Genomic DNA, 56,168 nt, shown 5'->3' on the forward strand with positions numbered 1-56,168 from the left:
GGCAACTACTACGACCCGGCGACGCAGTACCTGTTCTCGCAGCGCATGGCCAAGCAGCTCGGCAACGCGCGGCTGATCAGCGTCGACGCGTTCGGCCACTGCATCCTGGGCCGCTCGGCGGCCACGGACGCGGCGGTCGCGAAGTACCTGGTGGACCTCGTCGCACCGGCCGACGGCCAGGTGTTCCAGCCGAACGTTCAGCCGTTCGCCTGATCGGTTCGCTGAAAGCGGTGGCGGTGCTCGTGCAGCACCGCCACCGCGGCGGCGGCGATCAGCAGGTACGCGGAGTAGGCGGGCCACAGCCACACCGCGAGGCCGAAGAGCGCGGCCGTGGCGGTCATCGCCCAGCTGCGCCGCAAGACCGCCCACACCAGCAGTGCGGCGACGACCACCCACAGCAGGCTGTGGTCATACAGGATCTCGTCGAACCGGCGGCTCATCTCGATGCCGCGCAACGTCTCGAAGGTCTCCTGGCCGGTGTACCAGTCCGGCTGGCTGCCACAGCGCGCACCGGGCTGCGCGCACAGGTCTCCGAGGTCGCGCAGCGGCGCGTTCACGACCATCGTCAGCGCCGCGAGTGCGCCGATCCCGAGCACGGCCCAGGCGGGGATCTTCACGACAGCAGGCTCCTCACGATCAGCACGACAGCACTCGCTCCCGCCACGACCAGCATCGGAGTCCGGACACCCTTGGCGTCGAACTTCTTGCGCAAAGGCCCCGAAAGCAGGAATCCGGCGACCAGGAACGGGATCAGCAGCACGCCGCTCCACAACTGGTGCGCGGCGACGTTACCGGTGGCGGTGAGGCCGGCGATCGAGACGGCCGAGCCCAGCGTGAAGAACGCCGCCAGCGTCGCCCGCACCTCCGGCCCGGCCTGGTTCTGGTAGAGCAACGCGACCATCGGGCCGCCGATCGACGTGGCCGTGCCGAACGAGCCGCTCGCCACGCCCGCGGTGACCAGTGACGGCGGGGTGGGCTGGGGGCGCCAGGACGTGATCGACAGCAGCACGCACGCCAGCACAGCGGCGCCGACGACCACGCCGAAGCTCTTCGGGTCCAGCGAGTCGACGATCCAGATGCCGACGACCGTGCCCGGCAGGCGACCGAGCATCGCCCAGCCGACGCCGCGCCAGTCCACGTGGCCGAACTCCCTGGCCAGCGACATGACCGCGTGCGCGCAGGCGATGACCAGGACCGGCACCGGGACCAGCGCCGGGTCCAGCAGCGCGAGCAGCGGCACGGCGACCAGCGCCAGTCCGAAGCCGATCAGGCCCTGCAGCAACCCTCCGCAGGCGACGACCACGCCGGCGACCGCCAGCAACCCCCAAGACATAGTTCGCGATGCTATCGACCGATGTTCGCCTGCCGTTGGCCCAGCACACCTACGCTCCGCGCCATGACCGCGTCCCGCCGCTCCTTCCTGCTCGGCACCGGTGCGACCGCCGCCGCTGCCGCCCTGGTCACGCCTGGTTCCGCCGCCGCTGACAACGTTGTCGGAGGCCGCCCCGACCCGGAGGCGCGGCGGTTCACGCTCGCCGTGATCCCGGACACGCAGTACATGTTCGACCTCGACCGCGGCGACTCCGCGCCGTTGAAGGCCACGCTGCAGTACCTGGTCGACCGGCAGAGGTCCGAGAACATCGTCTTCATCAGCCACCTCGGCGACCTGGTCGAGAACGCGCGGCAGAGCGAGATCGACGACATCAGCGAGCGGTTCGAGGTGCTCGACCGCCGCCGGATCGGCTACAGCGTGCTCGCGGGCAACCACGACCTGCCGGACTCGCGGCTGGACGACCAGCGCGGCCGCACGCCGTACCTCGACAGGTTCGGGCCGCGGCGGTTCCGGTCGTCGCCGACGTTCCGCGGGGCGAGCGCCGACGGCTACAACACGTTCCACGTGTTCCGCGCTGCCGGTCAGGAATGGCTGGTGCTCGCGCTGGACTGGCGCATGTCCGCCAACGGTTTCGAGTGGGCGCGTGCTGTTCTGAAGCAGCACGGCACGCTGCCGGTCATCCTCACCACGCACGAACTGGTCTACGACGGCGGTGACGGCACCGCCGCGATGTCCGACTACGGCCGCAGGCTGTGGAACGAGCTGATCAAGGACAACGACCAGATCTTCCTGACGCTGAACGGGCACTTCTGGCCGCCCGCCCGCACGACGATGCGCAACTCCGCCGGCAACGACGTGCACGTGCACATCGCGAACTACCAGGACCGCTACTACGGCGGCGGCGCGATGATCCGGTTCTACCACTTCGACCTGGACCGCGGCGTGATCGACGTCCGCACCCTGTCGCCGTGGCTGCTCGGCAAGAAGTCGCTCAACCCGCTGGAGCGCAAGGAGACCGAGCTGACCGGCCCGGCCGACCGGTTCAGCGTGCCGATCGACTTCGAGCAGCGGTTCGCCCGCTTCGACCCGCCGGTGCTGCCCGCGCCGCAGCCCGTCCGCGACGTGCTGGTGCGCGGCACAGTCGCCTATTGGCGCCTCGGTGAGGGCCTGAAAGACCTGTCGGGCAACGGGAACGATCTGCGGCAGACGGGTTCGCTGACCGCCTCGGAGGACCACAGCCGGTACGCGCCGTCACACCGTTCGCTGTACTTCGGCAAAGAAGGCCACCTGTCCACCGTGGACTCGGCGCCGGTGAACAGGGAGACGTTCGAGCGCGGCTACACCGTCGAGCTGTTCCTCAAGCTGCCCGAGGACTTCGACCACCCGTGGTGCGGCCTGTTCACGAAGCTCGCACCCGGTTCCGCGGCCGGCAAGACCGGGGACGACCCGAGCGAGCCGATCGCGACCCTGAACGTCGCCGGTGGCGGTCAGCTGCAGTGGGCGGTGTTCCCGCGCAACCTGCCGGGGATCTCCACGAACTGGGGCCACGAGATGGACTACGAGACGTGGTGGCACATCGCCGTGGTCAACGACGGCGTGCACACCACGCTGTACGTGGACGGATCTCCGTTGCTGCGCAACCCGTCCACGCCCTCACGCGGCATCTCGACCGCCGGCGACCCCTGGCTCGTCGGCGCCTACGCGTACGACAAGGTCGTCGAGAAGTCGTTGCACGGCTGGATCGGCGACATGCGGATCGTGAACCGGCCGCTGGACCGCGCCGAGTTCATGCGGTCGAAGGCAGCCCGAACCGCGGGAACAGACTGAGGTCGAAGAACGACGAGACGCGCGTGATCCGGTCGGACCCGACTTCCAGCACCTGGAGGTTGAACGGCCGGAACACGCCGTCCTCGGCTCGCAGGTAGAGCCCGAACGCGGGCTGGCCGTTCGCCTCGGTGGCGATCATCCTGGCGCCGTGCGGGACCGAGGGGCACTGGTTCGCGAGGTGCCACGCGACCATGTCCGGGCCCCGGTAGAACTGCGGGTACGGTGGCATCTCCCAGACGACGTCCTGCGCGAACATGCCGATGATCGCCGGGATGTCCTTGGCCTCGAAGGCTTTCACCCACCGGTCGAGCAACGGCTTCGCCTCCGCCGGCTCGACCACCTCGTCCTCGGTGAGGTCCTTGAGCTGCGCGTGCGCCCGTTGCAGAGCGCTGTTCACGGCCGCGACCGTCATCTCCAGCTCGTCCGCGGTCTCGGCGGCGCTGAGCTTCAGCACGTCCCGCAGCACCAGCACCGCGCGTTGCCTCGGCGGGAGGTGTTGCAGGGCCGCGACGAACGCCAGCCTGGTCGACTCGCGTTCGGTGACGATCGCGGCCGGATCGGTCGGGAACGGCTCCAGCCACGGGACCTCGTGGTCCTGGGTGAGCGGGTCGGCCTCGGTGGCGCCCCGGGTGCCGAGCCCGAACGGCAGCGGGCGCCTGGCGCGGCCGTCCAGCGCCGTGAGGCAGGCGTTCGTCGCGATCCGGTACAGCCAGGTGCGGACGGACGAGCGGCCCTCGAACTGGCCGTACGCCTTCCACGCGCGCAGGTACGTCTCCTGCACCAGGTCCTCGGCGTCGTGCAGCGAGCCGAGCATCCGGTAGCAGTGCGCGAGGAGCTCGCGTCTGAACGGGTCCGCGGCGGTCGCGAAGTCCACTGTCACCATGGCCCCCGGTGGAGACAGTCCTGCGTCGTTGTCGTCATGGTGCTCCCGGTAGGTTGTGGTTCGTGCGAACGGCGTACAGGTGCCGGGCTTACCCGGTCCCTGAACAGGCTGTGGTGTTGAACCGCACGTTCGGGTGTGTGCGTCTGGTGTGGAACAAGACCTCGCCGAGCGGAGCCTCCGCTACCGCACCGAGGGTGCCCGCACGTCGTACCGGGAGACCGATGCCGCGCTTACCGCGTGGAAACGCGGCGAGGAACTCGCGTTCCTGTCGGAGGTGTCCTGCGTGCCGTTGCAGCAGACGCTGCGCCACCAGCACACCGCGTTCGGCAACTTCTTCACCGGACGTGCGCGCTATCCAAGGTTGAAGTCCCGCGCCGGCCGCCAGAGCGCGCACTTCACCCGTTCGGCGTTCCGGATGCGCGAGGGTGTGCTGACACTGGCCAAGACCAGCACACCGCTGCGATTCGTCTGGTCCTTCGGCGAGGTGGACCTGGCCGCGCTGGACCCGACGATGGTGGTGGCGTCCCGGGAGCCGGACGGACGCTGGTACCTGACGTTCGCCGTGGACGCTGACACGCCCACCCCGGCCGAGCCCGCCGGTCACGCCGTCGGGGTCGATCTCGGCTTGACCGACTTGCTGGTGACCAGTGACGGTGAGCGGATCGCGAACCCGCGGCACCTGGTCCGCAAGGCCCGGAACCTGGCTCGCTACCAACGACGGATGGCCCGCTGCGAGCGCGGCAGCACCAACCGGCGCAAGGCCAAGGCCAAGGTCGCCCGCGCGCATCGCAAGGTCCGCACCGCACGCCAGGACTTCCTGCACCGCACCACCACCGGCCTGGTGCGTTCGGCCGACGTGATCGCGATCGAGGACCTGTCGGTCAGGAACATGGTGCGCAACCGCCACCTGTCCCGTGCCATCGCCGACGCGGGCTGGGGTGAGTTGCGCAGGCAGCTGGAGTACAAGTGCGCTCGCGCCGGCCGCACGCTCGTCGTGATCGACCGCTGGTTCCCGTCCAGCAAGACCTGTTCGGTCTGCGGGCACGTGCTCGCAGAGCTTGCTTTGTCCGCCCGGCACTGGACGTGTCCGGGCTGCCGCACCCGGCACGACCGGGACCTCAACGCGGCCAAGAACATCCTTGCGGCTGGTCGAGCCGCAACCCGAGACGCTGTCCCGGGTGATGCCTGCGGAGCTGATGTCAGACGGCAAGGGCCCTCCCTTCCGCGATCGGCGATGAAACAGGAAACCCGCGCCGTGAGGCACAGCGCGTAAGCGCTACCCGCCACACGGCGGGTGGGATCCCTGCTCTTCAGCACAGGGACTAGTCAATCCCGCACTCTAATCGCGTTTCGCAGTCTGCCGGCGAGAACCTCGATGTACTCCTTGAGTTCCACCGGTTCGTGCACGTCGAACTCGAAGCCCAGGAACAGCAGGTGCCATACGATCCGTTCGAGCGCATCGGCGCCCGTGCGCATGAGGCACGAGTTCTCGTCGATCGGTTCCAGCGCAGCGGACATCGGTGTGGTGCGTTCCGCGACTGCCTGCATGGGTGCGTGGATCGTGAGCACCGCCTGGTGGGTGTAGACGCTGGAGGCGACCTGCCTCGACACGAACTCGCCCAGCGACTCCGCCGGCGGTTCGCGGGGCGTGAACCTCGCCGCGAGTGTGGGCTCCTCGGTGATGCGGTCCACCCGGAACGTTCGCCAGTCTTCTTTGGACACGTCCCACGCGACGAGGTACCACCGGCGCCCTGTGTGCACGAGGCCCTGTGGTTCCGCGAGTCGTTTCGCGGGCTCGCCCTGCGTTGGGGCGTAGGTGAAGCGCAGCTGCTGGTGGTCGCGGCAGGCGGCGGCGATGATCGTGAGTGTCTCCGAGTCGACGGTCGGGCCCGCGGCCTGCAGGGGAGTGGTGTGCGCCTGGAGTGCCTGCACCCGCCGGCGCAACCGGTTCGGCAGCACCTGTTCGAGCTTGGTGAGAGCGCGGATCGACGTCTCCTCGATGCCCGCGACAGAACCGTTCGCCGCCGTCCTCAGTCCGACCGCGACGGCGACCGCCTCGTCGTCGTCGAGCAGGAGCGGCGGGAGTTCCGCGCCCGCCCCGAGCTGGTAGCCGCCGGCCGCGCCGGGCAGCGACGTGACGGGATAACCGAGGCTGCGCAGCTTGTCCACGTCGCGGCGGATCGTGCGCACGTCGACGCTGAGCCGGCCGGCGAGCTCCGGGCCCGTCCAGTCGCGCCGCACCTGCAACAGGGACAGGAGTTTCAGCAGCCGTGCGGACGTCTCCAGCATGTGACGAATCGTAGATCCCGTTGCGGACAACGGCCTGCGGTGGTTAAGGTTCTCGTCATGACTGCCGGGTCGGCCTTGTGCCGTGAGCGGAACGGTTGCCCGGCCCTGACTTGATCAGGGCCCCTCCAGCCCCCCGCGTACATCCGTTCCTCTGGATGCGCGCATGGGAGAGGAGGTGATGCGCAATGCTTCCCAACGTAGGTGATGTCTTTTCGGGGAAGGTCGTCTCGACCGTTCCCTTCGGTTCGTTCATCGAGCACCCCGCCGGTGCACACGGGCTCCTGCACGGCCAGCAGGCCGAGGTCGGTGCTTCGGTGCAGGTGAAGGTGCTCGCGGTGGACGCCGTGCAGCAGCGGTTCAGCCTGGAGCTGGCGTGAGCTGAGTCCCCGGGCAGAGGCGCCCTGCCCGGGCTTTCTCACGGTTTCCGGTAGTCCGCGCACTCGCCGGTCAGGCGGTCGTGCAGGGTCTTGCGGTGCCCCTCTTCCTCGGGTGCCGGACCGAGCGCGTCCGCTGGGCTGGTGACGTCGTGCAGCAGCCGGTACAGCACCACATCCGTTGCGGTGTAAAGCCAATCGTCCGCCTTGCCGGGCGGCGCGGCGGGTCCGAGCATGTTCTCGAACCACGCCGGGAACAGCAGATCCCGTGCCACCGCGTCCTCGATGCGTGCGCGGATCAGCTGTCGCGTGTGCGCGATGGCCTCGTTGCCGGCCGACTTGGCGACGGTGTCCTTGGCATGCGTGTCGTTATCCGGGGCTTCAGGGCGTTCCTGGTCCGTGATGGCCCGCCACCGCTTGTAGTTCTTGCGCCACAACGCTTCCGCCGCAGGCGGGAGGTGGGTCAGGGCCTCGGCCGCCTCGATCGCCTCCAGGGCCCTGCGGTCGTACTCGGCGATGGCCTTGCGCGTGTCCTTGGCTTCCTGCGGAGTGAAAGCCTTGCGGGCGTAGGCTTCCTGGCCTTTGAGGATCTTGGCGATCTCCGCCTCGCCGATCTCGGGCCAGTCGTCGAAGTTCGCCTTCTTGGTCTCGCCCGCGCGGACCTTCCGGTTCAGCGCCACCAGGAGCCGTTCCAGGCGGTGGACGCTCTCCGCGAGCTCGGTGACGCGGTCGTTGGTCTTGGTGAGCTTGCGGGTGTTGTCCTTGAGCTGGTTCGTCTGGCTGAGCTGGTTGTGCGCCGCGTCGGTCTGCACGTTGTCGACGCGGGTCTCCAGCGACTTCAGCTCCTTCTTGAGCCGCTCGACCTTGCCGTCCAGGTCCTTGACCGGGTCGATGTTCACCTCTGCGTCCTCCAGGCCCACCAGGCGATGCCGGCCGCGGCGACGAGTGTCGCCCAGCCGCTGGCCAGCGGGGTCAGGAGGGTGGCGGCGAGGGCCGCGCTGATCGCGGTGGTCCTCGCCAGTGGTTCGAAGAACCGGCGGCCCGCCGGGTCCACCAGGACCGAGGCCGCCGTGGCCACCGCCACCAGGAGCGAGAGCAACGACCAGGCGTCGAACCAGCCGACGGCGACGATCAGCGCCGCGGCGGTGGTGGCGACGGCGATCGCCCGGTTCGGGGTGGTCAGCCTGGCCGCCTCGACGTCGCGACGGGCCTGCATCACCGCGTCCACCTCGGCGTTCGCGGTGGCGAGGAGGGGCTGGAAGTCCGGGCTGCCAGGGCCCGCGGCCTGGAGGGCTCGCAGGGCTGTTCGCAGGGACTGCTGGCGGTCGGCCAGGCGGGCGAACTGATCGGCTGCCATGCCCCGAAATCGTGATCAAGTGCGGTGGGCGGGGCTAGGCCTGTGAGGGGAGTTGGTCCGGTTGCCGACGAACTTCCCTCACTCGGCCTAGTGGTGTGGCTCGTCGATCTTCCGAGCCACACCACTAGCTCCCTCAGGATTTCCTGCGTGCCTCGTCCGGCCAGACGACCTCGATCGGCACGCCGGACGCGCGGGCCTGCTCCACCACGTCCGCCGTGCCGCCCTTGCCCTGGGCCGGGACGCCGTCCCACACCGCCACCAGGACCTCGACGGAGGCGAGCATGCGTTCGTTGGCCGCCACGTACGCCTGGCGCCCGCTCGACATGTGCGGGAGGACGCTGACGACCGTGGCGGCGGCGCGGAGCTCGTCGTAGTCGGCCACCTGGTGCGGCTTCAGCCGGTCGCGGTAGTCCAGCGCGGGCAGGACCACCTCCACCTCCCCGCCCAGGGCCAGCACGGCCCTGGCGAAGAGCTGGTCGGCTCCCGGGGCCAGGCAGGTCACACCCACCAGGGTGCCGCCCAGCCGTTCCAGGACCTCCGTGATGGCGGCCTGGACGGCGGGGACGCACTCCGGGACCAGGTTGCTGTGGCCGGTGATCCCTACTCGCATCAAGCGGTCCGGATCGCTCTGATCGCGTCCCTGGTGTCCTGCACGGCGGGGATGTGGCGGTGCCGTGCCGCTTCCTTGGCGAAGTCCTCCAGCTTGCGCAGGACTCTGCCCGAGGAGAGCTTCGCCGCCGTCGGCAGGACCTCGTTGATCAACCCGCACGCTGCCTCCGGGTCTCCCGCGACCATTTTGGTGCGCGCCAGTCCGATCACGTCGAAGGCGCGGTTGCGCACCTTCGACGGGTCCCGCAGTGCCAGGGCCCGCCGGATGTGTTGTTCGGCGAACACGGCCTGGGACGGGTCGTGCAGGGCGAGGTCGCGGCAGCGGGCGCCGATGACGCCCTCGAGCTCGGCCTCGTCGAAGCTGTGCAGGTAGCGCGGCTCGTTGTCCGCGTCCCGCTGGGCGAAGCTGTCCTGCGCCATGCCCACGGCCTGGTGGAACTCGCGGGTCTTGCCCATGCTCGCGTAGGCCCAGGCCTCGCGGGTGAGCAGGAGCGCCTTGAGCGTCGGCGTGCCGGTGCGGCGGGTGCCGTACTGGCCCAGCTGGACCAGCTCCAGGCCGTCCTCGGGGCGGCCCAGGTCGAACATCTGCCGCGCCATCGCGGCCAGGCACAGCGCCGCGAAGCCGTCGTTGTGGCCCGCCTTGGCCATGCGGACGGCCAGCACGTAGTAGCGCTGGGCCGCGTTGTGCAGGCCGGCGTCGAACGACATGCTCGCCGCCACCTTCGACAGTTCCGCGCCTATGAAGAACGCGCGTTCCGTCGTCGGGCCGGACGGTGCCCGGCCCAGGCGTTCGGCCAGCTCGTCCAGCTGGCCCAGGACGGCCTTGCGGGCCAGTCCGTAGCCGCCCCGGCCGCCCCAGCCGCGCAGCCCGTCCGCCACGCGCTGCAACGCGAAGAGCTCCTCCTCGCTGATCGCCGAGTGCGACGACCACTTCGACAGGTTCTGCAGGGGGTGCAACCACCGCTGCAGCGGCTCGACCAGTGCGGACCCCACCGTCACCGCGGCGGCTCCGGTGAGCGCCGCTCGTCTGCTGATCGCCAAGTCGCTCCTCGCCGTCTCCTCGACCGAACGGGCAATGCTCGTCGCCTCCCAGGGGGCGGCGAGCACGTCTGGCGGGCCCGTTACGGGTGAGCCCACCTGAGCTGGGATGACGACGCGGTCGAACCACAGTCGTTCGCCCGGAACACCGAGCACCAGCGCGAAGTGGCGCAGCCGGTCGAGTCGGTCGATCTGGTTCTCGCCCGACTCGTAACGCGAGAGCTGCGCCTGGCTGATGCCGAGCCACGCCGCCATGCGGTCCTGCGTGACCCGGCTGAGGTGCCGGGGGTGATGCCGGTACGCGGAGATCAGCGCACCCATGTCACGGTCGTTGCACGCGGCGGCGATCGCGGGGTGGTCCCAGAAGTCGTTGGGGACCTCAGGTGGTCCGTGCACGTCCGCACGAGCGTTGCGGCGGCACCGGTGACACAGCCGATCGGAGTTGTCGGCGGCGATGAACGCCCCACACGGGCAAGCGCGTCTGGATTTGGGTCTCGCTGCATCCATCGGCCTCGCCCCCGTCACTGAGCGTTTCCCCAGTGTACGGACGTGTGATCGTCAGTCCATCCATCTCATGCATAAGACGTAATGGGTTCGCGTGTCGCAGTCCTGGTGCCTCCACCCGGCGGATGAGCTTCATGCGTCCGCTGCATGAGGCCCATGCAGCAGGCGAGTGGTGTTGGGGGGAAGTGAGAAGCACCCTGCACAACGTCAGGCCGCGGGTGGATCCCCCCGGCTTGACCAGTGCCTGACCCACCAACGGGGAGGACAACCGCCGATGAGCCTCACGACCGCGGAGACCGGCACGGCCGGAATCCCACAGAACAGGGGACACGCACGGGCGATCGGGGAGGCCGTCGCGGGCTACCGGTTGCTCGGCTGGCAGGTGACCGTCACCGAGCAGGGTGTGTTCCTGCCCCTGGGCCCCGCCACGACAGCCCTGGCGATGCCGGCGCGGATCGGGTCGCGAGTCCTGGCCGACCTGAAGTCGCGGATGCTCGCCGGACCCGTCACGGTGATCCCCGGCCCCCGCGAACACTGGATCTTCCTCGCCGAACTGGTGGCGTTGCTGCCCACGCACCTGAAGGCGCCGCCGGAGGTCCAGTTCGTGCGATCGCCGCACCGGATCGCGCTCCCGCCGACGATGACCAGGTACGGATCGCTGCGCTGGGCGAACCCGCCGTCGCACTCGCGGCACTGGTTCCCGCCGTTCACCGCCGTGCTGGCCCTGGCCCGGCAGGCCGCCGCGGAGGACCAGCGCCGATAATCGGTGCTCGTGGATCGTCGTTCAGTGTTGTTGTGTGGGCTCGCCGCCGCCTTGAGCGCCTGTGGCGAGCCCGCTCCTCGCAAGACGGGTGGTGCCGGCACCGCCCGGACCGGGGACCGTGTCGTCGCCGTCTCCTCGGTGCCCGACGGCTCCGGCGTGCTGGTGGACATGCCCGGCAACGCCCAGCTGTTGGTCGTGCAACCTCGATCGGGTGAATTCCGGGCGTTCAACCCGGCCTGCCCGCACGTGGGATCGATGGTCAACCCGCCTGCCCGCGGCGTGATCACCTGCCCGTTGCACGGGAGCACCTTCGACGCCTCGACCGGGGCAGTCCGCAAAGGACCTGCGGAATCAGGTCTCGCCGAGGTCGCGATCGTCCGTTCCGGAGACGATCTGGTGCTCGGCTGAGACCTGTGCGTTTGCTGTGCATCGGGCTTCTGGCTGAACTCTGGCCGACCTGTTCGCGTAATGCTGTGGTGTGACCCCGAACACCCACCACCACGGAGGATCGGTCGTGAACACCGAAAGCCTGGTCAGCAGGCGCGCGGCGCTGTGCGGAATCGCGGTTGCGCTCGCCGTGCCCAGCGGACTCGTGACGGCGTGCAGTTCCACTCCGACCTCGACCGGTTCCGGAACCACACCCACCCAGGGTGGTTCGACCCCGACGGGATCCACCGGGACCGGCGGTACCGCGCTCGTCGCCCTGGCCGACGTGCCCGAGGGCGGCGGGGCCGTCGTCGACGCCCCCGGCGGCAAGAAGATCGTCGTCGCGCGCATCTCCGCCACCGAGGTGAAGGCCTACGACGCGACGTGCCCGCACCAGGGTTCGATGGTCGCGGAGCCTTCCGGCGGCACCATCACCTGTCCTTCGCACGGCAGCCAGTTCGGTGCTTCCGACGGCGCCGTGAAGAAGGGGCCGGCGACGACCGGCCTGCGCGCGGTCGCGGTGAAGGTCGACGGCGACCAGGTCGTCCTGACCTGACCGTTTCTGTTTTTGTCGGACCGCGTCGATAGTCTGGACGGCGTGGCAGATCCCTCGACGTATCGCCCTGCAGTGGGCACGATTCCTGAGGCTCCCGGCGTCTACAAGTTCCGCGACGCCGGTGGCCGGGTCGTGTACGTCGGCAAGGCGAAGAGCTTGCGCAGCAGGCTGAACTCGTACTTCGCGGATCTGGCCGGGCTGCACCCGCGCACGCGCCAGATGGTGACTACGGCGGCCTCCGTCGAGTGGACGGTGGTCACCACCGAGGTCGAGGCGCTGCAGCTCGAATACAACTGGATCAAGGAGTTCGACCCGCGCTTCAACGTCCGGTACCGCGACGACAAGTCGTACCCGGTGCTGGCCGTCACGCTGCACGAGGACTACCCGCGTCTGCACGTCTACCGCGGCCCGCGCAAGAAGGGCGTGCGCTACTTCGGGCCGTTCGCCCACGCCTGGGCCATCCGCGAGACGCTCGACCTGCTGCTGCGCGTGTTCCCCGCGCGCACGTGCTCGGCGGGCGTTTTCAAGCGGCACAACCAGATCGGCCGCCCGTGCCTGCTCGGGTACATCGACAAGTGCTCGGCGCCGTGCGTGGGCAAGGTCTCGGCCGACGAGCACCGCGACATCGTGCTCGACTTCTGCGACTTCCTGGCGGGCAAGACCGACCACATGGTCCGCCGTCTCGAACGCGAGATGCTGCAGGCCTCGGAGGAGCTGGAGTTCGAACGCGCCGCGCGCCTGCGCGACGACCTGGGCGCGTTGCGCCGCGCGATGGAGAAGCAGGCCGTCGTGCTGGGCGACGGCACGGACGCCGACGTGATGGCGTTCGCGCAGGACGAGCTGGAGGTCTCGGTCCAGGTCTTCCACGTGCGCGGCGGCCGTGTCCGCGGCCAGCGGGGCTGGGTGCTCGACAAGGTCGAGGCTCTGGACGACGGCGGGCTCGTCGACCAGTTCATCATGCAGTTCTACGGCGACGAGAACGAGAACACCCCGCGCGAGGTGCTGGTGCCGGTGCTGCCGGACGACGCCTCCGCCCTGGAAGACCTGCTGTCCGAGCAACGGGGTTCACGCGTGGTCCTGCGCGTCCCGCAGCGAGGCGACAAGCGGGCCCTGATGGAAACGGTGGCGCGCAACGCCTCCGAGGCCTTCGCCCAGCACAAGCTCCGCCGCGCCGGCGACCTCACCGCCCGTTCCGCCGCCCTGCAGGAGATCCAGGACGCCCTGGCGCTGGACACCGCGCCGTTGCGCATCGAGTGCATCGACATCAGCCACGTCCAGGGCACCGACGTGGTGGCGTCCCTGGTGGTGTTCGAGGACGGCCTGGCCCGCAAGTCCGAGTACCGCCGCTTCGCCATCCGCGAGGCCGCCACCGAGGGCGACGTGGCCTCGATAGCCGAGGTGGTCCGCCGCCGCTTCCAGGCCATGCTGCGCGAGACCGCGTCCGGCGGCCCCAACCCGGGCATAGACCCGGACACCGGCAAACCCCGCAAGTTCGCCTACCCGCCCAACCTCCTGGTGGTGGACGGCGCGGGCCCCCAGGCCGCGGCGGCCTCCGACGTCCTGGCCGAACTTGGCATCACCGACGTGGCGGTCGTGGGCCTGGCCAAGCGCCTCGAAGAGGTCTGGGTCCCCGGCGAGCAGGACCCGGTCATCCTCCCGCGCACCAGCGACGCCCTGTACCTGCTCCAGCGAGTCCGCGACGAGGCCCACCGCTTCGCCATCGCCTACCACCGCCAGAAGCGCTCGAAGCGCATGACCACCTCGGCCCTCGACGAGGTGCCGGGCCTGGGCGAGACCCGCAAAGCCGCACTGCTCAAGCACTTCGGCTCGGTGCGGAAGCTGCGCCAGGCCACAGTGGACGAGATCAGCGACGTGCCGGGGGTGGGCCGCCGCACCGCGGAGGCCGTGGTGGCGACGCTGGCTTCGTCGGGTGGGACCTCGTGATGGGCCCGGAGTCGGTGGATGCCTGGTCGTTGTTCGGCATCGGCGGGACGGGAGAAGGACCGTCGTCTGACGGCGGTTCGCCGTCGGCTCGGCGTGCTGCGGTGAACGAGAGCCCGTTGCGGGTTCGGCGTGCCGTGGTGGCGGCGTTGGCTTCGTCGGGCGGAACCTCGTGGTGAACCCGGAGTCGGCGGAGGCCGTGAGTCCGGTGGTGCGGCGAGTCGGTGCGGCTGCGACCCGGTCGTCGTCCGGCACAGGCGGGACGGGAAAACGTCGTCGGGTGACGGTTCGCCGTCGGCTCGGGGAGGTGCGGTGAGCGAGAGCCCGTCGCGAACTCACCCTGCCGCAAGCCAGGACCCGTCACCAGCGCGCCGTGCCATGACGGAGGCCGTGCCGCTGCGGCGGTTGCCCACGTCCGTCGAGGAGCTGCTGACGGAGCTGCGGGCTTCGCCGCGCCTGGTCGCGCACCTGCGGGCCGTGCACGACGTGGCCTGCCAGCTCGTCGAGTGGGTCGGGCGGCACCACCCGGCGGTCACCGTCGACCAGGAGGCGGTCCTGTACGGCGCGGCCACCCACGACATCGGGAAGGTGTTGCACCCCAACGAGTTGTCCGGTCCGGGTTCGGCGCACGAGCCGGCGGGCCACGAACTGCTGCGGGAGCGCGGGGTCGAGGAGCGGCTGGCGTGGTTCGCGCGGACGCACTCGTCGTGGACCGAGCCCGGCATCAGCCTGGAGGAGCTGCTGGTCAGCCTGGCGGACAAGGTATGGAAGGCCCAGCGCGTCCCAGACCTGGAGCAGCTGGTGACCGAACGGCCGGCGGCCAGCGGGGGCCAGGAGAGCTGGGAGGTGTTCATGGCGCTGGACGACGAACTCGACCGGATCGCGTCGGCCGCCGACGCGAGGCTGGCGTTCCAGTCGAGCTTCCCGGTCGCGGTATGAGCGCATCCGTCCCACCCGCCGCACCGGTCACGCTCGCACTGCGCACGGTCCGCGGACGGGGTGAGGATCGTGACCACGACCACGACTCGCCCCTGTCAACCACGGAACCTGCCGCACGCGAGGGCCGTTCCGGTGGAGACTCTCCCAGGGCGCGTCCGGTCGTGGCGCGGCCCAGCAACGAGCTCGCCCAAACGAGAGCGGCACAGTCGCGCTCATGAACAGGTAACGGAGTCGTAGTCGTGAACGCGGAGAAGTCCGGCATCGAAGTCGCCGTGGTGACCGGGCTGTCCGGTGCGGGCCGCAGCACCGCGGCCAAGTGCCTGGAGGACCTCGGCTGGTTCGTCGTGGACAACCTGCCCCCGGAACTCATCGCCACCATGGTCGAGCTCGGCGCCCAGGCGCGCGGGGCGATCACCAGGGTCGCGGTCGTCATGGACGTGCGCAGCCGCGCGTTCACGGAGGACCTGGCGTCCATCATCAAGGACCTGGACGCGCGTGGGTACAAGCCGCGCGTGCTGTTCCTCGAGGCCACCGACGCCGTGCTGATCCGGCGCTTCGAGGCGGTGCGGCGCGGTCACCCCATGCAGGGGGACGGGCGGCTGCAGGACGGCATCGAGGCCGAGCGGATCCTGCTGACGCCGCTCAAGCAGGAGGCCGACCTCGTCGTCGACACGTCCGCGCTGAGCATCCACCAGCTCCGGGCCAAGATCGAGGACACGTTCGGCACCGAGGCGGCCACCAGGACCAGGGTCACGGTGCTCAGCTTCGGGTACAAGTACGGGCTGCCGATGGACGCCGATCTCGTCATGGACGTGCGGTTCCTGCCGAACCCGTTCTGGATCCCGGAGCTGCGGGAGCAGACTGGGCTCGATGGTGAGGTGCGCAACTACGTGCTGTCCCAGGAGGGCGCGGACGAGTTCCTTGATCGGTACCACGAGTTGCTCAGGCTCATCGGTGCCGGTTATCGGCGTGAGGGCAAGCGCTACCTGACGCTCGCGATCGGCTGCACCGGCGGCAAGCACCGCAGCGTCGCACTGAGCGAAGAGCTGGCCGGGCGGCTGGCCAGCGAGGACGGCACGGCCGTGAAGGTCGTGCACAGGGATCTGGGACGTGAGTGACGAAGTTGAAAGCTGTTGCTTTGGGTGGCGGCCACGGGCTGCACGCGACGCTGAGTGCGTTGAGGCAGGTCACCGACGACGTGACGGCCGTGGTGACCGTCGCGGACGACGGTGGGTCTTCGGGGCGGCTCCGGCGTGAGCTGTCCGACCTGCTGCCGCCCGGTGACCTGCGCAAGGCCATGGCGGCGCTGGCCGGGGACGACGAGGCCAGCCGGCGGTGGACGTCGCTGTTCAAGCACCGCTTCGGCGGCACAGGGGCGCTCGCGGGGCACGCGGTCGGCAACCTGGTGATCGCCGGGCTGCTCGAGCAGCTCGGCGACCCCGTCGCGGTGCTCGACCTCACCGGCAGGCTGCTCGGAGTCAAGGGCCGGGTGCTGCCGATGTCGAACGATCCGCTCGACATCGAGGCGGACGTCGTCGGCCTCGACGAGGACGTGAAGGACGTGCGGCGGATCCGGGGGCAGGTCGCCATCGCGACCACGCCGGGGCTGGTGCGGCGCATCCGGTTGACTGCCCCGAACGGGCGACCTGCCGGCTGTCCGGAAGCAGTACAGGCTGTACTTGACGCCGATGTCGTGGTACTCGGGCCCGGATCGTGGTTCACCAGCGTCTTGCCGCATCTGCTGGTGCCCGAACTGCACGACGCGCTCGTGCACACACGGGCCAAGAAGGTGCTCGTGCTCAATCTCGTCCCCCAACCGGGTGAAACCGCTGGTTTCTCTCCGGAGCGGCATTTGGACGTAGTCTGCGAACACGCACCCGAGCTGAAGGTGGACGCGGTGATCGCCGACGTCGACTCGGTCCCCACCCCGGACCGGTTGACGCGAGCCGCCTCGGCACTGGGTGCGCGTACGCATCTGGCCAAGATCGCCGCACCGGACGCCGCAGAGCGGCATGATCCGGAGGCACTTGCCGGTTGCCTGAGGCAAGTGGTCGTGGAGACCGGAGTGGGAGGGACTGGCCAGTGGCGATGACGTCGGCGGTCAAGGACGAGCTGAGCAGGCTCGCGGTATCCAAGACCTGTTGCCGCCGCGCGGAGGTGTCCTCCCTGCTCAGGTTCGCCGGCGGCCTGCACATCGTGTCCGGCCGGGTCGTCGTCGAGGCCGAGCTCGACCTGGGTTCCGCGGCCCGCCGGCTGCTCAAGGAGATCCAGGCGCTCTACGGCCACCACGCCGAGGTGTTCACGATCCAGTCGAACGGCCTGCGCAAGGGCACCCGGTACGTCGTCCGCGTGGTCAAGGACGGCGAGGGTCTCGCCCGGCAGACCGGGCTGCTCGACCCGCGCGGCCGCCCGGTGCGCGGTCTGCCCGCCCCGGTCGTGTCCGGTGGCGTGTGCGACGCCGAAGCCGCGTGGCGCGGTGCCTTCCTGGCGCACGGCTCGCTGACCGAACCCGGTCGCAGCTCGTCGCTGGAGATCACCTGCCCCGGCCCCGAGGCGGCGCTCGCCCTGGTCGGCGCGGCCCGCAGGATGGGCATCTCGTCCAAGTCGCGCGAGGTCCGCGGGGCCGAACGCGTGGTGATAAGGGACGGCGACGCCATCGGGGCGATGCTGACCAAGCTCGGCGCGCACGACAGCGTGATGGCGTGGGAAGAGCGCCGCATGCGGCGTGAGGTCCGCGCGACCGCGAACAGGCTGGCGAACTTCGACGACGCGAACCTCCGCCGCTCGGCCCGCGCGGCAGTGGCGGCGGCCGCACGGGTCGCACGTGCGCTGGAGATCCTCGGCCCGGAGGCACCGGACCACCTGGCCGCCGCGGGGCAGCTGCGCCTCGCGCACCGCCAGGCGTCGCTGGAGGAGCTGGGCCAGCTGTCGGACCCGCAGATGACCAAGGACGCGGTGGCAGGCCGTATAAGGCGTCTGCTGGCCATGGCGGACAAGCGGGCCAAGGACCTGGGGCTGCCGGACACCGAGTCCGCGGTCACGGCGGAGATGCTCGAAGCAGAGGTCTAGGCGCTGTCCGCGGATCCCTCGGCCGTCACTGTCGCCCGACGGAATTGTCAGACACCACTAAGCCGCGCCCGGCCGGCTCGGGTCAGATCATCCCGAGCTGGCTGAGCAACGGCGTGGCGAGCGTGCGCGAGTACAGGTTCGTCACGTGGTTGTTGCGGTACACCACGACGTTGCCGACAACCGCCGGGCAGACGTCCTCACGGCAGTACCACGGCGTCAGGTCGACGATCTCGGCGCGGGGGAAGCCGGCCGCCGCCTCCACGAGGGGGTCGCCGGCACCGGTGAACGCCTCGGCGCGCGAGGTTCCGCAGTCGGCCGCGTTGCGGCGGTTGCGTTCCAGGCAGCGCGTGATCTGCTCGTCCGGCCGGGGCAGGTCCTTGATCACCGCGATCGGGATGCCCGCCGAGGTCAGCGCGGCCAGCATCTCCCGGTAGCCGCGCAGCATGTCCTCACGGGTGTTCCAGGTCCACTTGAGATCGTTCTCGTAGGCCTCGCGGCTCATGCCCGACAGCACCACGAGGTCCGGCTCGAGCGCCTTCACCCGCTCCAGCACCCCGAGGTTCTGCTCGGAGCAGACCGTGAACGGCCAGCCCGCCTCGGACGGCGGCACCGTGGTGAACGGGCAGCCGTTGCGGGTCATGGCCTTGACCTGCCACCGACCGCGGCCGGGACCTTCGGCGAAGTCGATCAGCGGGGTGCTGTACTGCGCCGCGTGCGAGTCGCCGAGCAGCACGACGGTCTTCTGCGCGGAGCTCTCACCCCACGAACACGCGTCGGCGGGGTGCGTCAGCAGGAAGACGTGGCATTCGGCGTCACCGCGGCCGCCGTAGGGGCCGTCCTCGTTCGCCACGGCCGGGTCGGGGACGAGCGGCACGCGCTCCGGGGCGGGCAGCGGGTCGCGCGGGTCGAACGCCATGGCGCCGGGGTGGTCGGCGTCCAGCACCGCGATGCTCGAGAGCCGGTCCAGCTCGCGCGTGGCGGCGTACCAGGGGACCGCGGCCGCGACCACGGAGACGACCACGAGCACCGCGCCGAACACGTAGGTGCCGCGGCGGCGGCCGAACCTGTTGCGGCGGAACGGGTCCTCGACGAACCGCTTGGACACCGCGGCGAGCGCGAGGCTCACCACCGCGGCGACGAGCATCTCCTTCTTCGACAGCTGCTCGTCGTAGCTCAGTTCGAGCAGCACGACGATGACCGGCCAGTGCCACAGGTACAGGCTGTAGGAGATGTCGCCCAGGTAGCGCACCGGACGAACTCCCAGCAGGCGTCCGAGCACCGTGTCCGTGGCGATCAGCATGGCCGCCGTGCCGAGCACCGGCACCGCCGCCACCCAGCCGGGGAACTGCAGGTCGGTCGTGTAGCAGACGGCGCTGAACGCCACGGCGGCGAAACCCAGCCAGCCGAGCAGTTCGCGGGCCGCGCGGCCGAGCGACACGCGGTGCAGCACCATCGCGGCCAGGCCGCCGATGCCGAGCTCCCACATGCGGGTCGGCGTCACGAAGTACGCGGCGCCGTGGTCGATGCGGGTGTAGACGACCGAGAACGCGAACGAAGCAACGGTCACCACGGCGATGGCCACCGCCGCGTACCGCACCGAGCGGCCGTCGAACCGGCGGGCGAGCGCGGCGGTCGCGATCAGCAGCAGGGGGATGACCAGGTAGAACTGCTCCTCGACGGCCAGCGACCAGTAGTGCTGCACCGGTGAGGCGCCGGCCGTGGCGTGCCCGTAGTCGTTGGACAGGAACGCGAGCAGCCAGTTCTGCGCGTTCAGCGCGGAGCCGACGACCTCACGCATGATCTTGGGCCACTGCGACTGGGGGAGCAGCAGCACGACGGCGGCGACGGTGGCGAGCAGCGTCACGGTCGCCGCGGGCAGCAGCCGGCGGATGCGGCGCGCGTAGAAATCGCGCAGGCTCACGGTGCCGGAGCGGCGCACCTCGCCGGTCAGCGTGCCGATGATCAGGAAGCCGGAGATGACGAAGAAGACGTCGACGCCGACGAAACCGCCCGGCAGCCACGCCGGCCGCAGGTGGTAGAGCAGCACCACGCCGACGGCGAGTGCGCGAAGGCCCTGGATGTCCCCTCTCAGGGAGTGCTGAGGGCGCTGCACCGCGTCGAGCGCCGCAGCCGGCCGCTCGGCGGACATCGTTGCCACAGATGACTCCTCGTGGAGGGTGCTGCGGAACGGTTCCGCGTTCGAGGCGCGCGATACTAACCCGATCAGGGCAACTGAAGTCCCAGTTGATGACTGATTGTGACCGAAGCGACCTGACCTGGGGTTTTAGTCGATCATGTGGACTGGCGGCCCGCCCAGACGGCGAGCTGGGACCGCGACCGCAGCCCCAGCTTGGACCGGGCGTGGGTGACGTGCCGGGCCACCGTGTGCGGTGAGATGCCGAGCCGCTGCCCGATCTGCCGGTTCGTCAGCCCCTCCGCCACCAGCGTCGCCACGTGGAGCCCGCGGGCGGAGATCAGCCCGTCGTCCCCGGTGTGCGGTTGCGCTGTCAGGGCGTAGGAAATGGCCTGCGCCAACGACATCCGCTCGCCGGTCGACTCCGCTGCGCGCAGGCGACCGGCCGCGATCCGCTCGCGGCGGACGGCCCGCGCCTCGTCCAGCAGGGCCTGCCAGTACGGCTCGGCGCGGAAGTCGTAGCGGGTGCGGACGGCGGAGGCGGACACGAGCAGCGACAGGGCTCGTTCGTCGTCGGAACCCACGCCGACCAGGCCCAGCGCCAGCCCTTCCAGATCGTGGTACTGGTCGATCGGGTGTTCGGAACCCACGTCGAGGCTCTCGCGGAACAGGCCGACCGCCTCGGCGTGGTTCCCGCGCGCCGGCGCGATCGCGCCCGCGGTGTGCAGGACCGGGTTCAGCACGTGCGGCAGGCCGATCAGCCGCGTCAGCGTCAGCGCCTCGCCGGCCAGCGCCGCCGCCCGGTCCGCGAAGCCGTTCTGCACCAGCGTCCAGCCGCAGGAGTTCAGCAGGATGGCGCGCGAGCTTGTCGTCCGACTCGTGCAGGAGCGCGGCGGCCTCGTCGAACAGCCGCCAGGCCCGTTCCGGGTCGCCGGTGTGGGCCTCGGCGGACGCGAGCACCTCCAGTCCGCGGGCCGTCGTGCCGGGGCGGCGGGTCTCGGTGCGTTCGATCGCCAGCGACTCCTCGGCGAACCGGCGGGTCACGTGCCAGCCGCCGCGCACCCGGTGGTGCATCGTCGCCAGGACCGCGAGAACGCTGCGGTACGCCTGCGACATCGGAAGGACAGGCCGGCGGACCCGGCGGCGCCGCTCGTGCCGCCGCAGGACAGGCCCGTCGTGGACGAGTGGCTCGCCCGCATCGCGGCCGTCGTCGGCAGGGACGTGGAGGAGACCGGTCCGGAGGCCTGCCGCACCGCGGCGGAGGTCGCGGAGGAGCTGAGCGCGTACCTCTGGACGCTCCGCGCGCCGTGCCGCCGAACGGCCTAGTCAGGGGCCGATTTTCTGGCTCGATCAAGAGATACTCACTATCCCTGTGACCAGGGACGCAGTTCGGCAGATAGGGTGGGCTTGTTCCTACCAAGCTGAACGCAAGGAGTCAGTCGTGACGGTTCGTGTAGGTGTCAACGGTTTCGGTCGGATCGGGCGCAATTTCTTCCGCGCCGTGAGGGCCGGCGGCCACGACATCGAGATCGTCGCGTTCAACGACCTCGGTGACGTCGCCACCATGGCCCACCTGCTGAAGTACGACAGCATCCTCGGTCGTCTGGACGCCGACGTGCAGGTCACCGACGAGGGCATCTCCGTCGACGGCAAGGTCATCAAGGCCCTCGCCGAGCGCGACCCGGGCAAGCTGCCCTGGAAGGACCTCGGCGTCGACGTCGTGGTCGAGTCGACCGGTTTCTTCACCGACGCCACCAAGGCCCGCTCGCACGTGGACGAGGGCGGCGCCAAGCGGGTCATCATCTCCGCGCCGGCCAAGAACGAGGACCTCACCGTCGTCATCGGCGCGAACGAGGAGAAGCTCGACGGTTCGCAGACGATCATCTCGAACGCGTCCTGCACCACGAACTGCCTCGCGCCGCTGGCCAAGGTGCTGAACGACAGCTTCGGCATCGAGCAGGGCCTCATGACCACGATCCACGCGTACACGCAGGACCAGAACCTGCAGGACGCGCCGCACAGCGACCTCCGCCGTGCCCGCGCCGCCGCGCTGAACATCGTCCCGACCTCCACGGGCGCCGCGAAGGCCATCGGCCTGGTGCTGCCGGAGCTCAAGGGCAAGCTCGACGGTTACGCGCTGCGCGTGCCGATCCCCACGGGCTCGGCCACCGACCTGACCGTCACGCTCAAGCGCGAGGTCACCGTCGACGAGGTCAACGCCGCGTACAAGGCCGCCGCCGAGGGCCCCCTGGCCGGCATCCTCAAGTACTCGACGGACCCGATCGTGTCGGCCGACATCGTCACCGACCCGCACTCGTGCATCTACGACGCGCCGCTGACCAAGGTCATCGGCAACCAGGTCAAGGTCGTCGGCTGGTACGACAACGAGTGGGGCTACTCCAACCGCCTCGCGGACCTGGTCAAGCTCGTCGCCTCCAAGATCTGAGCAGGGGCGGACAGTCAGTGAAGACTCTCAGCGACCTGCTCGCCGAGGGTGTCTCGGGTCGGCGCGTCCTGGTGCGCGCCGACCTGAACGTCCCCCTCGACGGAGACAAGATCACCGACGACGGCCGCGTGCGCGCGTCGGTGCCGACGATCAAGGCACTCGCCGACGCGGGTGCCCGCGTGATCGTCACCGCTCACCTCGGCCGCCCCAAGGGCGAGCCGGACCCCAAGTTCTCCCTCGCCCCGGCCGCGGCTCGCCTCGGTGAGCTGCTCGGCACCGAGGTCGCGCTCGCGAGCGACCTGGTCGGCCCGTCCGCCACGTCCGCGGTCGGCGCGCTCACCGACGGTGGCGTCGTGATGCTGGAGAACGTCCGCTTCGACGCCCGTGAGACCTCGAAGGACGACGCGGAGCGTGCGGCACTCGCCGACGAGCTGGCGTCGTTCGCGGACGCGTTCGTGTCCGACGGCTTCGGTGTCGTGCACCGCAAGCAGGCCTCGGTCTACGACGTGGCGCAGAAGCTGCCCGCGTACGTCGGCGGTCTCGTCGAGGCCGAGCTCAAGGTGCTCAAGAAGCTCACCGACGACCTGGAGCGCCCGTACGTCGTGGTGCTCGGCGGCGCGAAGGTGTCCGACAAGCTCGGCGTCATCGCGAACCTGCTGGCCAAGGTCGACCGGCTGCTCATCGGCGGCGGCATGGCGTACACGTTCCTCAAGGCCCAGGGCCACGAGGTCGGCACGTCGCTGCTGCAGTCCGACCAGCTCGACCAGGTGAAGGGCTTCCTGGTCGAGGCCGAGAAGCGCGGCGTCGAGCTCGTGCTGCCGGTCGACGTGCTGGTCACGGCCGAGTTCGGCAACGTCGAGCACGACGTCGTCGGCACCGACTCGATCCCCGCCGACAAGATGGGCCTCGACATCGGCCCGAAGTCGCGCGAGCTGTTCGCGTCGAAGCTCGCCGACGCCAGGACGGTGTTCTGGAACGGCCCGATGGGCGTCTTCGAGATCGAGACCTACGCCGGTGGCACCCGTGCCGTCGCCGAGGCGCTCGTGAAGTCCGAGGCGTTCACCGTCGTCGGCGGCGGTGACTCGGCTGCCGCGGTGCGTGCGCTGGGCCTGCCCGAGGACGGCTTCTCGCACATCTCCACTGGCGGCGGCGCCTCCCTCGAATACCTCGAGGGCAAGGAACTCCCCGGCATCAGCGTTTTGGAGTCCTGATGGCAGCCCGTCTCCCGCTCATCGCGGGCAACTGGAAGATGAACCTCAACCACCTCGAGGCGATCGGCCTCGTGCAGAAGATCGCCTTCTCCCTCCCGGAGAAGTACTTCGCCAAGGTCGAGGTCGCCGTTCTTCCCCCGTTCGTCGACATCCGCAGCATCCAGACGCTGGTCGACGGCGACAAGCTGCTGATCAAGTACGGCGCGCAGGACATCTCGCAGCACGACTCGGGCGCCTACACCGGTGAGGTGTCCGGCCCGATGATCAAGAAGCTCGGCTGCCACTACGTGGTCGTCGGGCACTCCGAGCGGCGCGAGTACCACGGCGAGACGGACGCCATCGTCAACGCCAAGGTCAAGGCCGCGCTGAAGGTCGAGGTCACCCCGATCTTCTGCTTCGGCGAGAAGCTCGACGTCCGCGAGGCGAAGGGTCACCTGGAGCTGGTTCGCCGGCAGCTGGAGGACGGCCTCAAGGGCTTCACGGCCGAGCAGGTCGCCAAGATCGTGTTCGCCTACGAGCCCGTGTGGGCCATCGGCACCGGTCGCACCGCGTCGTCCGCAGACGCGCAGGAGGTGTGCTCGCTGGTCCGCTCGTTCGTCGCGGAGAAGTACGGCGAGGAGACCGCGGCGGTCGTCCGGGTGCTCTACGGCGGTTCGGTGAAGTCGTCGAACATCGGTGACCTCATCGGGCAGAAGGACATCGACGGCGCTCTTGTCGGCGGTGCCAGCCTTCAGGCCGACGAATTCACCAAGCTGTGCGCATTGGCTGCCGGCGGGCCTCTACCCTAAGTTGATCTGGCTAAACCCATAACCCCACTGGTTGCACACGTTCGGCAGTCGAACAGGTACTCTATGGCGTCGGCTGCCTGACAGCGAGGAAGAAATGATCCTGTTCCTGCAGATCCTGTTGATCGTCTCCAGCGTGCTCCTGGTGCTGCTCGTGCTCTTGCACCGCGGCCGTGGTGGCGGCCTTTCCTCGCTGTTCGGCGGCGGTATGCAGTCGAGTCTGTCCGGGTCCTCCGTGGTCGAGAAGAACCTCGACCGCCTGACGCTCTTCGTCGGCGCGGTCTGGGTCATCGCCATCGTGGGCATCGGGCTGCTGATCAAGCTCCCCGGAGCCTGATCAACCGTTCAGCGGCAGAAGCCCTCCGGGGCTTGGGGTAACCACTTGGTGGGGGTGTAACGGTCGATGTCCGGTGGTAACGCGATTCGCGGTACCCGCGTCGGCGCAGGCCCGATGGGTGAGTCGGAGCGCGGCGAGTCCGCGCCTCGTCGTCGGGTGTCGTACTGGTGCGCGAACGGTCACGAGTCCCGGCCTTCCTTCGCGATGGAAGCGGATGTGCCGGAGAACTGGGACTGCCCGCGCTGCGGCCTGCCGGCAGGTCGTGACGAGCAGACGCCACCCGCGCCTCCGCGCAACGAGCCGTACAAGACGCACCTTGCGTACGTGAAGGAGCGGCGCTCCGACGCGGACGGCGAGGCGATCCTCGAAGAGGCTCTCGCCAAGCTGCGCCGCCAGCGCGAAGAGCCGTAAGGGCTCCGATCTTCGGTAATCACGCGAAAGGCCCCCTCTACTGCGGAGAGGGGGCCTTTCGCGTTTCCGCTTATCGCCTCAGGCCTGAGAACTGACGGCGCAGCATCGCGGCACCCACGAGCAAGAAGAACAACAGCACCACGAGCGTGCTGGTCGTGCCTTGCGACGAGCTCGACAGCGTCACGTCGACGTTGCCCACGAGCACGATGCCGCACTCCGCGCGCACCTTGTGGCGGCCGGGTTCGATGTTCGCGAACTTCACCGGGGACGTGAAGCCGCCGTTCTCGTCGGCCGTGGTCCGGCCGACGTCCTGGCCCAGCGACCTCAGCGTCACGTTCGCGCCCTTGGGGCAGCCGGTGCCGGTCGCGGTCAGGTCGTCGCCGGGCTGGATGTTGTCCTTGTCGAGGACCAGGACGCCGTCATCCGGGTTGGTCAGCGCGTCGGTCGTGGAGGAGGACGACGGGGTCGACGAGTCCGTGGTGGTGGTGGTCGTCGTGGTCGTCACCGGGGGAGTCGTGGTGGTCGTGACGACCGGGGGACGGGTCGTCACGGGCGGGTTGGTCACCGGCGGGTTCGTGACAGGCGGCTGCGTGGTGACGGGCGGCCGGGTCGTGGTGACCGGAGGCGGCGGAGTCACGGTGAACCTGCCGGTGGCGGACCGGCCGCACTCGTCGATCGCGGTGTAGCTGTAGGTGGCCGGCTTGGAGCCGGCGGGGATGGTCGCGGAGACGGAACCGGTTGACGCCCACGGTGCGGTGGCCAGTACGCTTCCCGCCCAGTTGATGCGCATCGTGCCCTTGCATCTGTAGAAGCCTGACCAGGTGAAGGTCGCGGTCGAGCCCGCGGGGCCGCTAGTCGGGTTCACGGTCACCGACGTCTGCTGCTGTGCGGCCGCAGGTGTGGCGACCAGCACCGTAACACCGGCTGCTACAGCCACGAGTAGACCTAAAGACCGCATTCCAACTCCCCGGATCGAACCTAAGGTGCGCTAGTGAGACGTCGCATGGCCGGTGCAGGTTTACTGCTGTGGTGCGGAATTATGCTGCTTCCCTCCGCGGCCTTCGCACAGGACGGGTCTGTGATCCTCGAGGCCGATGTGGACGGTAGGCCGGTTGGAGTAGGGAACCTGGTGCTGGACCCGTCGCAGACCGCCAAGGTCTCGGTCACGGTCCGCAACAACACGAACACCCTGCAGCGCGTGAAGACCGTGCGGATCAGCGGCACGGCGTTGGCGTTGACCTTCTTCGCTTACGACACAACGGTTCCGTTCGACGTGCCGGCGAAGTCCTCGGAGACCCGTTCGTTCCCGCTGGAGCCGACCGACCTCGGCTCGCAGGCGATCGGTCTCCTTCCGGTCACGGTCGAGGTCATCGACGTCCAGCGCGAGAGCATCGCGTCCGTCGAGACGACCGGTGACGTCCGAGGCTCGCTCTGGTCGGTCTACGGGGCGTTCGGGCTGGGCGTGCTCGTGCTGACGGCGTTGTCGTGGGCGGGGGCGCTGATCGCGCTGGCGCGCAGGAGGCTGCCCGCGAACCGGTGGCAGCGGGCCATGCGGTTCCTGCCCGCGGGCATCGGGACCGGGCTGATCGCGGTGATCTCGCTGTCGGTGCTGCGGCTGGTGGCGCCGTCGCCCACGGCCGAGATCCCGTTCATCATCGGCGCCGCGGCGGCCGCGTTCGTTCTCGGCTATGTGACACCGCATCCGGGCGAGAAGCCACCGTCCTCAATGGATGCGGATACCGTGAGGATTCAACGGTGACTCTGTCCAGTGTGGTCGCCGCCCTGCCGCAGTACGCCGTCGGCGACCAGATCGGCGAGGGCGGCATGGGTGTCGTCTACGGCGGCGTGCACCGTCAGCTGGGGCGTCCCGTGGCGATCAAACGGCTGCCGCACGCCGTGGCCGAGGACCCGCGGATGAGCGAGCGCTTCGAGCACGAGGCGCGGCTGCTGGCGCGCCTCGACCACCCGCACATCGTGCCGGTCTACGACTACGTCCGGCAGCAGGGCGAGCACCTGCTGGTGATGGAACGCCTCGACGGCGGCACTGTCTGGTCGCGGTTCGCCGGCGACGGCCTGACCGCGCAGCAGTCGTGCGGGATCGTGCTGGCGGCGCTGTCCGGGCTGCACGCGGCGCACGAGGCCGGCGTGCTGCACCTCGACGTGAAGCCCAAGAACCTGCTCTTCACCTCGAACGGCGTGGTGAAGGTGGCGGACTTCGGCATCTCCCAGGTGGTGTCGGAGGGCGCGACGCTCGTGACGCACGGCGGCGCGGTGCTCGGCACGCCCGCCTACATCGCGCCGGAACAGGCGATGGGCAACGCCCTGTCGCCCGCGGCCGACGTCTACGCGACCGGCACGATGCTCTACGAACTGCTCTGCGGCGACCTGCCGTTCGAACGCGGCGGCGGCCCGATCGCGATGATCCAGAAGCGGGTGTTCCAGGACCCGCGGCCGTTGCCGAACGTGCCGGAACCCCTGGCCGGCGTGGTGATGCGCAGCATCGCGCGGGAGCCCGACGCGCGCTACCGCAACGCCGAGACGTTCGCGATCGACCTGGCGGGCGCGGCGGGCCACCTGTTCGGTCCGGACTGGCTCGTGCGCCTGGGCATCCCCGTGCACCTCGCACCGCAGGTGTCGTCGTCGTCCACACGTCCGTCGCTGCGGCCCGTGCCGGAATGCGAGACGGTCACGCTCACGGGCCAGCGGATCCGGGCCACGCTGGTCGACCCGGTCCCCGCCGCGCGCCTGAGCGGCAGCAGCACGCTGGTGCCGGCCTCGCAGGTGATCAAGCCGCCGTCGACGCCGTGGGCGTTGTGGCTGGTGGCCGCACTCGCGTTGATCGCGATGGCCGTGGTCCCGTTCGTGGCGACCGGCACCCCGCCCACGACGATCGTCACGCAGGACCTCGCGAACCCCGTGAACGTCGAGGGCACGCATCTCGTCGTGACGGCGGCCGGGATTCCGCTCGCGGACGTGCCGCAGCGCACGCCCGAGGGGTTCGTGCTGCCGGGCGCGGCGCGGTGGATCATCGGCGGCGTCGTGACGGCCCAGGTGGACGAGCAGCCGCCGTTCCTGCTGGAGTCCAGCCAGACGCCGTGGCTGAGCCTCATGGGCACCGGCTCGGCGTTGCTGCTGCTGTTCACGTTCGCGTACCTGGAGTCGAACCTGCGGGCGTTGCGGCGGCGGCAGACCGGCATGGCGGCGGTGATCGCGTCGGTGCCGCTCGGTCTCGGCCTCGGCCTGGCCGTGTGGCTGCTGGTGTCGGTGCTGCTCAAGCACGAGCCGACGATGTCCGTCGCGCTCACCTGCGGTGTTCTCGGCGCGGCGGCGGCGTTGAGCGCGTCACTGGCCTCCAGGCGCGCCTGACCGCTTCCGAACGCGACGATCCACGCTTCAGTCGGTGATGACGCGTTCCCTCGGGAACGTCGCCGACACCAGGAAGCCGCCGTCCTCGGTCGGGCCCGCCGAGAACTCGCCACCGAGCAACGCGGCGCGCTCGCGCAGTCCGACCAGGCCGTGACCTCCGCTGGGCAGCGTCGACGACGGGCTGGACGCGGCCGTGTTGCGCACCTCGACCAGCACGTTGTCGTCGTACTGGGCGTCGATGAACACCGTCGCGCTCGCGCCCACGGCGTGCTTGCGGATGTTCGTCAGGGCCTCCTGCACCGTCCGGTAGACGGCGCCGGACACCGGTGCGGAGAGGTCCTCGACGGGACCCTTGAGCTGGATGCTGACCTCGAAGCCCGCGTCGGCGGCCAGTTCGGGCAGTTCGTCGAGGCTCGGCTGGGTGTCGTCCGTGGTGCGCAGGACGGACACGAGCTGCCGCAGTTCGTCGAGCGTGCGCGTCGACAACATGCGGATGGTGCCGGCGACCTGCTTGTGCTCGGCGTCGACCACCGACATGCGGAGCGCGCCGGCCTGCATCGCGATGAGGCTGACCTGGTGCGACACGACGTCGTGCATCTCGCGGGCGAGCTTTGCCCGTTCGTCGGCACGGATGGCGTGCGCGTGGAGCACACGTTCTCTCTCGCGTGACTCGGCCAGTTCGGAGATGCGGTCGGAGAGTTCCTGCCGCGCGTGCACCAGCAGGCCGATCGCGATCGGCAGGCCCGCCACCAGGAAGCCGTAGATCGCCGAGTGGAAGTGACCCGACGCGGGCCGTTCGATCAGCTCCTCGAACGGCCAGGCGACGAACCGGCAGAGCCACACCAGCGCGGCCGCGAGGCCCGTCTGCCAGCCGCCGATGTAGCGGCGGGCGACCGTGTAGAGGGCGATCATCGCGGCGAGCTGCGACCAGCCGACGAAGAAGCCGGGGATGGTCAGGACCAGCGTGAGGAACGGGAACCGGCGGCGCAGGACCAGCGCGCCGACCGCGAGCCAGTTGAGCCACAGCTGGTAGTTCTCGATCGGCGGGAGGTCCGTGATCGGGTCGGCTTCGAGCCACAACCCGTACAGCCAGACGTCGAGCGCCGCGAAGAAGATCAACGCGAGGTCGGCGAGGACCTGACGGTAGTCACCGCTGAGCGGCCAGCGCGAGCCGGCCGCAGTCGTCGCCGACCGTCTGGCCGGGAGCAGCGTCGTGGTCAGTATCCGACCTCCCCTGTGAGCCTTGCGATCCTCACCGTACTGCGCGTATGCGGCGGATGGCATTGGCTGCCCCTTTACCCCGACCTGCCCCGTCATGGGGGTAAGACGTCGTCACACGCGAATCTGTACGGCTGTCGGCTCACATATGTGCTACCGCACACGCTCGTGCGAGCGCGTGCGGTAGTCACAGCACTACTACGGGCATGTCTTCCAGCTGAACTGGTAGGTCGTGTCGATCGCACCGTCCGTGGAGTCCATCGACACGAAGCTGGTCGTCGTGGCCGTGTTGGACGAGCCGGGGTAGACGCGGAGCTCGGTGTTGATGTTGAAGTTCCGCTTCTCGCCGCACGGCGAGTAGACGATCGCCGCGACCTCGGTCTGGTCGGTGGCCTGCCAGCCGTCGCTGTGCGGGCCGTTGTACCGGTGTGAGGCCGAGTCGTTCTGCGACATGCCCTGGAAGTAGTAGTTGGCCTTCTGGACGGCGTACGCCCCGCGTTCGAGATGGGCGAACCCTCTGTAGTCGGCCTGGGCGATGCCGTAGGTGAAGCCCTGCGGGACGTTGACCCGCAGGTTGAGCTGGCAGTTCTTGCGGAAGTCGGTCGGCCGTGCGCCGACGCCGATCTGGGCCAGGTAGTCGCTGTAGGTGACCGTGAAGGCCTTGTTGTCCGGGGACACCGCGACGGCCGCCGTGCCCGCCGGGCAACCCGAGCCGTTGACGGTCACGACGTCGATGGTGATGTGGTCGGGCGGCGGCGTCTCGTTGGGCGCGCCGGGAGGGATGATGATGGCCGAGGTCAGCAGGGCAGCGGCAACCGCGTTGAGCATGAGGCACCTTTCCAAACGCGTCTCGCGGGGAGGGGTGGCGGCGGTTGGGCTCGGGTGGCGGCGGCCTTTTCAGGAAATCAGCAGCGCTTCCACGAGAAGTGGTGCAGCGTCCGCACTTCTCCGCGCTGGTAGTCCATGGTCATGAAACTGTTTGTATTGGCGTCCGAGGTACCCTTGTCGACGCGCAGGGCGCTGTTGACGTTGAGATTCTTCTTCTCGCCGCACGGGGCCCAGACGATCTCGGAGAACTCGGTCCGGTGGGTGATCGACCAGTTGTCGTCGAACGGCCCGTTGAACGTGTGCTTCCAGGTCGTGGTGGCCGATTGACCCTGGAAGTAGTAATTCACCGACTGGTGCCCGACGGCGCCGGGCCTGACGTACCCGTAGCCGCCGTAGGTCGCTTCGGCGATGCCGTACGAGAAGCCCTGCGGGACGTTGACCTGCAGGGTCAGCTGACAGTTCTTGCGGAACTCGGTCGCACCGGCACCCTTGCCCGCCTGGGCGAGGTAGTCGCTGTAGATCACCCAGAACGAGGTGTTGTCCGGTGAGACGATCACTTCGGCGGTGCCCTGTTTGCACCCGGAGCCGTTCACCGTCACCACGTCGATCGTCACGCGCTCCGAAGGAATCGTCGCGGCGTGCGCGGGTGCTGACGACAATGTGAACAGCACAGCCAGAGCGGCTGCTGCCGTCGCTTTACGCATGGAGTTGGCCTTTCCTGGTGCCTCTTTCTCAGCGTGGCGCGGCAGCGGTGCGCGAAGGTTAGCGCAGAGCCTCAACCAATGGTGTGATCCAAATGGCCCAGCTCACACTGATGGAGCAGTTCGTGAAGGATTGTCAAAAATAGACGGCGACCTGGTGCTGAGGACACGAATAGTTTCCGGCATACTTGCCCGCATGTCGCTGGCTGGGCTGGTGCTCGTCGTCGAGGACGAGGACCCCGTGCGTAGGTACACCGTGAGCCTGCTCGAGGAGCTGGGCTTCACCGTTCTGCAGGCCATCGACGGCACCGAGGCGATCGCGATCCTGCGCAGGCGGTCCACCGAGATCGACGCGATGCTGCTCGACCACAGCATGCCGGGCCTGTCCGGCGAGGAGGTGCTCGCGGAGCTCGAGCGCGAGGGCCTGACCGTGCCGGTGGTGCTGACCAGCGGGTACGACCGCAGGTCGCTGGAGCGGCGGTTCGCCGGGCACGAGATCGCCGACTACCTGCAGAAGCCGTTCCGGCTGGAGACGCTGGACGAGACGATCCGCGCCGTGCTCGCCAAGCGCGCTCAGGCGTCCTGAGTCAGCACTTCCCGGACGCGTTCGAGCAGCACGGACTCCACGTACGGCTTGGTGATCAGCACCTCGTCGTCGAGGACCTCGTCGGTCGTGTAGCCGGACATGTAGATCACGGCGGGCGCGGCACCGGTCGAGCGCAGCAGCCGGACGAGCTCCGGGCCGCCCATCTTCGGCATCACGACGTCGGTGAGCACGAGGTCGATGGTGCTGCGGTGCGCGGTGGCGAGCTGCAGCGCCTCCTGGCCGTCGCCCGCCTCGATCACCGCGTAGCCCGCGATCTCCAGCGACCGCCGGGTCATGACCCGCACCTGCGCGTCGTCCTCCACGAGCAGCACGGTGCCAGCGCCCTGATGTGTGGTGGGGCGGCGCGCGCACGGCGCTTCAGGCCTGCCGTCGCGGTCGTGCGGCACGGGCAGGTAGACCTCCACGGTCGTGCCCTCGCCCAGCGCGCTTCTCAGTTCGATCTGGCCGCCGGACTGCTGCACGATGCCGAACACCGTGGACAGGCCGAGACCCGTGCCCTTGCCGACCGGCTTGGTGGTGAAGTACGGCTCGAACACCTGCGCCTGCACGTCCGGGGCCATGCCGGCGCCGGTGTCCTGGACGCGCATGACGACGTACTCGCCGGGCCGCACGCCGACGATCCGCCCGGTGTCGCCGCCGCCGAGCTTCCCGTCCGCGATCGAGACCCTCAGCGTGCCGCCGTCGGGCATGGCGTCGCGGGAGTTGACCGCGAGGTTGAACAGGATCTGCTCGACCTGGCCCGCGTCCGCCCACACCCGGGCGACGTCGTCGGGCAGGTGCATCTCCAGTTCGATGTGGTCGCCGACGAGCGTGCGCAGCATCGAGTGGACCTGGGTGAGGTTGTGCTTGAGGTCCAGCGACTCCGGGTGCAGGACCTGCTGGCGGGTGAACGCGAGCAGTTGCCTCGTCAGGTTCGCGGCCCGTTCGCCGGCGTGCCTGATGTCCTCGATCGCCGTGCGCCTCGGATCGTCCTGGAGGGTGCGGCGCAGCAGCATCTCGCTGTTGCCGTTCACGACCGTGAGGATGTTGTTGAAGTCGTGCGCGATGCCACCGGTCAACCGGCCGATGGCCTCCATCTTCTGCGCGTGCCGCAACTGCGCCTCGGTCTCGCCGACGCGTTCTTCGAGCCGTGCGCGCGCGTCCTTCAGCTCCTGCATCAGCCTGATGCTGCGCAACGCGCTGCTGAGCTGCTGCTGCACGGCCTCGTAGATCCAGCCGGGCTCCGGGCCCTTCTCGAAGATCACGTACCCGAGGTGGTCCTCGTCGGTGTGCAGCGGGGCGATCAGGGCGTTGAACGGGGTGGTGCGCCGGAACTGGTACGGCGTCAGATTGATGGTGGGGAACGGGGTGTCCGGCGGGGTCATGAGCTCGCCGTGCTCGTACCGGACGAGCGCGCGCGCCGTGCCTGGAGTGTCGTACGCCATGACGTGGCAGCCGGGGATGGCGAGGCGGGGGAGTTCCTCAGCCAGTGCGCTCGTCAGCTCGTCCACGTCCCGTGACGCGATGAGCCGTTGCCCTGCTTCACGCACTGTCTGGTCGTGACGCTCGTGCGACAGGTATTTGAACCGTGCGTCCGCGGCGAACGCATCGCCCAGGAGCAACTGCACGCGCAGCCACAGGTCGTTGATGATCGTCGCGTCGCTGATGCGGGCCGTCACGAACCGATGCAGGTCGAACAGCGGTGGCCACCACTGCGCCGGTTCGCACCCGGCGCGCGCGCTCCCGCGGATGTACTCGGCCAGCAGCTGCAGGAACTCCGCGCCCTCGACCTCGCCGCGGCCTGCCGCCATGAGCTCGACGACCAGCTGCTCGGCCCACCCCTCCGGCAGCTTCGCGGCGGGTTGCCCGAGCGAGTCGCGCAGGTGGTCGGCCACGGTGGACGCGGTCGCGGACTCGTTGATGCTCAGCCGGTCGTGCGCGGGCGCGTGGTCGCCGAGCCCGGACGGCAGGCAGCCGCACGACCGGCGCACGATCAGCTCGGTCGGCATGGTCTGCCGCTGGCGCGTGGGCTCGCCCCTCACCAGCGCCACCGCGAGCTCGGCCGCCCGGAACCCCATCTCGTGGAACGGCGCCCTGACAGTGGTGAACGCCGGCGTCGCCGCGTCGGCGTGCACCTCGCGCCGCACCCTCGCCGCCGGACTTCCCGTGCCGAAGCCGAGGTCGTGCGTGCGGACGTTCGTGTGGTTGCCGTACCCGACGACGGCGACGTCCTCCGGCGTGCGGAAACCCAGCTCCTCCAGCGCGGACACGACCCCGATCGCGTAGTCGTCGTTCGCGGCGGCGATGGCGTCCGGCGGTTCCTCGATCCGCGCGAGCATCTTGCGCACGGCCTCGGCGGCGCGGTTGGGTTCCCAGATGAACGAACCGGGCATCGTGACGAGCGAGGGGTCGAACGGGATTCCGTGGTTGCGCAACGAATCCGCGTAGCCCAGGAACCGCTCTCGGGCGCCCGCATGCGTTTGGGGCCCCCGGACGAACGCGATCCGGCGCTTGCCGTGCACCTCGACGAGGTGGTCGACGGCCTGCTTCATGCCGTCACGGTTGTCCATCGAGATCGTTGGCCACTGGGCAAGGCCTGTCTCCACGCTCACGATGGGCATGGGCGCGTACCGCTTCACGTACTCCTGCATGCCATCGGAGCCGATGAGCTGCCCCACGCGCGTAGTCCACACCACGAGTGCATCGATGCGGTTCGGCGAAATGAGGTCGTAGACCGTGTTCGCACGACGCTTGAGCGGATCGGGATGATCGAGTTCACTGCCCACGAAGCACACGAGGTCGCACCCGAGGCGCTGAGCCCCGTCGCTGACACCACGCCACTGCTCGCCCGCGAGCTCGATGAGCGGGCCAGCGGTGATCATCCCGATGGTGGGACGTCGCTTCGCACTGCCGTTTGCCACAAAACCCCCGCTACTCAACGCGATTGGGGATGATACGCGTTGTCGGGGGGAATGCCTGCCGTGTTACCAGGGAGATTGGTGAACGCTGTACTGGAGGGCCTGGCGTCGAACCCCGCGCTGCCCGGCTACCTGCTCGACCGCCTGGTCACCCGCCCCGGCCTGGCCGCCGAACTGGCCGATCGCGCAGACCTGACACCGGAGCACGTGCGCGCGCTGCTCGCACACGGCGACTCCATGGCCGTGCACCGGCTGCTGGAGAACGGGAAGGTCACTCCGGCGGACGTACCGATCGCGAATGAATCGGTGGCCCTGGTGCTGACCGGCCGCCCCGACGCCGACCCCGCCCTGACCCGCGCACTCGCGTTCCACCCGGACCCTTCAGTCCGCGCTCGCCTGCCCGAATCGGCCTGCTCCCTGCCCGCCGACGTGGTCGCCCTGCTGGCCCGCGACCCCGAGCCGGAGGTGGTGGCCGAACTGGTGCTGTTCCACGCCCTGCCGCCCACCCTGGCCGAGTCGCTGAGCCGCCACCCGAGCCCCGACGTGCTGCGCGCACTGGCTTCCAGCCCGCACACACCCGCCTCGGTGCTGGCACGACTCCCGTCCGGCACCCTGGCCCGCGAACTGGCGGCGAACCCCGCGACCCCGCCCGCCGCGGCGGCGGACCTGTTGCCGCACCACGCGTCCCGCTACTTCCTGGCCGGACGCCCGGACCTGCCTGCCGGCGTCTACGAACAGCTCGCCTCGGAACTCGAACCCGGCATCCTGTCGCACCTGGCCGCGAACCCGGCCGTCCCCGTTCCGGTCCTGCGCCAGCTCACCGGAACCCGCGCCCTGCGCCGCGTGCTCCTGCGCAACCCGGCGATCCCGCTCGACCTGCTGGAGGACCTGGCCCCGGCCGCGCGCATCGGCCCGGATCTGGTCCCTCGCATCGCTTCCGCGTCTCCCGCAGAGCTTCGGGCTTTGGCTGCGTCTCCTGTCGCGCAGGTTCGGATGATGGTGGCGGCGCGTGCGGATCTGCCGCCGGACCTCTTCACTTGCCTGGTGCTGGACGACGATCCGGGCGTTGCCGGTGCCGTGGTGGTTCATCCCCTGGTGACTGTGCCGCAGTTGTGGGAGCTGGCTTCGCGGCACGGGTCTCGGCTTTACCCGCGGGTCGCGTCGAACCCGTTGTGTCCTGCGGAGTTGTTGCACCACATGGTTTTGCGGGCTGCTTCGGTTCGGGAGACCTGCCGGGTCGTCGCGCGGCATCCGTGTGCTTCGGGGGAGACCTTGGTGCTGTGTTCGGAGGATGCTCAGGCTCGGCACTTCGCGGCTGCGCATCCGCACCTGCCGGTGCCGGTGGTCGTGGAGTTGCTGGGGAGTGAGTTCACGGCCGGGGCCGCGGCGGCCAACCCGTCTTTGCCGGTGCGGGTGATGGAGGAGTTGGTGGACGGGGCCGGGGAGTGAGCGGTTACCACCACTTGATCAGATTGGTCTGCTCCTTGCGGACCGTGTACCCGTTGGCCGCGTAGAACTCCCGCGCGTGCACCCGGTTCGCCCCGGTCACGAGCCGCACCCCGAAGGCACCGTCGGCCCGCGCCCACTCCTCGCCGGCGGCCAGCAGGGCCTTGCCTGCGCCCCGGCGCTGGTGCCGCGGAGAGATGGCCAGCGTGATCAGGTTCTTCAGCGGGTGGTGATAGGTGTTCTCGTAGTCGCTGAGCTGGATGTAGCCCAGCACGTCGGCGCCGTCGACGGCCACGAGCAGCAGTACGTTGGGCGCCTTGATGATGCGTTCCAGCTGAGCCTGCGTGCCGGGCAGTGGAAACTCGTAGCCCAGCGCTTCGCGGTTGATCTGCTGGATCGCCGGCGCGTCTTCGGCCAGCACGTCCCGGATGTGCAACTCGACCCCCCTCGGTTGACCTCCCCAGCCAACCACACCCAGGCAGGGCGCGGATGCCGGCCTCGCACCCGTCGTGCGCACCGAATCAGCAGGCTGCACAACAAAAAGGCCCCCAGGCCGAAGCCTGGGGGCCGGAACATCAGGACAGCGGTGGTGTGAACAAGGCCGGCACCGCCGAAGCGGCCGCCGTGTCCAGCAGCCACAACGTCCGGCGGCGACCGGTGGCGCCGGCGGCGGGCAGGCGCACCTCGCCGGCACCGTCCAGCGCCATGGCCACCGCGGCGGCCTTGGCCTCGCCGGTGGTCATCAGCCAGACCTCCTGCGCGGACCGCACCGACGCCAGCGTCAGCGACACGCGCGTGGGCGGCGGCTTCGGGCAGTTGCGCACTGCCACGACCGTCCGCTCCTCCTCGTGCACGGCGGGCGAGTCCGGGAACACCGACGCCACGTGACCCTCCTCGCCGACGCCCAGCATGCAGACGTCGAACGCGGGCACGTCGCCGTGGTCCTCCGGCCGCGCGACCGACGCCAGCAGTGCGGCGTAGGCCTCGGCGGCGGCTTCGGGGTCGTCGCCGAACTTGCCGTCCGACGGTTCCATCACGTGCACGCGCGACGGGTCCACCGGGACGTGGTCCAGCAGCGCTGCACGTGCCTGGGTCTCGTTGCGCTCCGCGTGCCCGGAGGGCAGGAACCGCTCGTCACCCCAGTAGAGGTCGACCTTGGACCAGTCCACCGCGTCGCGCGCGGCGTTGCGGTTCAGGTGTTCCAGGACCGCGGTGCCGGTGCGGCCGCCGGTCAGCACGACAGACGCGTAGCCGCGTGCGGCCTGGGCGTCGACCATGCGGGTGACCAGGCGGGCCGCCGCGGCGGCGGCCAGGAGGTCGCCGTCGCGGTGCACCACGACTTGCGGGTTGCTCACGAACCGGCCTTCGCCTTCGACTTCTTGGGAGCGGAACCGTTGGTGGCTTCCGCGGCGGGGGCGGCGGGAGCCTCGTCCTTCGGTGACGGCGTGCGGCCCTTCACGACCTTCGCGAGCGACTTCAGCGCCGCCGCGTAGACCTCGTCGGGGTCGAGCCGGCGCAGTTCCTCGGCGAGGCAGTCGCGCACCGAACGACGCTGCAGCGCCACCCGGCGAGAAGGCTGGCCGGGCTGGGTCAGCGTGCCGACCTTGCCGTCCGGGCGCAGCAGGTCGACGGCGCCGGAGGGACGGCCGAGCCGCACCTCCACGATGCCTTCACCCGACGTCGCCTTGAAGCGCTTGGCCGGGACCTTCAGCCGGTCCGTCAGCCACGCGGCGAGCAGATCGGTGGACGGTGAGTCGGCCTCGCCGGTCACCTCGGCGTCCACGACCTTCTCGTACGGCGGCAGGTCCAGCGACGAGGCGAGCATGGCGCGCCACAACGTCAGCCGCGTCCACGCCAGGTCCGTGTCGCCCGGCGCGTAGTGCGCCCGCCGGGACTCCAGGGCCTTGATCGGGTTCTTCTCGGCCGCGGCGTCGGTGATGCGACGCTGCGCGAGCTGGCCGATCGGGTCCTTCGACGGCGACACCGGCGCGTCGAACGGCCACCACGCCACGACCGGGGTGTCCGGCAGCAGCAGCGGCATGACGCACGAGGCGCCTTCCTTGGCCAGTTCGCCGTAAAGCCTCAGAACGACAACTTCCGAGGCTCCGGCGTCGCCACCGACGCGGATCTGCGCGTCCAGGCGAGGTGCCGCCTGACGAGCACCGCGGGCCACGACGATCACGCGACACGGGTGTTCACGCGAAGCGTCGTTCGCCGCGTCGATCGCGGCGTCGGTGCGCTGGCCGTCCTCGGTCACGATGACGAGGGTCAGCACGCGACCGAGGGTCGTCGCGCCGCCTTCGTCCCGCAGCCGGACGAGCCGCGAGTTGATCTGGGAGGTGGTGGTCGAGGGCAGGTCGATGATCACGGACGCCTCCACTGCCTTCCGGTCCTGGAGGTCATCGTCTCCGCCGACGGCGGGCCCCAGGTTCCGGCCTTGTACTTCTCCAGAGCGGGTTCGTCCTTGCGCGCCCAGAAGTCGAGGATCGGGTCGAGGATCTCCCAGGAGAGCTCGACCTCGTCGTTCTTCGGGAACAGCGACGGCTCGCCGAGCAGGACGTCGAGCAGCAGCCGCTCGTAGGCCTCGGGCGACGACTCGGTGAACGAGTGGCCGTAACCGAAGTCCATCGTGACGTCGCGGACCTCCATCGTGTTGCCCGGCACCTTCGACCCGAACCGGATCGTCACGCCCTCGTCCGGCTGCACGCGGACGACCAGGGCGTTCTGGCCCAGTTCCTCGGTCGCCGTGTCGTCGAACGGCAGGTGCGGCGCCCGCTTGAACACGACGGCCACCTCGGTGACGCGACGGCCCAGGCGCTTGCCGGTGCGCAGGTAGAACGGCACCCCGGCCCAGCGGCGGGTGTTGACCTCGCAGGTGATGGCGCCGAACGTCTCGGTCTTCGACTCGGGCGAGAAACCGCCCTCCTCCAGCAGACCCGGGACCTTCTGGCCGCCCTGCCAGCCACCGGTGTACTGGCCGCGCGCGGTGGTCTCCTCGAACGGCTCCGCGGGACGCGTCGCCGAGAGGATCTTCACCTTCTCCGCGCGGAGGTCGGCCGGCTTGAACGAGACCGGCTCCTCCATCGCGATCAGCGCGAGCAGCTGCAGCAGGTGGTTCTGGATGACGTCGCGCGTCGCGCCGATGCCGTCGTAGTAGCCCGCGCGGCCACCGAGACCGATGTCCTCGGCCATGGTGATCTGCACGTGGTCGACGTAGTTCGAGTTCCAGATGGGTTCGTACAGCTGGTTCGCGAACCGCAGCGCCAGGATGTTCTGCACGGTCTCCTTGCCGAGGTAGTGGTCGATGCGGAACACCGACTCCTCGGGGAAGACCTCGTTGACCGTGCGGTTCAGTTCCTTGGCGGACTTCAGGTCGTGGCCGAACGGCTTCTCGATGACGACGCGGCGCCACTGGTCGGGAGCCGTCTGGGCGAGACCCGCGCGCTTGAGCTGGTTGACCACCGTCGGGAACGCGCCCGGCGGGATCGACAGGTAGAACGCGTGGTTGCCGCCCGTGCCGCGCTCGGCGTCCAGAGCCGCGAGGCACGACGCGAGGTTGTCGAACGACGCGTCGTCGTCGAACGTGCCCTGCACGAACCGGATGCCCTCGGCGAGCTGCGCCCAGACCGCCTCGTTGAACGGCGTGCGCGCGTGCTCCTTCACCGCGTCGTGCACGACCTTCATGAAGTCCTGGTCTGCCCAGTCGCGGCGGGCGAAGCCGACGAGACCGAAGCCCGGCGGCAGCAGACCCCGGTTCGCGAGGTCGTAGATCGCGGGCATCAGCTTCTTGCGCGACAGGTCACCGGTGACACCGAAGATGACCAGCGCGCTCGGACCCGCGATGCGGGGCATGCGCTTGTCGCGCGCGTCCCGCAGCGGGTTGTGCCACTTGGCGGATGTGGTCACGAGCCGTCCTCCTGGACTGCCTCGACGAGCTGGGCCAAGCCGGAGATGCGGTCCTCGAGGTGAAGACGCAGCACCGGGCGACCGTGTTCGGCCAGCACCTGACCGTCGCCGAGCGCCTGCGCGAGCTGCAGCTGCGCCAGCGTGTAGGGACGGCCGGGCACCTCCAGGTCGTCACCGGACTCGCCGGTGATCTGGATGAACACGCCGTTCTGGTGACCGCCCTTGTGGTACTGGCCGGTCGAGTGCAGGAAGCGCGGACCCCAGCCGAACGTGGTCTGCAGGTGCGTCCTCTTCGCGATCTCCGCACGGAGCAGCTCGAACGACGCGTCGTCGATCCTGTCCAAGTACGCCTGAACCGAGATGTAGCCGTGCTCGGGCGCCACTTCAACGATCGCCGCAAGCGCTTCCGCGACCGTGCTGACCTTGCGGGGAGCCCAGTCGGTGCCGTGTCCCTCGACCGGACCGTCCACGAAGGACGGAACGGTGGCGGCGACGGCCGGCGCGTCGAGCAGCGCGCGGGAGGCCTTCTTCGCGGCCTCGACGTCGGGCTGGTCGAACGGGTTGATGCCGAGCACCCGGCCGACGAGCGCGGTCGCGTACTCCCACAGCAGGAACTGCGCGCCCAGCTTGCCCTCGACCGCGATGTTCGCCGACCCGGTGGCCGGTCCGATCGCGACGGTCGTGGCATCCGAACGCGCGTCCACGAAACCGGGAGCGCCGGGACCCTCGACGACGACCGGCAGCAGGCCGGTGCCGTTCTTGCCCGTCGACTCGGCGATGAGCTGCTCGGCCCAGTCGCCGAACCCGACGATGCCGGACCCGGTGTCGGCGAAGATGATCTTCTCGGCGCCATGGGCGTGCGCGGCGCCGAAGACACCGGCCAGGACCACGGCCGGGTTGTCGACGGAGTCCTGCGACACGACCTTCGCGACCTCGGCCGCGTCGTCCAGCAGCGCCTCGACGTCGGCGCCGGCGAGGTAGGACGGCACCAGGCCGAACGCCGTCAGCGCCGAGTAACGGCCACCCACGTTGGGGTCGGCCAGGAACACCTTGCGGTAGCCCGCTTCCTCGGACGCCTTCTGCAGCGGCGAGCCGGGGTCGGTGACGACCACGATGCGCGACGCGGCGTCGATGCCCGCGTCGGTGAAGGCCTTCTCGAAGATCCGGCGGTGGCTGTCGGTCTCGACAGTGCCACCGGATTTGGACGACACCACGATCACCGTGCGCTCGAGGTCACCGGCGAGAGCGTCGGCGACCTGGGCGGGATCGGTGGTGTCCAGCACGACCAGCGGGACGCCCGCGGTCCGCGTGATCACCTCGGGGGCCAGCGACGAGCCACCCATTCCGGCGAGGACGACGCGGTCGACGCCCTCGGCGTGCAGATCGGCGCGCAGCGCCACGAGTTCGGGGAGCAGTGCACGGGACGACTCGTGCAACGTCGTCCAGGAGAGGCGGATGCTCGCCTCGGACTCGGCTTCCGGCCCCCACAGGGTCGGGTCCTGCGCGGTCAGCTTGCTCGGCACCGAATCCGCGACCAGGTCAGCAGCGATGGTGCTGACCTGGTCGGCGTTCGGTGACCTCACGATTTCGACGGAGGTCACTTGGGTATCAGCCCTTCAGTTGAGCCAGTTGGTTCTTCACCGTCTCGAGCAACTCTTCCCAGGACTTCTCGAACTTCTCGACACCCTCGGTCTCCAGCGCGACGAACACGTCCTGGAGGTCGATTCCCACGGCGGCGAGCCGGTCGAACACTTCCTGGCCCTCGGCAGCGCGTCCGGTGACCGTGTCACCGGTGATCTTGCCCGCGTCCGCGACCGCCCGCAGCGTCTTCTCCGGCATCGTGTTGACGACGTCGGCGACGACGAGCTGGTCGACGTAGAGGGTGGGGGAGTAGCTCGGGTCCTTCACGCCGGTCGACGCCCACAGTGGACGCTGCGCGTGCGCGCCGTCCGCCTTGAGAGCCTCCCAGCGCTCGCCCTGGAACGTCTTCTCGAACGCTCCGTAGGCGATCCACGCGTTGGCGAGAGCGGCCTTGCCCTTGAGCGCGGTCGCCTCGTCCGTGCCGATCTCGTCGAGCCGCTTGTCGATCTCGGTGTCCACCCGGGACACGAAGAAGGACGCGACCGAGTGGATCGAGCGCAGGTCGTGGCCGTTGGCCTTGGCCAGCTCGAGGCCCGCGACGTAGGCCTCCATGACCTTCTCGTACCGCTCGACGGAGAAGATCAGCGTCACGTTGACGGAGATGCCCTCGGCGATCACCTTGGTGATGGCCGGGATGCCCGCCTCGGTGGCCGGGATCTTCACCAGCAGGTTCGGCCGGTCGACGGTCTTCCACAGGTCCTGCGCCTCGGCCACGGTCTTGTCCGTGTCGAACGCCAGGCGCGGGTCGACCTCGATGGAGACGCGGCCGTCCGCACCGCCGGTCGAGTTGTAGATGTCGCGGAACTTGTCGCACGCGTTGCGCACGTCGGTCGTGGTGACCTCGCGGATGGTCGCCTCGACGTCGGCGCCGCGCGACGACAGCTCACGCATCTGCTCGTCGTAGGACTCGCCCTTCGACAGGGCGCCCGCGAAGATCGTCGGGTTCGTCGTCACGCCGACGACGTTCCAGTCGCGGATCAGCTCGTCCAGGTTGCCGCTGGTGAGCCGCTCCCGGGACAGGTCGTCGAGCCAGATGGAAACTCCGGCGCCGGACAGGGCGTCGAGATTCGGCTTGCTCACTTGTTACCCCTCACGTTGTCAAGGGAACGACGTGCTGCGGCAACGACGTTCTCGGTCGTGAAACCGAACTCCTTGAACAGGACCTGGTAGTCGGCCGAGGCACCGAAGTGCTCGATCGACACGATCTCGCCGGCGTCGCCGACGTAGCGGTACCACGGCTGCGCGATGCCGGCCTCGACCGCCACGCGCGCCTTGACCGACGACGGGATGACCGACTCGCGGTACTCGGCGTCCTGCTGCTCGAACCAGTCGAGCGACGGCATCGACACCACACGCACTGCAACGCCCTCGCCCTGCAGGACCTTCCCGGCCTCGGCGGCGACCTGCAGCTCAGAGCCTGTGCCGATGATCACGATCTCCGGGTTGTCGTCACCGAAGAGCACGTAACCGCCGCGCTTCACGCCCTCGGCCGAGGTGCCCTCCAGGATCGGCAGGTTCTGCCGGCTCAGCGCGAACCCGACGGGGCCGAGCTGCTCGATGACGGCCTTCCACGCGTACGCGGTCTCGTTCGCGTCGCCGGGACGGACGACGGCGAAGTCCGGGATCGCGCGCAGTGCCGCGAGGTGCTCGATCGGCTGGTGCGTCGGGCCGTCCTCGCCCAGGCCGATGGAGTCGTGCGTCCACACGTACGTGACGGCGGCCTGCATGATCGCCGCGAGGCGCACCGCGGGACGCATGTAGTCGGAGAACACGAGGAACGTGCCACCGAACGGGCGGGTCGGGCCGTGCAGCGCGATGCCGTTGAGGATCATGCCCATGGCGTTCTCGCGGACACCGAAGTGCAGCACGCGGCCGTACGGGTCGGCGCTCCACATGCCCGTGGAGATCGACTCCGGGCCGAACGACTTGGCGCCCTTGATGGTCGTCAGGTTCGACTCGGCCAGGTCGGCCGAACCGCCCCACAGCTCGGGCAGGTGCTTCGCCAGCGCGTTGATGACCTCACCGGAGGCCTTGCGGGTCGGGACCTCCTTGCCACCCACCTCGTACACCGGCAGGTCGGCGTCCCAGCCCTCGGGCAGCTCGCGCGCGACCAGCCGGTCGAGCAGCTTCTTGTTCTCCGCGTTGGCCGAGGCCCACGCGTCGAAGCTCTTCTGCCACTCGGCCTTGGCGTGCTCGCCGCGCTTCACGACCTCGCGGGCGTGGGCCAGGACCTCGTCGGCGACCTCGAAGGTCTGCTCGGGGTCGAAGCCCAGGATCTCCTTGGTGGCCTTGACCTCGTCGACGCCCAGGGCGGCACCGTGCGCGGCGCCGGTGTTCTGCTTGTTGGGCGCCGGGTAGCCGATGATCGTGCGCAGCAGGATGAACGACGGCTTGTCGGTGACGGCCTTGGCCTTCTCGACCGCCTCGAGGATGCCCTTGACGTTCTCGCCGGACTCCACGACCTGGACGTGCCAGCCGTAGGCCTCGTAGCGCTTCGCGGTGTCCTCGGACAGCGCGATCGTCGTGTCGTCCTCGATGGAGATCTTGTTGTCGTCGTAGAAGACGACCAGGTTGCCCAGCTGCTGCGTGCCCGCGAGCGACGAGGCCTCGGAGGTGACGCCCTCCTCGATGTCACCGTCGGAGGCGATCACGTAGACGTGGTGGTCGAACGGGCTCTGGCCCGGCGCGGCCGACGGGTCGAACAGGCCGCGCTCGCGGCGGGCGGCCATGGCCATGCCCACGGCGGCGGCGAGGCCCGAGCCCAGCGGGCCGGTGGTGATCTCGACACCCCTGGTGTGGCCGTGCTCCGGGTGGCCCGGCGTCTTCGAGCCCCACTTGCGCAGGGTCTTGAGGTCGTCGACCTCCAGGCCGTACCCCGACAGGAACAGCTGCACGTACAGCGTCAGGCTGGAGTGCCCCGCGGAGAGCACGAACCGGTCGCGGCCGATCCAGTCCGCGTCCGCGGGGTCGTGCCGCATGATGCGCTGGAACAACGTGTACGCGAGCGGTGCGAGACTCATCGCCGTGCCGGGATGGCCGTTGCCGACGTTCTGCACGGCGTCCGCCGCGAGCACGCGCGCGGTGTCCACGGCGCGCTTGTCGAGGTCGGTCCAGTCGTCTGGCAGATCGGCCTTGGTGAGCCGGGCGATGTCGTCGGTGACGGTCACGGACTTACAGCTCCAAACTTGTCGCTAGGGCGGGTGCCCAGCTCGTTCGGAATCGATCCCGAAGAGCCTCACCCGCGTCTCTCCCACGTCCTCCGGCCAGCCTAGTCCTGAGAGATTCAGATGTTGCTCTGAAAGGTCCCAGGCACGTGTGTGCCGGGGCACACCAGCACCCGAACGGGCTGTGAATTCTTTACGCGGTTACCATCAGTCGCTGGATTTCACACCTGTCTCAACACGAGGAGCGTTCCCGCGATGAGTGCCGTCCTCGAGGCCCCCAGGTCGCCTCGCCAGGTTGTTGGCGCTTACGTGGCGCTCACCAAACCGCGGGTCATCGAGCTCCTGCTGATCACGACGATCCCCGCGATGCTCCTGGCCCAGCGCGGCCTGCCGCCCCTGTGGCTCATCGCCTGCACCCTCACCGGCGGCACGCTCGCCGCGGGGTCGGCAAATGCCCTCAACTGCTTCGTCGACGCCGACATCGACTCGGTCATGAAGCGGACGGCGGCCCGCCCGCTCGCGCACAACGCCATTCCGCCGCGCAACGCCCTGATCTTCGGCATCGTGCTCGGAATCGTCTCGTTCGCGTTCCTGTGGATCTTCGTCAACCTGATGTCGGCCGCTTTCGCGGTGGCGACCATCCTCTTCTACATCTTCGTCTACACGCTCGTGCTCAAGCGCCGGACCTCCCAGAACATCATCTGGGGCGGCATGGCGGGCTGCATGCCGGTGATCATCGGCTGGAGCGCGGTGACGGGCACCGTCGAGTGGCCTGCCCTGGTCATGTTCGGCGTGATCTTCTTCTGGACGCCGCCGCACACCTGGGCCCTCGCGATGAAGTTCAAGGAGGACTACGCCCGAGCAGGCGTGCCGATGCTGCCCGTGGTGGCCACAGCTGCGCAGGTGACGCGGCAGATCGTGATCTACAGCTGGATCACCGTGGTCTGCACGCTCGCCCTCGCACCCGTCACCTCCTGGATCTACGTCGCGGTGGCGGCCCTGTCGGGCCTGTGGTTCGCGGTCTTCGCGCACAAGCTGCACAACGTTGTCCGCCGTGGCGGGTCCACGAACACCATGAAGTTCTTCCACATGTCGAACCTCTACCTGATGTTCGTGTTCTGCGGTCTCGCCGTGGACGCCGTCGTCGGGTTGCCGGTGCTTGGCTGGCCGTTCTAGCTGCACCTCCAGTCGTACGGCTGTGGCGCCCGTTGAGTTCACCGTCACCGGTGGTGAAGGTTCACCACTGGACTTCGTCGCGGCCCTGACGCCCGCGTCCTCGCTCGTCGTGATCACCGATCCGGCCGGGTGGGCGCAGGTCAGCCGGGGGCTGGCCGTCGGATCGGCCGCGTCCACCGCGGTCGCGACGCAGGTGCGGGTGCTGAGGTTCGCCGTTCTCGACCTCCGGCACTTCTCGTCGGCCTCGTCGCTGCCGTCGCTCTCGGACGTGCCCGGCGACGTGGTGGCGCTGCACGACACGCGCTCATGGGACTCGGCTCCGGTGGTCGCGTCGTTGCGCGGGCTCGGGCGGCCGGTCGTGCTCTTCACCGCCGTGCACACCTGGGTGTCCGGTGTGGACACCGCGTCGGTGGTGATGGGGTGGAGCGCGCCGCACGTCGTCCTCGCTTCGCCGCGCGGTCCGGGTGAGGCACGGGTCGAGGACGCCCTCTGGCAGTTCCGGGAGCTGGAGCGCCTCGGGAGGATGACCTACGTGTCCCTGCCCGCGCCGCCCGTGGTCGCGGATCGCGCGGTGACCGTCGTGGTCGCGCTGCCGGGAGCCACCGAGGGCATCGCCGGGGCGTTGCGGCCGGGCGCGGAGTACGAGGTGTGGGCGCGCGTCGGGGCTCATCCCGTCGTGCTGCCGGCAGACCTGGAGCTGCGCGCCGTGCTGAGCATGTCGGGCCGTCCCGCGCAGTCCGAGTCGTTCGTGCTGCCCGCCGAGGGGCCCAGTTCGTGGGTGAACTTCGAGGTCATGACGCCGTACGCGGCCGTGCCCTGGACCGGTGAGCTGGTCGTCTACCACGGGGTCGTGCCGGTGCACGTCCAGCAGGTCGTGCTGCCGGTCGGTGGAGGTGAGCCGCGTTCACTGACGCGCTGGAAGCTCTCCCGCACGTTCGCAGACCTCCCGGCCTCGCGCGCGGTGTCGGTGCTGGACCTCGGTGACCGGGCGCTGGTCGCCGCGGGAGGCGTGCCGTCGTGGACCAGCCTGGCCGGACCCGCGTTGTCGCTGCCCTCGTCGTCGGGGCTCGATCCCTGGTACGGCAAGGACTTCCCGGCCTACTGCGCCGATCTCGCCTTCCTGGCCAGGCAGGGCGCGGCGGCGTACTCGCGGCTGTTCGGTGAGCACGGACCGGCCGGCGCCGTCCGGCACGCGGCGCGGGTGACGGGCCGTCCGGCCGGGCTGGTGGTGGCTGCCGCGGCGTCCGGTCCGGTGCGGTGGCCGATGATCTACGACCTGCCGTTCGCGGACGGGCCGCACCGGTTGTGCCCCTCCGTCGGGCAGTTCGGGCCGTTCGGCGCAGGGGGAGAGGTGCCTGCGCACTGCCCGGTGCCCGATCACAACGGGAACGTGTTGTGCCCCTTCGGTTTCTGGGGTCTGTCGAGCGTGCTGGAGCACCCCGTCGGACCGCTCGTGCAGCGGATCCTGCCCCGCTCGTGGCCGTTCGAGGTGGCGATGGCGGTCGACCCCGGGATGGACCGCTCACTGACCGAGCGGCACGTCACGGAGCTGATGTCGCAGGTCCCGCCGGAGTCCGTGACGTCGGCGTACGTCACCCCGGCCGAGCTGGGACGGGCGCTGGCGGACGAAGACATGGACGTCGTGCACCTGCACTTCCACGAGGGGTTCCTCGACGCTGAGGAGATCGCTCGGTGGAACAGCGAGGGTGTGTGGCCGCAACCGCACTGGCCCGTGCGCAAGCCGTTGATCGTGGGTACGACACCGATGAACGGCCTGGTGCGCTCGTTCGTCGAGCACGGCGCGTCCGGCGTGATCAGTCCCGAGGTCGCCGTTCCGCAGGACATGGCCGGTTGGGTCACGGGCATGCTGCTTTCGCGGCTGGCCGCCGGGATCAGCGCCGGCGAGGCGTTGCGGCAGGTGCGGTGGGAGATGCTCAGCCGCGGCAACGTCATGGGGCTCGCCTACGCGTTGCACGGAAGTGCCGATCTCCGCGCTCGCTGAACCGCGGGCGGCCGCTGGTCGTTTACCTGGGCATGCTGAACTCGGAAGCCCAGCTGCGGCAAGCGGTCGACGAACTGGTCCGCCGCTTCGGCGATCGCGTGCCGGGCGACCTGATCGTCGACGCCGCTGTCGAGGCGTTCGTCGACCTGCGGCGCGCTTCGACCGTGCACTCCTATCTCGGCGTGCTCACCGTGCGCCGCGCAGCCCGTGAACTCGCGTTCACCGCCGTCGGCGTGACGATGCCCGTGCAGCAGACCGTGGATCTCACGCCTGCCCGCTGAAGGTGCTCAGGACGCCACCTTGGTCAGCAGGTCCTCGACGCACGGGTCGTCGAGGGACTCGACGATGCACTTCCACAACAGCAGGTTCGTCTCGGCCCACTTGCTGTAGGTCGCGGCGGCCTCCGAGTCGTAGAAGTAGTAGCCGTCGTCGGCTTTGCCCACCTGCTCGCCCACGATCTTGTACGCGAGCTCGCGCAGGGTGATGCCGTTCTCCTGCAGGTACTTGTGCGCCAGGACGACCGGCGTGACCGGCAGCGCCTTGAACAGCGTGTCCGCGTCGGACAGCGCCTGCGCCTCCAGCGAGATGTCACGGGAACGGGTGCGCATCTCGGCCTCGACGACGATCCGCTCGATCCACTCGATGTCGCCCTGCGGGACGCCGGCGACGAAGAGGACCTTCCGGCGCAGCGCCGCGCCGTCCGTGGGCAGCGAGTTGCGGCGGACCATGTAGTTCAGGTCGTGCACCAGTGCGGCGACCTCCACGACGTCCCGTGCGGCGCCGTTGCGGTCGGCGAAGTGCACGGACTTGTCGCGGACGAAGCTCACGTGGTGCCAGCCGTGGAACTGCAGCTTCGCGGCCAGGTCCTCGCACAGCCGCCTCACGCGCTGCTCCACGTCCGCTATGACAGACCTCGGGATCATCGTGCGCGTACGCATCATCAGCCCTCCTGACAAGGTGGGCTGATGGTAGGCGTGTCGCGGCTGCCTCGGCTGGGCTTCAGAGGTGGTTCGTCAGATCCTCCAGTCGGTCCTCCACCGGCACGTGCCGGTGGCTGATTCCGGTGTCCGGGTCGTAGCTGAGGCTCCACGGGTTCACGGCACGTGACTTGACCAGGAACGTCATGGTTCCGTCCGCTGCTCGCGGGATGCGGTGGAACTCGTGCGCGAGCATCGTCCCGGTGGCGCCCTCGGTGCACTGGGTGCGGTTCGTGAGCTCCGTGCCGACGATGGTGCGGCCGCCGATGCCGAGCCTGGCGTCGAAACGTTCGTGCAGGTAGGCGCCGCTCAGGATCGTGGTGCAGAAGTGGTAGCGGTGGTTGTGCACCGAGTCGGCGTAGCCGGCCCGCCAGTCGGCCAGCGGCTTGTACTCGTGCAGCCAGAACGTGAACGGTTCGTCCGCCTCGTCCCTCAGACACCACGCGAAGTGCGTCGTCGTCTCGCGTGAGTGCGCGATCACCCAGGTCGCCTGCTGGGGGGTGAGCGCGTCGATGTGCGCGCGAAGCTCTTTGCGCAGCTCGGGTCGCGCCGCCCATTCGGTGAACCACGCGCCGACATCGGCCCAGTGGTCTACGACGGGGAATTCGGCGCGCTTCATCCGGGCGGCGAGCTCCTCGAGCGCGGACAACCCGGTGAACTCGGCTAGCAAGATCGATCAGCTCCTCAACTGAGCAGATGCGGAGAATTCGCGACGGAATGCGTGGAACTTGCCTTCGAGTTCCGTGAAGCCGTCCTGGGTGAGCGTCTCGCCGGTGATCTTCTCGAACAGCGCGATGAAGTCGTTCCGCGTCGTCGACGGCGTGATGGCGAAGTGGTAGCCGGCCTTGGAATTGCTGATGCGCAGGAACTCCGCGCGTTCCATCGCGTAAAGGAACGAACTCTCGGTGAACCTGAGCGTGCGCGGATAGGGCCTGAGCACTCCTGCGGTGTTGCTGTAGAGCGTGAGCCACGCCGAGTCGTCGAACAACTCGAGCCGGTCGAGCGGCGGATCCGAAACGATCGTGACGTCGATTCTCGTGCAGCGGCTGCGGGCCGCGTAGAGCCCGACGAGCCCTATCCCGATCTGTTCCTTGAGCCGTTCCTGGATCTCGTCGTAGTCGCCGTCCGCCCCCTCGTTGCGCAGCAGGTACCGCGCCCGCCCGCTGATCGCGTTGTCGTCGCGCGGATCGGCCAGCACGGCCCTGAGCTCGCACTCCGTCTGGCTGAGCAGCACCCTTCCCGCCGCGTACCGGCCGGCGAACCCGCGGAAGCAGTACAGCCGCGTCCGTTCCAGGTCCTGCATCATGAGCTGGTTGAACACCGGGTCCGGCTTGGCCGTCGGCTCGAACACGTGACTGGGGAAGAACTCCCGGTCGAGTGCCCGGTACTCCTGGGTGAGCTCTCTGAGCGCTTTGCGGCTCTCCTCGATGACCGGGGCCAGCAGTGCCTTCTGCGCCGCTTTCGACGTGATCAACGTCTGCGTGAAGCTCACCACTGCCGAAATCAGCGTGCCCGTACCCAGTGCCGTCAGCAGGTTTCTAGCTGTGCCGGAATCCATTTGACTGGAAATGGCCAGCGACGCACCCGACGTCACGACGAGTATGAGGAGGAGCAACCCGGTCCGAGTCCAGAACAACTCCTGGATCAGGCTGCTGCGGATGCCTCCGGCCTCCGCGGACACGTGTGCCACCTCCTGAATCACCAGATTGGCCGCTACCCGAACGGACGAATGCGCTGGGTGTCCGATCAAGTGCGAGGAGTTACTGTACGCGTCGGTCAAAAGATAAGGAAGCTGCTATTCGTGCGACATTCCGGACCGGAATAAGTGCCCTTGAGCCCAGTCGACGGCCCGTACTCGTGCACTTCGGTGACGCGCCGTCGCGACCGCCCCCGAACGTGTCGGATGAGGGTGGGCACCCCACCCACATGCACCCATGTCGGGTGTCATGGTCCAGAGGGCCGTGCGGGTTGCTACACGCCGCTCACACCGGTCCGAATACGCTCACCCACCATGCGTAACGTCCTGCTCATCGCTTCTGTGGCGCTCGCGGCCACCGGTCTCGCCGGGTGCGCCGGGTCGGCCCAGCCCTCGGCCGGCGGATCGTCGCCGGCCGCCGCCGCGCCCACGAACCCCTGCAAGGCCGACGACTTCAAGGTCACCGGCGACTTCGGTGCGGCGCCCAAGGTCGAGATCCCGAACTGCAAGCCCACCAGCGAACTCGTCATCAAGGACCTGGTGGTGGGCACCGGTGCCGAGGTGAAGACGGGCTCGACGGCCACCGTCAACTACCAGCTCACGACCTTCTCCGACAAGAAGGTGCTGGACAGCTCCTTCCAGCGCGGCGCGCCGTTCGACGTCGAGAACGTCGGCCAGGCGCAGGTCATCGACGGCTGGAACGAGGGCATCGTCGGGCTCAAGGAGAAGGGCCGCCGCCTGCTGATCGTGCCGCCCGCCAAGGGCTACGGCAAGGGCGGTCAGGGCATCAAGGCGAACGAGACGCTCGTGTTCGTCATCGACGGCGTGAAGGTCACCCCCGCCGCCTGATCCCAGAACGCGGAACGGCCCCCGGAGCACCGGGGGCCGTTCCGTTCTCCAGGCTCAGGGCAGGAGCAGCAGCTTGCCGGTCGTCCTGCGCGACTGCAGGTCGGTGTGCGCCTGCGCCGCCTCCTCGAGCTTGTACCGGCCGCCGATCCGGATGTTCAGCGTTCCCGACGCGATGGCGGAGAACAGATCGGACGCCCTCCAGTCGAGCTCGGCCCGGTCGAGCAGGTACGCCCCGGTCGACGGCCGCGTCAGGTACACGGACCCCGCCGCGTTGAGCCGCTGCGGGTCCACCGGCGGCACCGGCCCGGACGAGGCCCCGAACAGCGCCAGCACGCCGCGCGGCTTCAGCGACGCCAGCGACTGGTCGAACGTGTCGGCGCCGACACCGTCGTAGACGACGTCGACCTTCTCGATCTGCGAGGCGAAGTCCCCGTACCGCAACACCTGCTCAGCCCCGGCCTCGCGGGCCAGCGCCTCCTTCTCGTCGGTCGACACCGTCGCGACGACCGTGGCGCCCTTCGACTTCACCCACTGCGTCAGCAGCAGGCCGACGCCACCGGCCGCCGCGTGCACCAGCACCCGGTCGCCCTCCTTCACCACGTACGTCGAGTGGATCAGGTAGTGCGCGGTGATGCCCTGCAGCAGCGAGGCCGCGGCCAGTTCGACGTCCAGCCCGTCCGGCACCCGCACCGCCGACGCGGCCGGCACCACGACCTCGGACGCGTAGCTGCCCAGCACGCCCATCCACGCGACCTTGTCGCCGGGAGCGAAGTCCGGGGAGTTGCTCGTCACGACCTCGCCGGCGCCTTCGAGTCCCAGGGCGGTGGGCAGCGTCAGCGGGTACTGGCCGCTGCGCTGGTAGGTGTCGATGTAGTTGACGCCCGCGGCGCTCACCTTCACCAGCAGCTCGCCGTCACCGGGCACGGGCGACGGCACGTCCGTGTGCTCCAGCACCTCGGGGCCACCGGCCGAACGCACCACCACTGCCTTGGGCATCTGTCCTCCTTGATCGACTCAACCCGGTCAACCCAGGCCACGACCCCGATGTTCCCGCTCCCACCGAATGGGAACCCACCGCGGTCCTCCAGCATGAGGGCACCCGCCGCAGCTTGCTCGCTACGTACGGTGCTACCACGGTGACAGACAGCGCGCGGCCCTGCTATGACCGGTCCATGCGAAAAACATCCCTGCTGCTGATCGCGTTGCTGCTACTGGTGGGAGCGCTTCCATCCCACGCCGCCTCCGCCAAGAAGGGCGTGAACGCCGCCGACGACCCCGGCCCGGCCGGCGCCGCCATGACCGCGCTCGACGCCCGCTGGTACTACACCTGGGCCTCGGACCGGCGAGGGATCCAGAGCAACGCCGAGTTCGTCCCGATGATCTGGGGCGCGGCCAGTGTCACCGACGCCGAGCTGAACAAGGCGAAGGCCAACGGCCGGCAACTGCTGGGGTTCAACGAACCCGACATGGCCGGCCAGGCGAACCTGACCGTCGAACGCGCACTCGACCTGTGGCCACGCCTGCAGAGCACCGGCCTGAGGCTCGGCGCCCCCGGCGTCGCGTTCGGCGGTGACGTCGCGGGCGGCTGGCTCGACCGGTTCATGGCGGGCGCCAAGGCGCGCAACCTCCGCGTCGACTTCATCCCGATCCACTGGTACGGCCAGGACTTCTCCGCCGCCGCCACCGGGCACCTGGAGTCGTACCTGCGCAACGTCCACAACCGCTACAAGAAGCCGATCTGGCTCACCGAGTACGCGCTGATCGACTGGCGCTCCGGCCGCGCGGTCTACCCGAGCCAGCAGCAGCAGACCGCGTTCATCACCGCCTCGACCAGGATGCTCGACGGACTGTCCTTCGTGGAGCGGTACTCGTGGTTCACCCTGTCCACGAAGACCAGCCCCACCGGACTGTCCACCGGTACCGCTCTGACCGCGGCGGGCAACGCCTACAAGGCTGCCTAGGCTCGTCTAGTTCTCGCCCAAGGCGACCCGGCGCGCGAGCCCCAGCGGCAGCGCGCCGGACCCCGCGATCCGGTCGTGGAAGTCGCGCAGCGACCCCAGTCCCGCCGTCAGGTACTCGTCGCGGATCAGGTCGATCTCCAACGCCCCGGTCAGGTACGACGGTGCCTGCGTCGGCCACGCGCAGTACCGCTTCACCTCGCCGGTGGCGGTGCCCGGCGTCAGGGCCGTGCGCGCCACCATGAACGACTCGGCCTCGGCGGGAGTCATGTCGCCGCAGTGCAACGCCGTGTCGACGATCATCCGCGCCGCCCGGAACAGCCGCGCCTCGACGTGGCTCATCAGAGCGCCCCGCGTCGTGTAGTACCCGACCGAGCGCAGCAGCTTCTCCGAGTACAGCGCCCAGCCCTCGGAGAAGTACGACGTCCGGAACACCTTGCGCAGCGGGTGCGCCGGCCCCTGCGCGGCCAGCCACGCCGAGTGCCAGTGGTGGCCCGGATAGGCCTCGTGCACGGAGATCGTCGGCAGCTGCGACCGCGAGTTGGTGCGCAGGCGTTGCGTGATCTGCTCGTCCGACGCTCCGTCGGGCGTGAACGGCACGAAGAAGAAGCCGGTCCGCTTCGAGGTCAGCGCCGGCGGCCCGAGGTAGCTCGCGACCGACATGAGCGCACGCTGGAACGGCGGCGACCCGACCACCTGGCAGTCCTCGCCTTCGGGCATCGTCACCAGCGAATGCTCGACCAGCGCGGCGCGCGCCCGTGAGGTCTCCGCCTCGTACTCGGCGCGCATCGCCTCCAGGGTCGGCGGGTGGTCGTCCTGCAACGAGCTCATCACCGCGCGCCAGTCCGGCGACCCCGCCAGCTCGACCAGCTCGGCCTCCAGTTCCGCGTAGGCGTCCTGCCCGCGCTGGTGCAGCTCCGGTGCTCCGTAGCCCAGCAACTCCTTGTCCTGCAACAGGGCCGAGTAGAGCTTCTCGCCCATCCGCCAGTCGCCCCCGGCCCGCACGGCGAGGTCCTCCAGGAACACCGCGTGCCGGTCGAACGCGTCGGCCGCGGGGACGGCCGCCGCGGCCAGCGTCGTGCGCAGCTCGGGCGAGGACACCTGCTGCGGCAGCTGGTCCAGCAGGAACGCACGCCCCGTCCGCACCTGGCCGAGCGTGCGCAGCACGACCAGGGACGACGCCAGCGACGCGTCGAGGTTCGCCTCGGCGGCGGCGAGCACCGAAGGCACCTCGCGCAGCTTGGCGACGGTCGACGTGACGAGCTCGGCCTCGGGCAGCAACCCGTGCAGGAACGGCCCCAGCAGCCCGAAGAAGATCATCCCGGTGTACTCGTGCGGGTCGCGGCGCCAGCCCGGCCACGTCTCCATCGCCGACGCTCCGCGCAGCACCGACACGGCGAGGTCGCGGTCCACCGACGCCGGCGTCGCCTCCAGCCTCGCCAGCCAGGTCTCCCGCTCCCTGGCCCGCTGCTCGAACGCCGCCGCGGAGAAGTCCCCGAAGGTCGAGTAGTGCGGAAGCGAGCCGACTCCAGCCGCGTGGGCGGGGTGGTGGTCGAAGTACCACGAGAGGAACGACGTGAGCGTGTCGGTGGTCACCCGACCGAAGCTACCCGCTGGTTTTACAGTGTGGGGATGTCTGATCACACCACTCAGAAGCGCATCGCCGAGTTCGTGAAGGCCCACGGCAGGGCGGACACGCCGGTCAGGGCCGTCGTCGAACCGATCGGCCGGGCAGGCGCGCGGATCGTGCTGGTCGGCGCGGACGGCGCCATGGGCGACGTGATGACGAAGGACGTCGAGTCCGCCACCAAGGCCGTCGACGCCGCGGACGGCGTCGAGCAGGCCGAATGGGACCGCGAGACCACCGCCGCCACCAAGATCGGCCCTGCCCACCGCCGCAAGATGGCCACGATGCAGTCATGAAGGTCGTGCTCGCCTCGTGTGACCGGCTGCCCCTGGGCGACGGCGACGAGGAGTCGCTCGTCGCCGCCCTCCAGCGCGACGGCGTCGACGTCGAGTGGCGGCCGTGGGGCGGCGAGGCCGAGGCCGACCTCGTGGTCCTGCGCACGACCTGGGACTACCCGGACCACCTGGACGAGTTCCTGGCGTGGTGCTCCAGCGTGCCCACCCTCGCGAACCCGTTGCCGGTGATCCGCTGGAACATCGACAAGTCGTACATGGCCGAGCTCGCCGCGCACGGTGTCCCCGTCGTGCCCACCGCGGTCGTGCGGCCGGGGGAGGAGCCGGTCTTCCCGGACGGCGAGTTCGTGGTGAAGCCGGCGGTCGGCGCGGGTTCGCGCGGTGCCGGCCGGTTCACCGATCACGCAGCGGCTCGCGCGCACCTCGAAGCCCTCGGTGTCACCGCGCTGGTGCAGCCGTACCAGTCCAGTGTGGACGCTCAAGGTGAGACGGCGCTGGTGTTCTTCGCCGGCGAGTACTCCCATTCGTTCCACAAAGGACCGATGCTGGCCCAGGGCCTCGCCGAGGCCGAGTCGGGGCTCTAC

The 56,168-nt window shown here is 69.5% G+C and carries 56 protein-coding genes and 1 pseudogene (1 of these 57 only partly in view); 30 read left to right on the plus strand and 27 right to left on the minus strand.

Annotation, left to right across the window (positions count from 1 at the left end; genetic code table 11):
• Positions 1-213: alpha/beta hydrolase (locus tag DFR72_RS25675; protein WP_211335528.1), on the plus strand; the 213-nt coding region annotated here is incomplete at its 5' end.
• Here the strand turns inward: DFR72_RS25675 and DFR72_RS25680 are convergent.
• Both DFR72_RS25680 and DFR72_RS25685 read right to left on the minus strand, forming a co-directional pair.
• The gene (locus DFR72_RS25680) at positions 198-617 is read right to left on the minus strand and encodes a hypothetical protein (protein ID WP_090067005.1); all 420 of its coding nucleotides are present in this window, start codon (positions 615-617) and stop codon (positions 198-200) included. The two genes, DFR72_RS25675 and DFR72_RS25680, sit on opposite strands and share 16 nt — an antisense overlap.
• Positions 614-1,333, minus strand: a complete 720-nt coding sequence (locus tag DFR72_RS25685) for a sulfite exporter TauE/SafE family protein (RefSeq protein WP_090067006.1) — start codon at positions 1,331-1,333, stop codon at positions 614-616. Before DFR72_RS25685 ends, DFR72_RS25680 begins: the two co-directional genes overlap by 4 nt.
• 63 nt (positions 1,334-1,396) lie before the next feature.
• Between DFR72_RS25685 and DFR72_RS25690 the strand changes: the two genes are divergently transcribed.
• Positions 1,397-3,160 (plus strand): LamG-like jellyroll fold domain-containing protein, encoded by a 1,764-nt coding sequence (locus DFR72_RS25690; RefSeq protein WP_090067007.1) that lies wholly within the window; start codon positions 1,397-1,399, stop codon positions 3,158-3,160.
• On the opposite strand, the gene DFR72_RS25695 is transcribed toward DFR72_RS25690, so the two are convergent.
• Positions 3,120-4,043: a sigma-70 family RNA polymerase sigma factor gene (locus DFR72_RS25695; RefSeq protein ID WP_090067008.1), complete on the minus strand. Its 924-nt coding sequence runs from the start codon at positions 4,041-4,043 to the stop codon at positions 3,120-3,122. The two genes, DFR72_RS25690 and DFR72_RS25695, sit on opposite strands and share 41 nt — an antisense overlap.
• A 62-nt stretch (positions 4,044-4,105) precedes the next feature.
• Between DFR72_RS25695 and DFR72_RS47135 the strand changes: the two are divergent.
• Positions 4,106-4,159 (plus strand): annotated as a pseudogene (locus DFR72_RS47135) (hypothetical protein); the annotation flags it as partial.
• 32 nt (positions 4,160-4,191) lie between these two features.
• Positions 4,192-5,316 (plus strand): RNA-guided endonuclease InsQ/TnpB family protein, encoded by a 1,125-nt coding sequence (locus DFR72_RS25700; RefSeq protein WP_245983495.1) that lies wholly within the window; start codon positions 4,192-4,194, stop codon positions 5,314-5,316.
• Positions 5,317-5,369: 53 nt separating this feature from the next.
• On the opposite strand, the gene DFR72_RS25705 is transcribed toward DFR72_RS25700, so the two are convergent.
• Positions 5,370-6,332: a helix-turn-helix transcriptional regulator gene (locus tag DFR72_RS25705; protein ID WP_090067009.1), complete on the minus strand. Its 963-nt coding sequence runs from the start codon at positions 6,330-6,332 to the stop codon at positions 5,370-5,372.
• A gap of 185 nt (positions 6,333-6,517) precedes the next feature.
• On the opposite strand from DFR72_RS25705, the gene DFR72_RS25710 reads away from it, so the two are divergent.
• Positions 6,518-6,709: a S1 RNA-binding domain-containing protein gene (locus DFR72_RS25710; protein ID WP_090067010.1), complete on the plus strand. Its 192-nt coding sequence runs from the start codon at positions 6,518-6,520 to the stop codon at positions 6,707-6,709.
• A 38-nt stretch (positions 6,710-6,747) separates the two neighbouring features.
• Here the strand turns inward: DFR72_RS25710 and DFR72_RS46435 are convergent, their stop codons facing one another.
• The 4 genes from DFR72_RS46435 to DFR72_RS25730 all read right to left on the minus strand — a co-directional run bounded on the left by DFR72_RS46435 (position 6,748) and on the right by DFR72_RS25730 (position 10,106).
• On the minus strand, positions 6,748-7,605 hold the full coding sequence (locus DFR72_RS46435) for a hypothetical protein (protein ID WP_211335529.1): 858 nt from the start codon (positions 7,603-7,605) through the stop codon (positions 6,748-6,750).
• A complete protein-coding gene (locus DFR72_RS25720) occupies positions 7,602-8,063 on the minus strand; it encodes a hypothetical protein (protein ID WP_090067011.1) in 462 nt (153 codons plus the stop codon). Before DFR72_RS25720 ends, DFR72_RS46435 begins: the two co-directional genes overlap by 4 nt.
• 133 nt (positions 8,064-8,196) lie before the next feature.
• A complete protein-coding gene (locus DFR72_RS25725; protein WP_090067012.1) occupies positions 8,197-8,673 on the minus strand; it encodes a hypothetical protein in 477 nt (158 codons plus the stop codon).
• Complete coding sequence (locus DFR72_RS25730) at positions 8,673-10,106, minus strand: helix-turn-helix domain-containing protein (RefSeq protein WP_245983497.1); 1,434 nt, start codon at positions 10,104-10,106, stop codon at positions 8,673-8,675. Before DFR72_RS25730 ends, DFR72_RS25725 begins: the two co-directional genes overlap by 1 nt.
• 382 nt (positions 10,107-10,488) lie before the next feature.
• Between DFR72_RS25730 and DFR72_RS25735 the strand changes: the two genes are divergently transcribed.
• The 8 genes from DFR72_RS25735 (at position 10,489) to whiA (ending at position 17,908) form a co-directional block, all read left to right on the plus strand.
• Positions 10,489-10,977, plus strand: a complete 489-nt coding sequence (locus tag DFR72_RS25735) for a hypothetical protein (protein WP_090014002.1) — start codon at positions 10,489-10,491, stop codon at positions 10,975-10,977.
• Positions 10,978-10,986: 9 nt separating this feature from the next.
• A complete protein-coding gene (locus DFR72_RS25740) occupies positions 10,987-11,385 on the plus strand; it encodes a Rieske (2Fe-2S) protein (RefSeq protein WP_090067115.1) in 399 nt (132 codons plus the stop codon).
• Positions 11,386-11,491: 106 nt separating this feature from the next.
• Complete coding sequence (locus tag DFR72_RS25745; protein ID WP_090067116.1) at positions 11,492-11,959, plus strand: Rieske (2Fe-2S) protein; 468 nt, start codon at positions 11,492-11,494, stop codon at positions 11,957-11,959.
• Between the two features lie 42 nt (positions 11,960-12,001).
• Complete coding sequence (gene uvrC, locus DFR72_RS25750) at positions 12,002-13,903, plus strand: excinuclease ABC subunit UvrC (protein ID WP_090067014.1); 1,902 nt, start codon at positions 12,002-12,004, stop codon at positions 13,901-13,903.
• Positions 13,904-14,278: 375 nt separating this feature from the next.
• The gene (locus DFR72_RS25755; RefSeq protein ID WP_090067015.1) at positions 14,279-14,839 is read left to right on the plus strand and encodes an HD domain-containing protein; all 561 of its coding nucleotides are present in this window, start codon (positions 14,279-14,281) and stop codon (positions 14,837-14,839) included.
• Positions 14,840-15,099: 260 nt separating this feature from the next.
• Entirely contained in the window at positions 15,100-15,957 is an 858-nt protein-coding gene (gene rapZ, locus DFR72_RS25760) for an RNase adapter RapZ (protein ID WP_170176399.1), read from the plus strand.
• 5 nt (positions 15,958-15,962) lie between these two features.
• Positions 15,963-16,931: a gluconeogenesis factor YvcK family protein gene (locus tag DFR72_RS25765; protein ID WP_090067117.1), complete on the plus strand. Its 969-nt coding sequence runs from the start codon at positions 15,963-15,965 to the stop codon at positions 16,929-16,931.
• On the plus strand, positions 16,922-17,908 hold the full coding sequence (gene whiA, locus DFR72_RS25770; protein ID WP_030478101.1) for a DNA-binding protein WhiA: 987 nt from the start codon (positions 16,922-16,924) through the stop codon (positions 17,906-17,908). The genes DFR72_RS25765 and whiA overlap by 10 nt, the downstream gene beginning before the upstream one ends.
• Before the next feature lie 82 nt (positions 17,909-17,990).
• Here the strand turns inward: whiA and DFR72_RS25775 are convergent, their stop codons facing one another.
• Both DFR72_RS25775 and DFR72_RS25780 read right to left on the minus strand, forming a co-directional pair.
• Positions 17,991-20,057, minus strand: coding sequence for an acyltransferase family protein (locus DFR72_RS25775; protein WP_090067017.1), 2,067 nt, complete (start codon positions 20,055-20,057; stop codon positions 17,991-17,993).
• Between the two features lie 143 nt (positions 20,058-20,200).
• The gene (locus DFR72_RS25780) at positions 20,201-20,866 is read right to left on the minus strand and encodes a helix-turn-helix transcriptional regulator (protein ID WP_090067018.1); all 666 of its coding nucleotides are present in this window, start codon (positions 20,864-20,866) and stop codon (positions 20,201-20,203) included.
• Between the two features lie 28 nt (positions 20,867-20,894).
• Between DFR72_RS25780 and DFR72_RS25785 the strand changes: the two genes are divergently transcribed.
• The 6 genes from DFR72_RS25785 to DFR72_RS25810 all read left to right on the plus strand — a co-directional run bounded on the left by DFR72_RS25785 (position 20,895) and on the right by DFR72_RS25810 (position 25,232).
• Positions 20,895-21,368: a hypothetical protein gene (locus tag DFR72_RS25785; protein ID WP_090067019.1), complete on the plus strand. Its 474-nt coding sequence runs from the start codon at positions 20,895-20,897 to the stop codon at positions 21,366-21,368.
• Between the two features lie 115 nt (positions 21,369-21,483).
• The gene (gene gap / locus DFR72_RS25790; protein WP_090013980.1) at positions 21,484-22,488 is read left to right on the plus strand and encodes a type I glyceraldehyde-3-phosphate dehydrogenase; all 1,005 of its coding nucleotides are present in this window, start codon (positions 21,484-21,486) and stop codon (positions 22,486-22,488) included.
• Between the two features lie 17 nt (positions 22,489-22,505).
• Positions 22,506-23,699, plus strand: a complete 1,194-nt coding sequence (locus DFR72_RS25795) for a phosphoglycerate kinase (RefSeq protein ID WP_177224575.1) — start codon at positions 22,506-22,508, stop codon at positions 23,697-23,699.
• Positions 23,699-24,487, plus strand: a complete 789-nt coding sequence (gene tpiA, locus DFR72_RS25800; protein ID WP_090067020.1) for a triose-phosphate isomerase — start codon at positions 23,699-23,701, stop codon at positions 24,485-24,487. The genes DFR72_RS25795 and tpiA overlap by 1 nt, the downstream gene beginning before the upstream one ends.
• Positions 24,488-24,581: 94 nt before the next feature.
• Positions 24,582-24,821 (plus strand): preprotein translocase subunit SecG, encoded by a 240-nt coding sequence (gene secG, locus DFR72_RS25805; protein ID WP_089958273.1) that lies wholly within the window; start codon positions 24,582-24,584, stop codon positions 24,819-24,821.
• A 66-nt stretch (positions 24,822-24,887) separates the two neighbouring features.
• Positions 24,888-25,232, plus strand: a complete 345-nt coding sequence (locus DFR72_RS25810; protein WP_090067021.1) for an RNA polymerase-binding protein RbpA — start codon at positions 24,888-24,890, stop codon at positions 25,230-25,232.
• A gap of 70 nt (positions 25,233-25,302) precedes the next feature.
• Here DFR72_RS25810 and DFR72_RS47140 read toward each other — a convergent pair whose 3' ends face one another.
• Positions 25,303-26,169 carry a hypothetical protein gene (locus DFR72_RS47140; protein WP_245983500.1) on the minus strand — a complete coding sequence of 289 codons (867 nt, stop codon included), beginning with the start codon at positions 26,167-26,169 and terminating at the stop codon, positions 25,303-25,305.
• A gap of 102 nt (positions 26,170-26,271) precedes the next feature.
• Here DFR72_RS47140 and DFR72_RS25820 point away from each other — a divergent pair, with 102 nt between their 5' ends.
• A complete protein-coding gene (locus DFR72_RS25820) occupies positions 26,272-26,991 on the plus strand; it encodes a hypothetical protein (RefSeq protein WP_170176391.1) in 720 nt (239 codons plus the stop codon).
• Positions 26,988-28,598, plus strand: coding sequence for a serine/threonine-protein kinase (locus DFR72_RS25825; protein WP_245983502.1), 1,611 nt, complete (start codon positions 26,988-26,990; stop codon positions 28,596-28,598). Before DFR72_RS25820 ends, DFR72_RS25825 begins: the two co-directional genes overlap by 4 nt.
• Before the next feature lie 27 nt (positions 28,599-28,625).
• Here DFR72_RS25825 and DFR72_RS25830 read toward each other — a convergent pair whose 3' ends face one another.
• From DFR72_RS25830 to DFR72_RS25840, 3 genes are all read right to left on the minus strand, one after another.
• Positions 28,626-29,882: a sensor histidine kinase gene (locus DFR72_RS25830; RefSeq protein WP_090067023.1), complete on the minus strand. Its 1,257-nt coding sequence runs from the start codon at positions 29,880-29,882 to the stop codon at positions 28,626-28,628.
• Between the two features lie 132 nt (positions 29,883-30,014).
• Positions 30,015-30,644 carry a DUF4360 domain-containing protein gene (locus tag DFR72_RS25835; protein WP_090067024.1) on the minus strand — a complete coding sequence of 210 codons (630 nt, stop codon included), beginning with the start codon at positions 30,642-30,644 and terminating at the stop codon, positions 30,015-30,017.
• Between the two features lie 77 nt (positions 30,645-30,721).
• The gene (locus DFR72_RS25840; protein WP_245983503.1) at positions 30,722-31,258 is read right to left on the minus strand and encodes a DUF4360 domain-containing protein; all 537 of its coding nucleotides are present in this window, start codon (positions 31,256-31,258) and stop codon (positions 30,722-30,724) included.
• A gap of 283 nt (positions 31,259-31,541) precedes the next feature.
• On the opposite strand from DFR72_RS25840, the gene DFR72_RS25845 reads away from it, so the two are divergent.
• Complete coding sequence (locus tag DFR72_RS25845; RefSeq protein WP_170176392.1) at positions 31,542-31,931, plus strand: response regulator; 390 nt, start codon at positions 31,542-31,544, stop codon at positions 31,929-31,931.
• Here DFR72_RS25845 and DFR72_RS25850 read toward each other — a convergent pair.
• Entirely contained in the window at positions 31,919-34,813 is a 2,895-nt protein-coding gene (locus DFR72_RS25850) for a substrate-binding domain-containing protein (protein ID WP_090067027.1), read from the minus strand. The genes DFR72_RS25845 and DFR72_RS25850 overlap by 13 nt on opposite strands.
• A gap of 117 nt (positions 34,814-34,930) precedes the next feature.
• On the opposite strand from DFR72_RS25850, the gene DFR72_RS25855 reads away from it, so the two are divergent.
• Positions 34,931-36,298 (plus strand): hypothetical protein, encoded by a 1,368-nt coding sequence (locus DFR72_RS25855; protein ID WP_090067028.1) that lies wholly within the window; start codon positions 34,931-34,933, stop codon positions 36,296-36,298.
• Between the two features lie 4 nt (positions 36,299-36,302).
• Here DFR72_RS25855 and DFR72_RS45685 read toward each other — a convergent pair whose 3' ends face one another.
• The 7 genes from DFR72_RS45685 to tkt all read right to left on the minus strand — a co-directional run bounded on the left by DFR72_RS45685 (position 36,303) and on the right by tkt (position 45,009).
• Positions 36,303-36,731, minus strand: a complete 429-nt coding sequence (locus DFR72_RS45685; RefSeq protein WP_170176393.1) for a GNAT family N-acetyltransferase — start codon at positions 36,729-36,731, stop codon at positions 36,303-36,305.
• 139 nt (positions 36,732-36,870) lie between these two features.
• Entirely contained in the window at positions 36,871-37,650 is a 780-nt protein-coding gene (pgl, locus tag DFR72_RS25865; RefSeq protein WP_090067030.1) for a 6-phosphogluconolactonase, read from the minus strand.
• Positions 37,647-38,663 (minus strand): glucose-6-phosphate dehydrogenase assembly protein OpcA, encoded by a 1,017-nt coding sequence (opcA, locus tag DFR72_RS25870; protein WP_090067121.1) that lies wholly within the window; start codon positions 38,661-38,663, stop codon positions 37,647-37,649. Before opcA ends, pgl begins: the two co-directional genes overlap by 4 nt.
• Positions 38,660-40,147 (minus strand): glucose-6-phosphate dehydrogenase, encoded by a 1,488-nt coding sequence (zwf, locus tag DFR72_RS25875; RefSeq protein WP_114773764.1) that lies wholly within the window; start codon positions 40,145-40,147, stop codon positions 38,660-38,662. The genes opcA and zwf overlap by 4 nt, the downstream gene beginning before the upstream one ends.
• 50 nt (positions 40,148-40,197) lie before the next feature.
• Entirely contained in the window at positions 40,198-41,784 is a 1,587-nt protein-coding gene (locus DFR72_RS25880) for a glucose-6-phosphate isomerase (protein WP_245983506.1), read from the minus strand.
• A 25-nt stretch (positions 41,785-41,809) separates the two neighbouring features.
• Positions 41,810-42,922, minus strand: coding sequence for a transaldolase (tal, locus tag DFR72_RS25885; RefSeq protein WP_090067033.1), 1,113 nt, complete (start codon positions 42,920-42,922; stop codon positions 41,810-41,812).
• Positions 42,919-45,009 carry a transketolase gene (gene tkt, locus DFR72_RS25890; RefSeq protein WP_090067034.1) on the minus strand — a complete coding sequence of 697 codons (2,091 nt, stop codon included), beginning with the start codon at positions 45,007-45,009 and terminating at the stop codon, positions 42,919-42,921. Before tkt ends, tal begins: the two co-directional genes overlap by 4 nt.
• A 252-nt stretch (positions 45,010-45,261) precedes the next feature.
• Here tkt and DFR72_RS25895 point away from each other — a divergent pair, with 252 nt between their 5' ends.
• From DFR72_RS25895 to DFR72_RS25905, 3 genes are read left to right on the plus strand one after another with little or no spacing between them, the layout of a single operon-like run.
• The gene (locus DFR72_RS25895; RefSeq protein ID WP_090067035.1) at positions 45,262-46,182 is read left to right on the plus strand and encodes a heme o synthase; all 921 of its coding nucleotides are present in this window, start codon (positions 45,262-45,264) and stop codon (positions 46,180-46,182) included.
• A gap of 22 nt (positions 46,183-46,204) precedes the next feature.
• Positions 46,205-48,184, plus strand: coding sequence for a hypothetical protein (locus DFR72_RS25900; RefSeq protein ID WP_090067036.1), 1,980 nt, complete (start codon positions 46,205-46,207; stop codon positions 48,182-48,184).
• Between the two features lie 32 nt (positions 48,185-48,216).
• A complete protein-coding gene (locus DFR72_RS25905; RefSeq protein ID WP_090067037.1) occupies positions 48,217-48,465 on the plus strand; it encodes a three-helix bundle dimerization domain-containing protein in 249 nt (82 codons plus the stop codon).
• A gap of 6 nt (positions 48,466-48,471) precedes the next feature.
• Here the strand turns inward: DFR72_RS25905 and DFR72_RS25910 are convergent, their stop codons facing one another.
• The 3 genes from DFR72_RS25910 to DFR72_RS25920 form a co-directional block, all read right to left on the minus strand.
• Positions 48,472-49,122, minus strand: coding sequence for an HD domain-containing protein (locus tag DFR72_RS25910; protein WP_090067122.1), 651 nt, complete (start codon positions 49,120-49,122; stop codon positions 48,472-48,474).
• A 61-nt stretch (positions 49,123-49,183) separates the two neighbouring features.
• Complete coding sequence (locus tag DFR72_RS25915; protein WP_090067123.1) at positions 49,184-49,780, minus strand: hypothetical protein; 597 nt, start codon at positions 49,778-49,780, stop codon at positions 49,184-49,186.
• Between the two features lie 57 nt (positions 49,781-49,837).
• Positions 49,838-50,851 carry a hypothetical protein gene (locus DFR72_RS25920; RefSeq protein ID WP_170176394.1) on the minus strand — a complete coding sequence of 338 codons (1,014 nt, stop codon included), beginning with the start codon at positions 50,849-50,851 and terminating at the stop codon, positions 49,838-49,840.
• Positions 50,852-51,172: 321 nt separating this feature from the next.
• Here DFR72_RS25920 and DFR72_RS25925 point away from each other — a divergent pair, with 321 nt between their 5' ends.
• A complete protein-coding gene (locus DFR72_RS25925; RefSeq protein ID WP_090067039.1) occupies positions 51,173-51,706 on the plus strand; it encodes an FKBP-type peptidyl-prolyl cis-trans isomerase in 534 nt (177 codons plus the stop codon).
• Between the two features lie 54 nt (positions 51,707-51,760).
• Here the strand turns inward: DFR72_RS25925 and DFR72_RS25930 are convergent, their stop codons facing one another.
• A complete protein-coding gene (locus DFR72_RS25930; protein ID WP_090067040.1) occupies positions 51,761-52,702 on the minus strand; it encodes a quinone oxidoreductase family protein in 942 nt (313 codons plus the stop codon).
• 176 nt (positions 52,703-52,878) lie between these two features.
• Between DFR72_RS25930 and DFR72_RS25935 the strand changes: the two genes are divergently transcribed.
• Positions 52,879-53,667, plus strand: coding sequence for a glycoside hydrolase family protein (locus tag DFR72_RS25935; protein ID WP_090067041.1), 789 nt, complete (start codon positions 52,879-52,881; stop codon positions 53,665-53,667).
• Positions 53,668-53,673: 6 nt separating this feature from the next.
• Here DFR72_RS25935 and DFR72_RS25940 read toward each other — a convergent pair whose 3' ends face one another.
• Entirely contained in the window at positions 53,674-55,260 is a 1,587-nt protein-coding gene (locus DFR72_RS25940) for a DUF885 domain-containing protein (RefSeq protein WP_090067042.1), read from the minus strand.
• 36 nt (positions 55,261-55,296) lie between these two features.
• Here DFR72_RS25940 and DFR72_RS25945 point away from each other — a divergent pair, with 36 nt between their 5' ends.
• Positions 55,297-55,587: a hypothetical protein gene (locus DFR72_RS25945; protein ID WP_090067043.1), complete on the plus strand. Its 291-nt coding sequence runs from the start codon at positions 55,297-55,299 to the stop codon at positions 55,585-55,587.
• Positions 55,584-56,168, plus strand: the 5' portion of a protein-coding gene (locus DFR72_RS25950; protein WP_090067044.1) for an ATP-grasp domain-containing protein. 264 nt of this gene lie beyond the right edge of the window; only the first 585 of its 849 coding nucleotides appear in the window; the start codon lies at positions 55,584-55,586; its stop codon lies off the right edge, out of view. Before DFR72_RS25945 ends, DFR72_RS25950 begins: the two co-directional genes overlap by 4 nt.

Source organism: Lentzea flaviverrucosa, from assembly GCF_003350445.1.
GTDB lineage: Bacteria > Actinomycetota > Actinomycetes > Mycobacteriales > Pseudonocardiaceae > Lentzea > Lentzea californiensis.

Excerpts from the sequence above, each read along its gene's own strand:
- DFR72_RS25685 (WP_090067006.1), bottom strand. The coding sequence starts at position 1,333 with ATGTCTTGGGGGTTGCTGGCGGTCGCCGGCGTGGTCGTCGCCTGCGGA.
- DFR72_RS25690 (WP_090067007.1), top strand. The coding sequence starts at position 1,397 with ATGACCGCGTCCCGCCGCTCCTTCCTGCTCGGCACCGGTGCGACCGCC.
- DFR72_RS25695 (WP_090067008.1), bottom strand. The coding sequence starts at position 4,043 with ATGGTGACAGTGGACTTCGCGACCGCCGCGGACCCGTTCAGACGCGAG.
- DFR72_RS25705 (WP_090067009.1), bottom strand. The coding sequence starts at position 6,332 with ATGCTGGAGACGTCCGCACGGCTGCTGAAACTCCTGTCCCTGTTGCAG.
- DFR72_RS25710 (WP_090067010.1), top strand. The coding sequence starts at position 6,518 with ATGCTTCCCAACGTAGGTGATGTCTTTTCGGGGAAGGTCGTCTCGACC.
- DFR72_RS25720 (WP_090067011.1), bottom strand. The coding sequence starts at position 8,063 with ATGGCAGCCGATCAGTTCGCCCGCCTGGCCGACCGCCAGCAGTCCCTG.
- DFR72_RS25725 (WP_090067012.1), bottom strand. The coding sequence starts at position 8,673 with ATGCGAGTAGGGATCACCGGCCACAGCAACCTGGTCCCGGAGTGCGTC.
- DFR72_RS25735 (WP_090014002.1), top strand. The coding sequence starts at position 10,489 with ATGAGCCTCACGACCGCGGAGACCGGCACGGCCGGAATCCCACAGAAC.
- DFR72_RS25755 (WP_090067015.1), top strand. The coding sequence starts at position 14,279 with ATGACGGAGGCCGTGCCGCTGCGGCGGTTGCCCACGTCCGTCGAGGAG.
- DFR72_RS25775 (WP_090067017.1), bottom strand. The coding sequence starts at position 20,057 with ATGTCCGCCGAGCGGCCGGCTGCGGCGCTCGACGCGGTGCAGCGCCCT.
- DFR72_RS25785 (WP_090067019.1), top strand. The coding sequence starts at position 20,895 with ATGGCGCGCGAGCTTGTCGTCCGACTCGTGCAGGAGCGCGGCGGCCTC.
- tpiA (WP_090067020.1), top strand. The coding sequence starts at position 23,699 with ATGGCAGCCCGTCTCCCGCTCATCGCGGGCAACTGGAAGATGAACCTC.
- secG (WP_089958273.1), top strand. The coding sequence starts at position 24,582 with ATGATCCTGTTCCTGCAGATCCTGTTGATCGTCTCCAGCGTGCTCCTG.
- DFR72_RS25810 (WP_090067021.1), top strand. The coding sequence starts at position 24,888 with ATGTCCGGTGGTAACGCGATTCGCGGTACCCGCGTCGGCGCAGGCCCG.
- DFR72_RS25820 (WP_170176391.1), top strand. The coding sequence starts at position 26,272 with ATGCTGCTTCCCTCCGCGGCCTTCGCACAGGACGGGTCTGTGATCCTC.
- DFR72_RS25830 (WP_090067023.1), bottom strand. The coding sequence starts at position 29,882 with ATGCCATCCGCCGCATACGCGCAGTACGGTGAGGATCGCAAGGCTCAC.
- DFR72_RS25835 (WP_090067024.1), bottom strand. The coding sequence starts at position 30,644 with ATGCTCAACGCGGTTGCCGCTGCCCTGCTGACCTCGGCCATCATCATC.
- DFR72_RS25845 (WP_170176392.1), top strand. The coding sequence starts at position 31,542 with ATGTCGCTGGCTGGGCTGGTGCTCGTCGTCGAGGACGAGGACCCCGTG.
- DFR72_RS25850 (WP_090067027.1), bottom strand. The coding sequence starts at position 34,813 with ATGATCACCGCTGGCCCGCTCATCGAGCTCGCGGGCGAGCAGTGGCGT.
- zwf (WP_114773764.1), bottom strand. The coding sequence starts at position 40,147 with ATGCCCCGCATCGCGGGTCCGAGCGCGCTGGTCATCTTCGGTGTCACC.
- DFR72_RS25895 (WP_090067035.1), top strand. The coding sequence starts at position 45,262 with ATGAGTGCCGTCCTCGAGGCCCCCAGGTCGCCTCGCCAGGTTGTTGGC.
- DFR72_RS25905 (WP_090067037.1), top strand. The coding sequence starts at position 48,217 with ATGCTGAACTCGGAAGCCCAGCTGCGGCAAGCGGTCGACGAACTGGTC.
- DFR72_RS25910 (WP_090067122.1), bottom strand. The coding sequence starts at position 49,122 with ATGCGTACGCGCACGATGATCCCGAGGTCTGTCATAGCGGACGTGGAG.
- DFR72_RS25915 (WP_090067123.1), bottom strand. The coding sequence starts at position 49,780 with ATGAAGCGCGCCGAATTCCCCGTCGTAGACCACTGGGCCGATGTCGGC.
- DFR72_RS25925 (WP_090067039.1), top strand. The coding sequence starts at position 51,173 with ATGCGTAACGTCCTGCTCATCGCTTCTGTGGCGCTCGCGGCCACCGGT.
- DFR72_RS25930 (WP_090067040.1), bottom strand. The coding sequence starts at position 52,702 with ATGCCCAAGGCAGTGGTGGTGCGTTCGGCCGGTGGCCCCGAGGTGCTG.
- DFR72_RS25935 (WP_090067041.1), top strand. The coding sequence starts at position 52,879 with ATGCGAAAAACATCCCTGCTGCTGATCGCGTTGCTGCTACTGGTGGGA.
- DFR72_RS25945 (WP_090067043.1), top strand. The coding sequence starts at position 55,297 with ATGTCTGATCACACCACTCAGAAGCGCATCGCCGAGTTCGTGAAGGCC.